Below are 41,750 nucleotides of genomic sequence, written 5' to 3'. Positions count from 1 at the left end.
GGGGGGACCCTGTGGGAGAGTAGGACGCCGCCGAACAATCATTGTGGGAAAGCCCCGCACCTTCTGGTGCGGGGCTTTTCTGCGTTCAGGACCCGAACAGGAAGCACAGCCGGTGTGGCCCCCGTCAAGGAGTCCACACCGGCATCAGATCAAAGACGGCCGGCGGCCTTCAAAGCCAGATACGCGTCCGCCAAGGCCGGTGCCAGATTGTCAGGGGTCGCGTCGACGACCGTGACACCGTGGCGCTGGAGCTGGTCCGCCGTACGGCGACGCTGGGCCTGGGACTGTGTCGCGGCCGCGGCCTCGTACACACCGTCGATCGTGCCGCGGGACACTGCCATCCGCGCAGTGTGCGGGTCGGCGACAGAGGCCACCAGAACCGTGTGCCGCTGGGTGAGCTGAGGGAGAACGGGGAGGAGACCCTCCTCGATCGGCGCCGCGTCCAGACTGGTCAGCAGGACGAGGAGAGAGCGGCGGGGGGCCCGGGCCAGTGCCATGGCGGCGAGGCCGCGCGCATCCGTCTCCACGAGCTCCGGCTCCAACGGTGCCATGGCGTTGACCATGGCCGGCAGAACGTCGCCCGCCGACCGGCCCTGGACCTGAGCGCGAAGGCGGCGGTCGTACGCCAGGAGATCGACGCGGTCTCCCGCACGGGAGGCCAGCGCGGTCAGAAGCAAGGCGGCGTCCATCGCGGCGTCGAGGCGGGGGACGTCGCCGACACGGCCGGCCGAGGTGCGGCCGGTGTCCAGGACGATCAGGATGTGCCGGTCCCGCTCCGGCCTCCATGTGCGTACCGCCACCGTGGTCTGACGAGCCGTTGCCCGCCAGTCGATGGACCGGGTGTCATCACCGGGGACGTACTCGCGGAGGCTGTCGAACTCGGTGCCCTCGCCGCGGGTGAGGACGCTCGTGCGGCCGTCGAGTTCGCGCAGACGGGCCAGCCGTGACGGCAGATGCTTCCGGCTGGTGAACGGTGGCAGGACACGGACCGTCCAGGGCACCTGGTGACTGCCCTGCCGGGCGGCCAGACCCAGGGGGCCGTAGGAGCGAACCGTGACGCGCTCCGCGTGCCAGTCGCCCCGTCGGGTCGGATGGAGAGACGTCGTGACGCGGCGGCGTTCCCCGGCGGGAACCGCCAGCTTCGTGCGGGACGCGGCCTGCTCCGTGCCCGGGAGCCAGCTGCTGGGCGGCCAGGCGTCACGGAGGTGGGCGCGCAGTCGACGGCGGGAGGGGTTGGTGACGGTGAGCTGAACCTCGACCTCGTCACCCAGTCGAACTGTTGTGTCACCGCTTCGAGTGAATCGCAGCGTTCGCACTGGCGCGGCCATCGCGTAGTCGCACAGAATTGCGAGGGAGAGGGGCGCGTTCACGGCGAGCATTCCCGTCCAGCTGGGGGCGAGGATGCCGACGGGGAGCGATCCGAGGGCGGCGAGCAGTGCGGTGCGTCCGGTGAGGGCCATGGGGCGCCGTTCTCAGCGGGGTACGGGGACGTGGGCGAGGATCGAGTTGATGACGGAGTCGGCGGTGACTCCCTCCATCTCGGCCTCGGGCCGCAGCTGGATGCGATGGCGCAGGGTGGGCAGAGCGAGGGCCTTCACATCGTCCGGGGTGACGTAGTCCCGGCCGGTGAGCCAGGCCCAGGCACGGGCGGTGGAGAGCAGAGCGGTGGCGCCTCGGGGGGAGACACCGAGGGTGAGCGAGGGGGATTCACGCGTGGCACGACAGATATCGACGACATAGCCGGCGATCTCGGGGGAGACCGAGGTCTTGGCGACGGCGGCGCGGGCGGCTTCGAGCTCGGCGGGGCCGGCGACCGGACGGACGCCGGCGGCCCGGAGGTCGCGAGGATTGAAGCCGTCGGCATGCCGGGTCAGGACGCTGATCTCGTCCTCGCGGGAGGGAAGCGGGACCGTCAGCTTGAGCAGGAAGCGGTCGAGCTGGGCCTCGGGGAGGGGGTAGGTGCCCTCGTACTCGACCGGGTTCTGGGTCGCGGCGACCAGGAACGGGTCGGGGAGCGGGCGGGGGGTGCCGTCGACCGTGACCTGACGCTCCTCCATCGCCTCCAGGAGGGAGGACTGCGTCTTCGGGGGCGTGCGGTTGATCTCGTCCGCGAGAAGCAGGTTGGTGAAGACCGGACCCGGCTGGAAGGAGAACTCGGCGGTACGGGCGTCATAGACGAGTGAGCCGGTGACGTCGCTCGGCATCAGATCGGGGGTGAACTGCACGCGCTTGGTGTCCAGTTCGAGAGCGGCGGCGAGCGCGCGGACCAGCAGGGTCTTGGCGACGCCGGGGACACCTTCCAGCAGGACATGGCCCCGGCACAGCAGTGCGACGACCAGTCCGGTGACGGCGGGGTCCTGGCCGACCACGGCCTTCGCGATCTCGGTGCGCAGGGCCTCCAGGGAGGCGCGGGCGCTGTCCGAGTTCGTAGGGGTCTCGGGGGTCGGGGCGCTCATGAAGTGCGTACCTCTCTTTCGAGGGCGTCGAGGTGGTCCGCCAGGCGGATGAGAGCGGCGTCGTCGGCGGGAGCCGGGCCGAAGAGAAGGTCCCTGGGGTCCCGGGCGGTCCCGGCGAGACGGGCGGAGAGCGCGGGGAGCAGGGCCTCGGGGGAGTGGGCGTCCTGTGCGGCGACGCCGAGGAGAGGGGCGATCCGGCTGCGGGACGCGGTACGCAGGACGGAGGCCGCGCGGTCGCGGGCGTTGGCCTTGCGGTAGAGGCGGGCCCGGCCCTCGGTGGCTTCCGAGGCGCGGATGGCGACGGGAAGCCGTTCGGTCACCAGCGGGCCGAGACGGCGGCCGCGCCAGAGAGCGGCGAGGAGGGCGGCGACGGCGAGTTGGAGCGTGCCCCACAGCCAGCCGGAAGGTACGAGGGCGAGAAAGCCGTCGGCGGCGCTGTCATCGGACGTGCCGTCAGGGTCGCCCTCAGTGGCGGAAGCATCCGTGAGAGAAGGGAGGTACCAGACGATATGAGGGCGCGAGCCGAGGAGTTGCAGAGCGAGCGAGGCGTTGCCCTGCTGGTCGAGGCGGTCGTTGTAGAAGATGTCCGGGGAGCCGAGGAGCACGGTGTCGCCGCCCCCGGGGCTCTCGACGGCGACCAGGGACGGTCGGCCGTCGGCGGGGTAGCAGCTCTCGGCGCCGTCGACGGCGGTGACGTACCGCTCGCCGCCGATGTCGACACTGCCGGCGCGGACCGCGGCCGGGAAGGAACAACGGGGCTCGCGGGCCGCCACCGGGGTGCTGGTGGCGGAGGCGATGCCGGGGGCGAGGGTGCCGATGGAGGCATCACCGGCCCCGAGGAGAACGGTACGGCCGCCCGAGGCGTTCATCGCCGCGTACAGCGTGGTCTGCTGAGAGCCTGTCAGCAGATCCGGGGTGGTGACCAGAACGGTGGTGTCCGCGCCGGTCGCGGCGGTGACCTCGTCGAGGGTGGTGGCGATCTGCAGGGTGATGCCCTGCGCCTTGAGGATCTCGGCGACCGCCCGGCTGCCGTTCGGATCGGCGGACCGCGGATCGAGGTGGCCGTGGTGGTCGGCGGAGCGCATGGTCGCGACGACGAGGCCGCCGATCAGGATCAGGCCCAGGACGAGGAGCACCCCTCGGGTGCGGGTCCAGAGCTGACGGGGAGCCAGCGAGGTCGAGGTGGGGCTGGTGCGCTGCCGGCTCATACGGGCGTCCCCGGGGAAGAGAGGTCGAGCGCGGGCTTCGTCCGCTCCAGGGAAACGTCCAGCTTCTCGACGCGCCGGTATGCGACCTCGTCGGCCGTGCGGCCGCCGTATGTGACGTCGTCGAAGGTACGGGCGGCGGAGCGCAGTTCGTCCGCGTGGCCGGGCAGGGAGCGGCCCGCCTCGGCCGCGGCCTCGTCGGCGGTGCGACCGGGACGCGGGTCGAGCACGGTGCGCTCCTCGAGGGAGCGGACGATGGCCCGCATCCGTTCCTGGACGGCCTGGTTCCAGCGGCCCTCGGAGGCGTGCCGGGCCGCGGTCGCGCGGTGCTCGGCGGCCGTGCGGGGGCCTTCCGCGAACAGTGAGTCACCGGTGCTCGGCGTCCGCTGCGGGGTGCCGAGCCGCCACCACAGGGCGCCGATCACGACGAGCACGACCAGGAAGATCACGAGGAGGCCCAGCAGTCCGCCGGGAGCGGCGGAGGAGGCCGCGTCGAAGACACCGGCCACCCACTCCCAGAAGCGGTCGAGACCGCGCTGGAGCAGATTGGGGTCGTTCTCGTGGTACATCGGCTTGGACAGCTCGCGCTCCGCCGCCTCGCGGGCGGGGACGCGAGTGATCTCCAGCGGTACGTCGTCGCCGATCGGCGGTCCCGCCGTGATCGTGCCCCCCGTGGCCCTCACGCCGTCAGCTCCCGGAGGACTGGTCGCCCGGCGTGGGGCCGTAGCCGGGGAGGCCGGCGGCGCGGGCGAGTTCGAGGTCCAGCGCCTCGCGGCGGATGCGCTGGTCCACGTAGAGGAGGACGGTCACGCCGGCGGAGATCGGGTAGGTGATCGCGCTGGTGATCACTCCACCGATGCCCATGACGATGAGGTAGCCCCACCCGAACTCGGGGGCCGTGTCGGAGACCATGTCGGCCATGCTGGTGCCGTCGGCGAAGAGGGCCAGGGCCGTGAACGGCACCACGATGATCAGCGAGAGGACCAACAGCAGCAGCTGGGTGAGCACCGTGATGCCGAAGATCCGCCACCAGGAGCCCTTGACCAGCTTGGCCGAGCGCTTCATCGACGGGATGACGCCCTGTCGCTCCAGCATCAGCGCGGGAGAGGACAGGCTGAAGCGGACCATCAGCCAGACGGCGACGACGAAACCGGCCAGACCGCCGAGGACGGCCAGGGCGACGCCGCCGGCGTCACCGATCAGGAGGCCGGGCAGCAGGCCGACGGTGATGATGAGCGGGCTCAACAGCGCGAGCAGCAGCGTCAGACCGAGCAGTTGAAGCAGCCGGGGGCGGGCTTCGCGCCAGGCGGCACCGACCGTCACCGGGCGGCCCAGGACCGCGCGGCTGATGACGACGGTGAGGAGCGCGGCGCTGACCAGGGTGGCCGTCAGCACGATGAGGATCGACGGGGCGGAGCTGAGCAGGGTCACCTGCATGAACTCGCCGAGTTCGGCCATGGCCTCGGCCGGGGTCGCCTCCGGGTTGAGCTCCGGCGGGGTGGGGACGAGATAACGCTGGACGAGGATGTCGACGACCTGGGAGATCACCGCGACCGTGACCGTGACGGCCAGGACCGTGCGCCAGTATCCGCGCAGGGTCGACACCGCGCCGTCGAGGATCTCGCCCATGCCCAGCGGGCGCAGCGGGATCACACCCGGCTTGGCGGCCGGCGGCTTGCCCCAGTGGCCGGGCTGTACCGGTCCGCCGCCCCAGCCGGGACCGGCGGGAGGCGTCGGGGCCTGACCGGGCACCGGCGCGGTCGGCGGAGACCACTGCCCTGCGGGCGGCTGCACCTTGGACCACTGGGGGGCGGAACCGTTGGCGTCGCCGGGTTCGGCGGGCCGGGCGGGCCCGGAACCGTCCTGACCGTCGGAGGAAGCAGACCCGGGCGAGGCCCAGCCCGGAGTGTCGTTCACGGTCGTCCACCTCGAGGAATGGTCGCGGGGCCGGCTCGGCGAGCCGGCTCGGTCACAGCGGCCGCCTGCCTGTTCGGGTGGCGGGCCGGGAGCCATCGTGCCACGCGGGGACCGCCCGTGGGCGAGGGCCCGTATCTCCTTCTCACCTCCATTGTGGGAGCCCCGGGGGGCAGATGGGGCTGATGCCTGATCAGTGGGCACAAACCGCAGCGGCGACGGCCGGAGCCGGACCATCGCTCCCGACCACGACCCGGGGTGCGGCGAGGTGTCGCGGTGGCGTCGCGACAGGTTCGGGAAAGGTGCCCGGCACCGTCTTCGGCGGACCGCCGTCCCCGACGGCGGGGAGGTTTTCAGCCGAAAGTCGAGCCTTCGCCGGGCCCGACGGGTGACCCGATCCGCTCCATGGGCCATACAGCCCTGCTCGGGGTACGGTTCAGGGCGGCTACGGGGGCTACGGGGTGACATCCATGTCAGACATCAGCACCCACGGACAGGGGCGGCCAACAGTGGACGATCACGGACGTCATCGCTGGTCAGTGAGGTATCTCACCAGCCGCCTCCAGACTGATACGGAAATGGGATGATGTCGATATGAAGGGACGCGTTCTTGTCGTCGACGACGACACCGCACTTGCCGAGATGCTCGGGATCGTGCTGCGGGGTGAAGGGTTCGAGCCGTCGTTCGTGGCGGACGGTGACAAGGCGCTTGCCGCGTTCCGTGAGGCCAAGCCGGACCTGGTGCTGCTGGACCTGATGCTGCCCGGCAGGGACGGCATCGAGGTGTGCCGGCTCATCAGGGCCGAGTCCGGTGTACCCATCGTCATGCTGACGGCCAAGAGCGACACCGTCGACGTGGTGGTGGGTCTTGAGTCCGGGGCCGACGACTACATCGTGAAGCCGTTCAAGCCGAAGGAGCTCGTCGCCCGTATCCGGGCGCGCCTGCGGCGGTCGGAGGAGCCCGCGCCCGAGCAGCTCTCCATCGGTGACCTGGTCATCGACGTCGCCGGTCACTCGGTGAAGCGGGACGGGCAGTCCATCGCCCTGACGCCGCTCGAGTTCGACCTGCTCGTCGCGCTGGCCCGCAAGCCGTGGCAGGTCTTCACCCGTGAGGTCCTGCTGGAACAGGTGTGGGGCTACCGGCACGCGGCCGACACCCGGCTGGTCAACGTCCACGTGCAGAGGCTGCGCTCGAAGGTCGAGAAGGACCCCGAGCGCCCGGAGATCGTGGTGACCGTCCGAGGCGTCGGTTACAAGGCGGGGCCGAGCTGACATGAGCGCAGGCAGTACTGCTCCGAAGCCCGGCGAGCCGGGCGTCCGGTCGGGGCGGACTGCCGGACCGGGGCGGGGGGGCTCGCGATTCGGCCGTCTGCTCCAGGGCGGGGCGCCGGGCGGACCGGTGCTCCGGCTCTTCGCGCGCTGGGTGCGGCGCCCGCTGCTGCCCGCCGTACGGCTGTGGCGGCGGAACATCCAGATGCGCGTGGTGGCGGGCACCCTGCTGATGTCGCTCGGTGTGGTGCTGCTCCTCGGCCTGGTCGTCATCGGGCAGGTCCGCAACGGTCTGCTCGACGCCAAGGAGAAGGCCGCCCAGAGCCAGGCGGCGGGCGGGTTCTCCGCCGCCCAGGACAAGGCCGCGACCACGCCGAGCGGTCCGGGCGGCCAGAACGGCGGTCGGGCCGGGGCGTCGGTGACCTGGCGCTCCACCCTGGTCGAGCAACTCGCCAGTGGTGGCCAGAGCGCGTACAACGTGGTGGCGCTCTCCCTGGAGCGGCCGGAGGGGACCGCGAGCCGCGGCGCCCGTGCCTCCGGTGAGGTCGACCCCGTCACGAGCATCCCCGGCGACCTGCGGCACTCCGTGGCCCAGGGGACGGGCTCCTTCCAGACGTACACCCGGATCCACTACACCAACGGCAAGTCCTCCGAGCCCGGCCTGGTGGTCGGCAAGCGGCTCAATGACGCCGAGGGCACGCAGTACGAGCTGTACTACCTCTTCCCGCTGGCCCAGGAGGAGGACTCCCTCGCCCTGGTCAAGGGCACGCTGGCGACCGCCGGGCTGTTCGTCGTGGTGCTGCTCGGCGCCATCGCCTGGCTGGTGGTGCGCCAGATCGTCACCCCGGTGCGGATGGCGGCCGGGATCGTCGAGCGGCTCTCGGCCGGCCGGCTCCAGGAGCGGATGAAGGTCACCGGCGAGGACGACATCGCCCGCCTCGGTGAAGCCTTCAACAAGATGGCGCAGAACCTCCAGCTCAAGATCCAGCAGCTGGAGGAGCTCTCCCGGATGCAGCGGCGGTTCGTCTCGGACGTCTCCCACGAGCTGCGCACACCGCTGACGACGGTGCGGATGGCGGCCGACGTCATCCACGAGGCGCGCGCCGACTTCGACCCGGTCACCGCCCGCTCCGCCGAGCTGCTCGGCGACCAGCTCGACCGCTTCGAGTCGCTGCTCTCCGATCTGCTGGAGATCAGCCGCTTCGACGCGGGAGCGGCGGCGCTGGAGGCCGAGGCGATAGATCTGCGGCAGGTCGTACGGCGGGTGATCGGCGGCGCCGAGCCGCTCGTGGAACGCAAGGGCGGCCGGATCGTGGTCGTCGGAGACGATCAGCCGGTCGTGGCCGAGGCGGACCCCCGACGGGTCGAGCGCGTGCTGCGCAACCTGGTCGTCAACGCCGTGGAGCACGGCGAGGGCCGCGATGTGGTCGTCAAGCTCGCGTCGGCGGGCGGCGCCGTCGCGATCGCGGTGCGGGACTACGGAGTGGGGCTCAAGCCCGGCGAGGCGACCCGGGTCTTCAACCGGTTCTGGCGGGCCGACCCGGCACGCGCGCGTACCACCGGAGGAACGGGCCTGGGCCTGTCCATCGCCGTGGAGGACGCGCGGCTGCACGGCGGCTGGCTGCAGGCGTGGGGCGAGCCGGGCGGCGGCTCGCAGTTCCGGCTGACCCTGCCGCGTACGGCGGACGAGCCGCTGCGCGGTTCTCCGATCCCCCTGGAGCCGGAGGACTCGCGGCGCAACCGCGAACAGGCCGCGGCCGGGCCGGTGCGGGAGAGCGGGTCGCGTCTCACCTCGGTGCCGACGCAGCCCGCCGGTCACCATCCGGCCCTGCCCGTACCACCGCGGATGCCCGCGGTCCCGCGGGCGTCGGCGGACCCGACGGCGCTGCCCGGCAGCGGGGCCCGGGTGGTCCCACGGGCCGCGACCGAGTCCGACAGCGATGAGGCGATGGCGTCGACCAACACCGAGGCGGAGGACAGGACACGTGGGCGCTGACTCCCGAGGACAGCACCCGGGGCGGGGACGGAAGACCGACGGCACGCGCGCGTGGCCGGCGGGCCGCAGTCCGGAAACCGCTGAGGCGGCGCCCATCGCGACCGCCGGACCCGGACACTTCGGGCGCGGGCGGTCCGTGCGGGCGGGAGCCCTGCTCGCGGGCGCGCTGCTGGTGGCCGGGTGCGCGTCGATGCCCGACAGCGGCGACGTACGCCCGGTGAAGGCGACCAACCCCGGTGACTCGCAGGTGCGGGTGTACGCCGTGCAGCCGCGGGAGAACGCGGATCCGGTCGAGATCGTCGACGGCTTCCTGGAGGCCATGACGAGTGACGACCCCGGCTTCGCCACCGCCCGCACCTATCTGACCAAGCAGGCCGCGCGGGCCTGGAAGCCGGAGCAGAGGATCACCGTGCTCACCACGGCTCCGGACCGCGGCCAGGCGGACCGGCCCACCGACCCGGGGACACCTGGGCGGTCCTACCCCATCGGGGGCCGGCAGATCGCGACCGTCGACGGTCGGCACGCCTACAAGCCGGTCGGTCCCGCCGACTTCCGGGACTCGATCCACGTCGTGCAGCAGCCCACCGCCGACGGCAAGGGCAGCGAGTGGCGCATCGACCGCCTCCCGCCGGGCCTGGTGCTCAGCGAGGCCGACTTCCAGCGCAACTACCGCTCCGTCGACACGTACTACTTCGCGTCCGGCGAGGACTGGCTCGTCGCCGACCCGGTCTACATCCGGCAGCGGCAGGACCCGGCCACCCGGATGGATCCGGTGACGCAGACCGTCAAGGCGCTGCTCGCGGGACCCACGAACTGGCTGAAGCCGGCCGTCGATTCGAGTTTCCCCTCCGGGACGGCGCTGAAGGACGGCGTCACGACGCTGTCGACGGACGACCAGTCCACGCTGAAGGTGCCGCTGAACTCCAAGGCCGACCATGTGGGCGGGGCGGTGTGCCGGCGGATGGCGGCGCAGCTGCTGCTCACGCTCGGCGACCTGACCTCCGTACGGGTGGAGCAGGTCGAGCTGCAGCGCGGGTCGGACGGCGGGCGGCTGTGCTCCATGGGCAAGCAGGCGGCGCTGGAATTCGCGGCGGTACGGGACTCGGGCCGGGCGGAGAACCCGTTCTACGTCGACGAGACCGGCAAGCTGATGGCCGTACCGGTCGGCGACAAGGCCAACGAGGAGCAGGACGGGACGCTCGGCCCGTTCGGCAGGGGAGCGATGCCTCTGCGGTCGGTCGCCGTCGACCGCGACGAGCGCCGGGCGGCCGGCGTGGGCAAGGACGGCCACGAGCTGCGCGTCGCGTCGATCCTCTCCGACCACGAGCTGCGCCCCGCCCTGGTGCGGAGCAACGCCGTCCGGCCCGAGGACCGGCTGTCCGCGCCGAGCTGGGACGGCCGGGGCGACCTGTGGGTGGCGGACCGCGACCCGGTGAGGCCACGCCTGTGGATGATCCCGGACGGCGAGGGAGAGCCCGTGGAGGTCCGCGCCCCCTGGCTGGCGGACGGCGACCGTCTGGAGTCCCTGCGGGTCTCCGCGGACGGTGTGCGGATCGCGCTGCTGCTCAAGGCGGAGGACGGGGGCACCACCCTGAAGATCGGGCGCGTGGAGCGGGACGGCGGCGGGAGCCGCCCGGTCGTCTCGGTCGACGCGCTGCAGCCCGTGGCGCCGCACATGGAGGCGGTCACGGCCGTGTCCTGGGCCGGGCCGAGCCGGCTCGTCGTGGTCGGCAAGGAGGCCGGCGGCGTGCAGCAGGTGCGCTACCTCCAGACGGACGGCGCGACCTCCGCCTCGTCGCTGCTGCCGGGCCTCAACGGTGTCACGGCGGTCGCCGCGCCCCACGACGACCGGGCCCCCGTGGTGGCCGACTCCGGCAACGACGGCATCGTGCGGCTCGTGCCGGGCGCGAACTGGCAGCGGCTGGCCGATGTGACGGGCTCCGCGCCGGTCTATCCGGGTTAGCCGCCCGCCCGCCGCAAGCCCGGCGCCGGTTGTCCACAGGGGTGGCCGGGGCGGGCCGCCAGGAGGACAGTGGAGCCATGCGGGGGTGGTGGCGCGAGATCGCCGGGCTGGTGCTGCCGGTCGCCTGCGGAGGCTGCGGCAGGGCCCGCAGCGAGCTGTGCCCGCCGTGCCGCGCGGAGCTGACGGGTCCCGGGCCGCGCCGGGTCCGGCCCGCTCCCGAACCGGCGGGGCTGCCGGTCGTGCACGCGGCGGCGCCCTACGCCGACGCCGTACGGTCCGTGCTTCTCGCCCACAAGGAGCGTGGCGCGCTCTTCCTCGCCAGGCCTCTGGGCGATGCGCTGGCCCAGGCCGTTGAGGCCGCTGCCGGGCCATGGGACGCGCCTGGGGCAGGCCCCCTTCTCCTCGTACCGGTGCCCTCGTCGCGGCGGTCGGTGCGGGCGCGTGGCCACGATCCGACGCGGCGGATCGCGCTGGCCGCGGCGGGCAGGCTGCGCCGTTCGGGTCGGGCCGCCCGGGTGCTTCCGCTGCTTCGCCAGCGCCGGGAGGTGGCCGACCAGGCGGGCCTGGGCGCCCGCGGCCGGCTGGCCAACCTGGCCGGGGCGCTCGAGGTCGTGCCCGGCGGTGCGAGGCCGGCGGAGCGCGGGCGGGTGGTGCTGGTGGACGACCTGATGACCACGGGTGCCTCGCTGGCCGAGGCGGCGCGGGCACTGCGTGCCGTACACCGGCCGTTCGATCCAGGGTTGAGCGGCGGCGGGGCGGAAACCCGATTCGGACAGCCGGTGGCGGCGGTCGTCGCTTGTTCTCCGTCATCGTTCGAAATAAACCGGAACTGACGGGGAACTCGCATCGTTGCAGGTGGTGAGAGGTGGAAACACCCGAACGGAGGTAAGTGGAGGCAGCGGGTGCCGACACCCGTCCGAACGAGCTATGTTCGGTTGTGAGGAATGGCGAATGCCATGCTTCACCGATTGCACGGGTGCGCCTGGAGGACAGGAGTTCAGGGCGAATTAACCTCCGCTTGGTGGGGTGGAGACCTTCCCCGCTGGGGAGGAGGAGGTGAAAGTCGCCAAGTCCGAGACTCCGGTGAACACCGGAGTCTGGTGCAAAGGGAGAGGCCCAGCGGCCGAGAAGCCGGTCTGGGCGATCCGGGAACGGAGTTCTGCGTGGACATCGTCGTCAAGGGCCGCAAGACCGAGGTGCCCGAGCGGTTCCGCAAGCACGTGGCCGAGAAGCTGAAGCTGGAGAAGATCCAGAAGCTCGACGGCAAGGTGATCAGCCTCGACGTCGAGGTGTCCAAGGAGCACAACCCGCGGCAGGCCGACCGGTCCGACCGCGTGGAGATCACCCTCCACTCCCGAGGCCCGGTGATCCGGGCGGAAGCGGCAGCAGGCGACCCGTACGCAGCGCTCGACCTCGCCAGCGACAAGCTGGAGGCGCGACTGCGCAAGCAGCACGACAAGCGGCACACCCGCCGTGGCAGCGGCAGGATCTCGGCGGCCGAGGTCGCCGACGTGGTGCCGGGTGTCGCACGGCTCAACGGAAGCGGAGAGCCGGCCGGTGAGGAGACCAGCGCGGTGCCCACGAGGATGATGGGCTCGCTGGAAGTGCAGGGCGAAGGCCCGCTGGTGGTACGCGAGAAGACGCACAGGGCCGCACCCATGACCCTCGACCAGGCGCTCTACGAGATGGAGCTGGTCGGGCACGACTTCTATCTGTTCGTCGACTCCGACAACAAGCAGCCGAGCGTCGTCTACCGGCGACACGCGTACGACTACGGCGTCATCCACCTGGAGAGCGACCCGCTCGCCGAGGGCGGCGGCGCCGGTGGTGCCCTCGGCGGCTGACCTCGGCCGCCCGGCGCACCATTACATGACCGTCCTGGTGCCCCTGGAGCGCCCTGTGCGCCCCCAGGGGCACCCCCGTGCGACCACGGGATCGCCGCGCCGCCGCCCGGGCATGAAATCATGGCGTGCACGCCAACCGGTGCTCGTCGAGCAGCGGTTGGAGGACCGAACACGACTTCAGGCCACGGCCTTCAGGGGGAGGAACGATGGCGGACAGCTTCGGGCCGGTGCACAGCGGGCGGGAGCCCGATCGCGCGGCCACCCCGGAGGCATCGGATTCGGCCAACGGCGGATCCCGCAAGGAGCCGATCCGGGTCCTGGTGGTGGATGACCACGCGCTTTTCCGTCGCGGGCTGGAGATCGTCCTCGCCCAGGAGGAGGACATCCAGGTCGTCGGCGAGGCGGGCGACGGGGCCGAGGCCGTCGACAAGGCCGCGGATCTGCTGCCGGACATCGTGCTGATGGATGTGCGCATGCCCAAGCGCGGCGGGATCGAGGCCTGCACCTCCATCAAGGAGGTGGCCCCCAGCGCGAAGATCATCATGCTGACGATCAGCGACGAGGAGGCCGACCTCTACGACGCGATCAAGGCGGGCGCGACCGGATATCTCCTGAAAGAGATCTCCACCGACGAGGTCGCCACCGCGATTCGCGCGGTCGCCGACGGCCAGTCGCAGATCAGCCCCTCGATGGCGTCGAAACTCCTCACCGAGTTCAAGTCGATGATCCAGCGGACCGACGAACGCAGGCTGGTGCCCGCACCCCGGCTGACCGACCGCGAGCTGGAGGTTCTCAAACTCGTGGCGACCGGAATGAACAACCGCGACATCGCCAAGGAATTGTTCATCTCCGAGAACACCGTGAAGAACCACGTCCGCAACATCCTGGAGAAGCTCCAGCTGCACTCCAGGATGGAAGCGGTCGTCTACGCCATGCGGGAGAAGATCCTCGAGATCAGGTGAGGGCGGCGGTGAGCCGCGCGGCGAACTCCGCAGGGTCGGTCCGCTCGATCCGTACGCTGTCGTAGCCCACCCACTCGGCCGCCTCACGCAGCGCCCGGGCCATCGGCTCGACCGCCTTCGGGGAGTCCAGGGAGACCTGCCTGGCCACCAGCGTCCTGCCCTCGCGCGCCGGGTCGACCCGGCCGAGGAGCCTGCCGCCCGACAGCAGCGGCATCGCGAAGTAGCCGTGCACCCGCTTCTGCTTCGGTACGTACGCCTCCAGCCGGTGGGTGAAGCCGAAGATCCGCTCCGTGCGAGCCCGCTCCCAGATCAGCGAGTCGAACGGTGACAGCAGGGTCGTGCGGTGCCGTCCGCGCGGTTCGGTGGCCAGGGCGGCGGGATCGGCCCAGGCCGGCTTGGCCCAGCCCGCCACCGTGACCGGTACGAGCCCGGAGGCCTCCACCACGGCGTCGAACGCCTCGCCCTTGATCCGGTGGTAGTCGGCGATGTCCGCGCGCGTCCCCACGCCCAGCGCCTCTCCCGCCTGCCGCACCAGCCGCCGCAGGCACTCGGTGTCGTCGAGGTCGTCATGGAGCAGCGCGTCCGGGATGGCCCGCTCCGCCAGGTCGTAGACCCGCTTCCAGCCGCGTCGCTCGGTGCAGACCACCTCGCCGTACATCAGCGCCCGCTCGACGGCGACCTTCGACTCGGACCAGTCCCACCACTCGCCCTTGTTCTTCGCGCCGCCCAGTTCGGTCGCGGTCTGCGGGCCCTCGGTCCGCAGCTGCTTGATCACCGCGTCGTACGCCCCGTCCGACAGCTCGTGGTACCACTGCGGACGGGTGCGGTAGGCGCGGCGGCGGAAGGCGAAGAGCGGCCACTCCTCGACGGGCAGGATGCAGGCCGCGTGCGACCAGTACTCGAAGGCGTGCGTCTCGGTCCAGTACGCCTCCTCCACCGTCGTACGGCCCACCGCGCCCAGGCGGGCGTACGGGATGAGCTCGTGCGAGCGCGCCAGCACCGAGATCGTGTCGAGCTGGACCTGGCCGAGATGGCGCAGCACGCCCCGCACCCCGGCCCGGCGGTCGGGCGCGCCCAGGAAACCCTGGGCGCGCAGGGCTATCCGGCGGGCCTGGTCGGCGGAGAGTTCGACAGCGGGCGGCGGCACAGTCGTCATGCTCCGCACCCTAGAGGCCGGCACTGACACCGCGGCCGGTGTCCGCGGCGGGCAGATACGGCAGCGGCCCCGGCAGGCCGAGGTCGGAGGGGAGCAGCGAGGCGACCCAGCAGTCACGGAGCGTGCCCCGGTGGGTGAGCCCGGCGCGCTCGACCCCCTCCATACGGAAACCGCTCCGCTCGGCGACCGTGCGCGAGCCCGTGTTGCCGACCTCCGCCCGCCACACCACCCGGTGGCAGCCGCCCTCGGTGAAGGCCCACCGGGACAGCGCGCCGACGGCCTCCGTCACGTAACCCCGGGCGCGGTGCTCCTTGGCGGCCCAGAAACCGACCTCCCGGACGCCCGGACCGCGGCCGTGAAGACCGGTCGCGGCGATCAGCGGCCCGCCGTCCCGGGGCTCGACGGCGAAGGTGTACTCCGCGCCGTCGCGCCACCCGTCCGGCACGAGCCGCTCAAGGAAGTACGCGGCGTCCTGGCGGGTGTACGGCGAGGGCACCGTCGTCCAGCGCTGGATGTCGGGGTCCTGGCAGGCGGCGAAGACCGCCTCCGCGTCCTCCGGGACGAAGGGGCGCAGTCTCAGGCGTTCGGTGGTCAGCGTGATGGGTTCCATGACGGGATTGTGGTGATGCGGCCGCCGGTGTGCGAACGCTTTTCGGAGCCCGCGGCACCTTCCGAGCGTCTGATGCGTTGTCTTTCCGGGCGGCGGTGCACCCTCCGGGCACTGCGGGCCTCCCGGGGCGGCGGCGGTCTCGCTTACGATGGCCGTTGCGGTGGGGACCACCTGCCGTGCCCGCGCCCGAGTCATGACAAGACCCAGTGCCAGGCCCGACCGGCAAGGAGACCAGCCTCAGTGTCCGTCTTCAACAAGCTCATGCGTGCAGGCGAAGGCAAGATCCTGCGCAAACTGCACCGCATCGCGGACCAGGTCAACTCCATCGAAGAGGACTTCGTCAACCTCTCCGACGCCGAGTTGCGGGCGCTCACCGAGGAGTACAAGCAGCGGTACGCCGACGGTGAGAGCCTCGACGACCTGCTCCCCGAGGCCTTCGCGACCGTCCGCGAGGCCGCCAAGCGCGTCCTCGGCCAGCGTCACTACGACGTGCAGCTGATGGGCGGCGCCGCCCTGCACCTCGGCTATGTGGCCGAGATGAAGACCGGTGAGGGCAAGACCCTCGTCGGCACGCTCCCGGCGTACCTGAACGCCCTGTCCGGCAAGGGCGTCCACCTGATCACGGTGAACGACTACCTCGCCGAGCGCGACTCCGAGCTCATGGGCCGGGTGCACAAGTTCCTCGGCCTCACGGTCGGCTGCATCCTGGCCAACATGACGCCGGCCCAGCGCCGTGAGCAGTACGCCTGCGACATCACGTACGGCACGAACAACGAATTCGGCTTCGACTACCTCCGCGACAACATGGCGTGGTCCAAGGACGAGCTCGTCCAGCGCGGCCACAACTTCGCCTGTGTCGACGAGGTCGACTCCATCCTGGTCGACGAGGCCCGTACGCCGCTGATCATCTCCGGCCCGGCCGACCAGGCCACCAAGTGGTACGGCGACTTCGCCAAGCTGGTCACCCGTCTCACCAGAGGTGAGCCCGGCAACCCGCTCAAGGGCATCGAGGAGACCGGCGACTACGAGGTCGACGAGAAGAAGCGCACCGTCGGCATCCACGAGTCCGGTGTCGCCAAGGTCGAGGACTGGCTGGGCATCGACAACCTCTACGAGTCGGTGAACACCCCGCTCGTCGGTTACCTGAACAACGCCATCAAGGCCAAGGAACTGTTCAAGAAGGACAAGGACTACGTCGTCATCGACGGCGAAGTCATGATCGTCGACGAGCACACCGGCCGTATCCTCGCCGGCCGCCGCTACAACGAGGGCATGCACCAGGCGATCGAGGCGAAGGAAGGGGTGGACATCAAGGACGAGAACCAGACCCTCGCCACGATCACCCTGCAGAACTTCTTCCGCCTCTACGACAAGCTCTCCGGCATGACCGGTACGGCCATGACCGAGGCCGCGGAGTTCCACCAGATCTACAAGCTCGGTGTCGTCCCGATCCCGACGAACAGGCCGATGATCCGCAAGGACCAGTCCGACCTGATCTACCGCACCGAGGTCGCGAAGTTCGCCGCCGTCGTCGACGACATCGCGGAGAAGCACGAGAAGGGCCAGCCGATCCTCGTCGGTACGACGTCGGTCGAGAAGTCCGAGTACCTCTCCCAGCAGCTCTCCAAGCGAGGCATCCAGCACGAGGTGCTCAACGCCAAGCAGCACGACCGTGAGGCGACGATCGTCGCGCAGGCCGGCCGCAAGGGAGCCGTCACGGTCGCCACGAACATGGCGGGCCGAGGCACCGACATCAAGCTGGGCGGCAACCCGGACGACCTCGCCGAGGCCGAGCTGCGCCAGGCCGGCCTGGACCCGGTCGAGCACGCCGAGGAGTGGGCCGCGGCCCTCCCCGCCGCCCTGGAGCGCGCCGAGCTCGCGGTGAAGGCGGAGTTCGAGGAGGTCAAGTCGCTCGGCGGCCTGTACGTCCTGGGCACCGAGCGCCACGAGTCCCGCCGGATCGACAACCAGCTGCGCGGCCGTTCCGGCCGTCAGGGCGACCCGGGCGAGTCCCGTTTCTACCTCTCCCTCGGTGACGACCTGATGCGCCTGTTCAAGGCCCAGATGGTCGAGCGGGTCATGGCCATGGCCAATGTGCCCGACGACGTGCCGATCGAGAACAAGATGGTCACGCGCGCGATCGCCTCCGCGCAGTCCCAGGTGGAGACCCAGAACTTCGAGACGCGTAAGAACGTCCTGAAGTACGACGAGGTCCTCAACCGGCAGCGCGAGGTCATCTACGGCGAGCGTCGCCGCGTCCTGGAGGGCGAGGACCTGCACGAGCAGATCCGCCACTTCATGGACGACACGATCGACGACTACATCCGCCAGGAGACGGCCGAGGGCTTCGCGGAGGAGTGGGACCTCGACCGGCTGTGGACCGCGTTCAAGCAGCTGTACCCGATCAAGGTCACCGTCGAGGAGCTGGAGGAGGCGGCCGGCGACCGCGCGGGCATCACCGCCGAGTTCATCGCCGAGTCCGTCAAGGACGACATCCACGAGCAGTACGACGCCCGTGAGAAGTCGCTCGGCTCGGACATCATGCGCGAGCTGGAGCGCCGCGTGGTCCTCTCGGTGCTCGACCGCAAGTGGCGCGAGCACCTCTACGAGATGGACTACCTCCAGGAGGGCATCGGCCTGCGCGCGATGGCGCAGAAGGACCCGCTGGTCGAGTACCAGCGTGAGGGCTTCGACATGTTCACCGCGATGATGGAGGGCATCAAGGAGGAGTCCGTCGGCTATCTGTTCAACCTGGAGGTCCAGGTCGAGCAGCAGGTCGAGGAGGTCCCGGTGCAGGACGCGGCCGCGAAGACCTCGCTGGACAAGAAGGACGCGGTGCCCGCGGGTGCCGGCCGTCCGGAGATCCGTGCCAAGGGGCTCGACGCCCCGCAGCGGCCGGACCGGCTGCACTTCTCCGCGCCGAAGGTGGACGGTGACGGCTCGGTCGTCGAGGGCGACTTCATCGCCGACGGCGCCGTCTCCTCGGGCGACGGGATGACGCGGGCGGAGCGCCGCAAGGCGCAGAAGAGCGGTGGCGGCGGCCGCCGCCGCAAGAAGTAACGGCGGCCGGCGGCACCGGCTGCGGTACGGGAAGGGGTCGGCACCTGAAGAGGTGGCCGGCCCCTTCGCCGTGCGCGGGGTCACCTACGGGTCGCCTGGGCGGGCACGCGCGCGTGGAGGCCGTCGAGCTCGACGGCGGCGCAGCGCCAGCGGCCGTCGGCCCCGCGCTCCAGGCGGAACGCCATGGCCTTGACGCGCTCGCCCGTGGCGATGGTCGCGAACGCCTCGACGGCGCCGGAGCGGGGTTGGTGAACGGAGCAGCGTCGCAGTACGGGCCGGGTCCCATAGGACCGCAGGGGGGTCTCGGGGGCCAGCTGAACGAGCTGTTCGTACGCCTCGCCGACGGTCTGGCCCAGCATCCAGTGGACGGGCCGGTCCCCGCTGAGGACGGCGAGGAGGCGCTCGGCGAAGACGGCGTGCGGCGGGAGGGCGCGGGGCGCGTCCGGGACGCGTGACGCGTTTCCGGGACCGGCGGATGGGCCTGCTCCGGGTCCGGCCGTCGGGCGTGCTCCCGGTCGGGCTCCGGGGTGGGTGCCGGCGGAGCCGCGTGGGCCGGTTCCGGCCGGGCCGCGTGGAGCGGAACGGGGCCGGGGGGTGCGCGGGCGGGTGGTCGCGGCGGGGCGGTCCTCGGGGCCGGCCGCCGGGGCGCCGAGGGGGCTGACGGTCCCGCCTGACCCCGGGCTCGCCACCCGGCCGGCCGGTCGGTCGGCCGCGGGCGTGGTCCTCGGTGTGCGGGTCGTCGTGGTGGCGGTGCTGTCCATGGGGTCCCCGTCCCTCGCGCCCGCTGGTCTACCGGGCGGTAACTTCTGTTGGGGATCTTGTACGGGGGTGCCCGGACCCCTCGCAAGCGGCCGCCGCGGCCCGGGTGGCCGACCCGGAGGTTCACCTATCAGAGTGACCCGACGGGGTTCCGGGCCTGTGGATGCCGGGTCTGGGCATGCGTTCGGATGACCGGCGAGGGGGCGGCCCGGAAGCCCCGAAGGGGTACTCCGCACGTATCCTGGGGGCGTTTCCGACTACGAAAGCGGCCAGCCATGCGCGTGTACGTCCCCCTGACCCTTCCCGGTCTCGCACAGGCGCACAAGGCGGGCGAGCTGGGCCCGGGCCCGCTGACCGCCTACGCCGTCACCCCCGCCCTGCGCGAGTGGTACGTCTCCGACGACATCGAGGAGCTCGAGTACGCGGCGCTCAGCCGGGCCGCGGCCGCCTCCCTGCGCCTGCTCGCGGGCGACCCGTCGGCCGCCCGGCGGCGCGTCGTCGTCGCCGTCGACGTGCCGGACAAGGAAGCGGTGGTCGACCCGGACCGGGGCCTGGACGCCAGTTCCCTCGGTGAGGTCCGGATCGCCGGAGCCGTACCGCTCGCCAAGGCGGCGGCGGTGCACGCCGACGCGGACGACGCGGAGGCGGACGTCGCGGCGGCCGCGGCCGCGCTGGGCGCGGCGGATCAGGGCGACGACGACGCCCAGTTCACGGTGGACGGGGCGGAGGACCACGAGCTGCTCTGGTTCGGGGTGCAGGAGATTCCCGGGCTGCTGGGCTGAGGACGCACAGGCGGCGGTCCCTGTCAGAGCGGGCCGGTACCGTTTTCGCATGGGGAAGCAGCACGGGACGAAGCGGCACGGCAAGCATCTGGTCTGGGACTGGAACGGCACCCTGCTCGACGACATCCAGGCCGTCATCGGGGCGACGAACGCGGCCTTCGCCGAGCTCGGCCTTGAGCGGATCACGCTCGCGCGGTACCGGGACCTGTACACGGTGCCGGTGCCGAAGTTCTACGAACGGCTGATGGGGCGACTGCCCACCGAGGCGGAGTGGGCGCTGATGGACGGCGTCTTCCACAAGCACTACTGGCAGCGCGCCGACGACTGCGGTCTGACCGCCGGGGCGGCGGAGCTGCTCGCGGCGCGGCAGGCGTCCGGGTTCACGCAGTCGTTGCTCTCCCTGGCTCCGCACACCCACCTGATACCGCTGGTGCGACGGCACGGGATCGAGGAGCGGTTCGTCCGTGTGGACGGACGGGTCGGCGCGTCGACGGAGGGGAAGGCCGCGCACATGGTCCGGCACCTCGCCGAGCTGCCGGGCGTCGACCCCGAGCGGATCGTGGTCATCGGGGACGCGGCGGACGACGCGGTGGCGGCGGCGCATGTGGGGGCGCGGGCGGTGCTGTACACCGGGGGGTCGCACAGCAGGGCCAGCCTGGAGCGGGTGGGCGTGCCGGTGGTGGACACGCTGGCGGAGGCGGTCGCGGTGGCGGAGGAGCTGGTCTAGCCAGTGGCCGGGTCACGGGCGGGTGCGGGGCCGGCGAGGGGCCGCGTTACGGGCGGGCGCGGGGCCGGGTCACGGGCGGGTGCGGGGCCGGCGAGGGGACGCGTTACGGGCCGGACGCGGCCGGCTCGCCTGCGCCCGGTCGGCGCATGCTCAGCCTTGTGCCCGCAGGACCTTCAGGAACTCGCGCATCCAGGCCGGATGGTCCGGCCAGGCGCGCGAGGAGACGAGGGTGCCGTCGACGACCGCCTCGGTGTCCTGGAAGCCGGCGCCCGCCGCCTGCATGTCGAGCTCCAGAGCGGGGTACGCCGTCACCCTGCGGCCCTCCAGGCCGCCGATCGCCGCCGTCAGCAGCGGGCCGTGGCAGATCTGGGCCACCGGCTTGTCCGCGTCGAAGAAGGACTTCAGGATCTTGCGCAGCTCCGGGTCGTTGCGGAGGTACTCCGGCGCCCGGCCGCCCGGGATCACCACCGCCACGTAGTCGCCCGGATCGACCTCCGAGAACGCCAGGTCGGCCGGCCAGGTGTAGCCCGGCTTCTCGGTGTACGTGTCGTAGCCGGGCTCGAAGTCGTGCACCACGAAGCGCAGCCGCTTGCGGGCGGGCGCAGCGATGTGGACCTCGTACCCCTCCTCGAGCAGTCGCTGGTAGGGGTACATCACCTCCAGCGACTCCGCCGCGTCTCCGGTCACGATCAAGATCTTCGCCATGACGACTCCCAGATCCAGATGGTCGGTGGTCCCCGCGGTCCACACTCCCCGCGCCGCCGTGCCCTGCCAAGAGGACATGTGTCGCTGTCCATAACGTCAAACTTCCACCCCCTCTTTTGTACACATACGGCTCATGACGGGTCGGGGGGAGGGAGCGATAGGCTTTTCCCGTGATCAGCGCGATACGCCGAGGGGGCAGCGAAGCCCCCGGCCTCCGCCCGGTCCGCGACAGCGGCCGGGCCGACAGGGCGTTCGCCGATCGTCTCCGTCCGGGAGTGGCGCGCACATTGGCCGAATACGGCCCGGACATCTCTCATCGCGGCATAACGTCGACTTCGACCGGTAGCACCGCGTCGTGGCGTTGTGTCCTTTCTTCCACCGACGTCACGCAATGGCGCGCGACAGGAGCCAGAGGACATGCAGACCAAGCTGGACGAAGCCAAGGCCGAGCTGCTCGAAAGGGCCGCCCGGGTAGCTGAGAACAGCCCGGTCGGGGGGCGACTTCCGACGGGGCCCGAGAGCGGGGAGAGGCCCGACCGGGACACCCTGCTCGACTACCTCCAGCGCTACTACCTGCACACCGCGCCCGAGGATCTCACCGACCGCGACCCGGTGGACGTCTTCGGCGCCGCACTGTCGCACTACCGACTCGCCGAGACCCGACCCCAGGGCACCGCCAACGTGCGCGTCCACACCCCGACGGTCGAGGAGAACGGCTGGACCTGCAGCCACTCCGTCGTCGAGGTCGTCACGGACGACATGCCGTTCCTCGTGGACTCCGTGACGAACGAGCTCTCCCGCCAGGGCCGCGGCATCCACGTCGTGATCCACCCGCAGGTGCTCGTCCGCCGTGACGTCACGGGCAAGCTCATCGAGGTGCTGGCCGCCGAGAGCGCCGCCCTGAAGGCCGATCTCCCCCACGACGCGCTCGTCGAGTCCTGGATCCACGTCGAGATCGACCGCGAGACCGACCGCGCCGACCTCAAGCAGATCACCGCCGACCTGCTGCGCGTCCTGTCCGACGTCCGCGAGACGGTCGAGGACTGGGAGAAGATGCGCGACGCCGCGCTGCGCCTCGCCGACGGGCTGCCCGACGAGCCCATGGCGTCCGACCTGCGGCCCAGCGAGGCCGAGGAGGCTCGCGAGCTGCTGCGCTGGCTCGCCGCCGACCACTTCACCTTCCTCGGGTACCGCGAGTACGAGCTGGTCGACGGCGACGCACTGACCGCCGTCCCCGGCACCGGCCTGGGCATTCTGCGCTCCGACCCGCACCTCAGCGGCCAGGACGACCAGCACCCCGTCTCGCCGTCCTTCAGCCGACTGCCCGCCGACGCCCGCGCCAAGGCGCGCGAGCACAAGCTGCTGATCATCACGAAGGCCAACAGCCGCTCCACGGTCCACCGCCCGTCGTACCTCGACTACGTCGGCGTCAAGAAGTTCGACGCCGAGGGCAACGTCGTCGGCGAGCGCCGTTTCCTCGGCCTGTTCTCCTCCGCCGCGTACACCGAGTCCGTCCGCCGCGTGCCGGTGGTCAGCCGCAAGGTGCAGGAGGTCCTGGACGGCGCGGGCTTCTCTCCCAACAGCCACGACGGCCGCGACCTGCTCCAGATCATGGAGACCTACCCGCGCGACGAGCTGTTCCAGACCCCGGTCGACCAGCTCCGGTCCATCGTCACCAGCGTCCTGTACCTGCAGGAGCGGCGGCGGCTGCGGCTCTACCTGCGCCAGGACGAGTACGGCCGCTACTACTCCGCCCTCGTCTACCTGCCGCGCGACCGCTACACCACCGGGGTCCGGCTGCGGATCATCGACATCCTCAAGGAGGAGCTCGGCGGCACCAGCGTCGACTTCACCGCCTGGAACACCGAGTCGATCCTCTCCCGGCTGCACTTCGTCGTCCGCGTCGAGCCCGGCACCGAGCTCCCCAAGCTGACCGACGCCGACGCCGACCGCATCGAGGCCCGGCTCGTCGAGGCCGCCCGCTCCTGGGCCGACGGCTTCGGCGAGGCCCTCAACGCCGAGCTGGGCGAGGAGCGCGCCGCCGAGCTGCTCCGCCGCTATGGCAACGCCTTCCCCGAGGGCTACAAGGCCGACCACTCGCCGCGCGCCGCCGTCGCCGACCTGGTCCACCTGGAGCAGCTCGACCACACCGGCGAGGACTTCGCCCTCTCGCTGTACGAGCCGGTCGGCACCGGACCCGGCGAGCGCCGCTTCAAGATCTACAAGACCGGCGCGCAGGTCTCCCTCTCCGCCGTCCTGCCGGTGCTCAACCGGCTCGGCGTCGAGGTCGTCGACGAGCGCCCGTACGAGCTGCGCTGCTCCGACCGTACGCACGCGTGGATCTACGACTTCGGTCTGCGGCTCCCCTCACCGACCGCCAACGGCGGCGACTACCTCGCCGACGACGCCCGCGAGCGGTTCCAGGAGGCCTTCGCCGCCACCTGGACCGGCAAGGCGGAGAACGACGGCTTCAACGCGCTGGTGCTGTCCGCCGGTCTGAACTGGCGCCAGGCGATGGTGCTGCGCGCCTACGCGAAGTACCTGCGCCAGGCCGGTTCGACGTTCAGCCAGGACTACATGGAGGACACCCTCCGTGACAACGTCCACACCACCCGGCTGCTCGTCTCCCTCTTCGAGGCCCGGATGTCCCCTGAGCGCCAGCGCGCCGGCAACGAGCTGATCGACGGGCTCATGGAGGAGCTGGACGGCGCCCTCGACCAGGTCGCCTCCCTCGACGAGGACCGGATCCTCCGCTCCTTCCTGACCGTCATCAAGGCCACCCTGCGGACCAACTTCTTCCAGAAGTCCGACGACGGCACGCCGCACGCGTACGTGTCGATGAAGTTCGACCCGCAGGCGATCCCCGACCTCCCCGCGCCCCGCCCGGCGTACGAGATCTGGGTGTACTCGCCGCGCGTCGAGGGCGTGCACCTGCGCTTCGGCAAGGTCGCGCGAGGCGGTCTGCGCTGGTCCGACCGGCGCGAGGACTTCCGTACCGAGATCCTCGGCCTGGTGAAGGCGCAGATGGTGAAGAACACCGTCATCGTGCCCGTCGGCGCCAAGGGCGGCTTCGTCGCCAAGCAGCTCCCGGACCCGTCCGTGGACCGTGACGCCTGGCTGGCCGAGGGCATCGCCTCCTACCGGACGTTCATCTCGGCCCTGCTGGACATCACCGACAACCTCGTCGCCGGCGAGGTCGTGCCCCCGGTCGACGTCGTCCGCCACGACGAGGACGACACCTACCTCGTCGTCGCCGCCGACAAGGGCACCGCGACCTTCTCCGACATCGCCAACGAGGTCGCCGTCGCCTACGGCTTCTGGCTCGGCGACGCCTTCGCCTCGGGCGGCTCGGCCGGCTACGACCACAAGGGCATGGGCATCACCGCCCGCGGCGCCTGGGAGTCCGTCAAGCGGCACTTCCGCGAGCTCGGCCACGACACCCAGACCGAGGACTTCACCGTCGTCGGCGTCGGCGACATGTCCGGTGACGTCTTCGGCAACGGCATGCTGCTGAGCGAGCACATCAGGCTCGTGGCCGCCTTCGACCACCGGCACATCTTCATCGACCCGAACCCGGACGCGGCCGTCTCGTACGCCGAGCGGCGCCGTCTCTTCGAGCTGCCCCGCAGCTCCTGGGCCGACTACAAGGCGGAGCTGCTCTCGCCGGGCGGTGGCATCCACCCCCGTACCGCCAAGTCGATCCCGGTCAACGCGCACATGCGGGCGGCCCTCGGCATCGAGTCCGGCATCACCAAGATGACCCCGGCCGAGCTGATGAAGGCGATCCTCCACGCCCCCGTCGACCTGCTGTGGAACGGCGGCATCGGTACGTACGTGAAGTCGTCCGCCGAGACCCACGCGGACGTCGGCGACAAGGCGAACGACGCCATCCGCGTCAACGGCGAGGACCTGCGGGTCAAGGTCGTCGGCGAGGGCGGCAACCTCGGTCTCACCCAGCTCGGCCGGATCGAGTTCGCCCGCAGGGGCGGCCCCGACGGCGAGGGCGGCAAGGTCAACACCGACGCCATCGACAACAGCGCCGGTGTGGACACCTCCGACCACGAGGTCAACATCAAGATCCTGCTCAACGGGCTCGTCACCGAAGGCGACATGACCGTCAAGCAGCGCAACAAGATCCTCGCGGAGATGACCGACGAGGTCGGCGCCCTGGTCCTGCGCAACAACTACGCGCAGAACGTGGCCCTGGCCAACGCGGTCGCCCAGTCGCCGTCCCTGCTCCACGCCCACCAGCGGTTCATGCGCCGACTGGGCCGCGACGGACACCTCGACCGGTCGCTGGAGTTCCTGCCCAACGACCGGCAGATCCGCGAGCTGCTCAACGCCGGCAAGGGCCTGAGCCAGCCGGAGCTCGCCGTCCTCCTCGCGTACACCAAGATCACGGTGGCCGACGAGCTGATCGGCACCGGCCTGCCGGACGACCCGTACCTGCGGGGGCTGCTCCACGAGTACTTCCCGACGCTGCTGCGCGAGCAGTTCCCCGAGGCGATCGACGCGCACGCGCTGCGCCGGGAGATCATCACCACGGTCCTGGTCAACGACACCGTCAACAGCGGTGGCTCCACCTTCCTGCACCGCCTCCGCGAGGAGACCGGCGCGTCGATCGAGGAGATCGTCCGCGCGCAGACCGCCGCCCGCGCGATCTTCCGGCTCGGCGAGGTCTGGGACGCCGTCGAGGCGCTCGACAACCAGGTGCCGGCCGAGTTCCAGACGCGGATGCGGCTGCACTCCCGCCGACTGGTCGAGCGCGGTACGCGCTGGCTGCTCGGCAACCGGCCGCAGCCGCTCCAGCTCGCGGAGACGATCGACTTCTTCGGCGAGCGCGTCGAGCGGGTCTGGGGCGAACTGCCCCAGCTGCTGCGCGGCGCGGACCTGGAGTGGTACCAGTCGATCCTGGCGGAGCTGACGGCCGTGGGCGTCCCGGAGGAGCTCGCGCTGCGGGTCGCCGGGTTCTCCTCCGCCTTCCCGACCCTCGACATCGTCGCGATCGCGGACCGCACGGCCAAGGACCCGATGGCGGTCGCCGAGGTCTACTACGACCTGGCCGACCGGCTGCGGATCACCCAGCTCATGGACCGGATCATCGAGCTGCCGCGCGAGGACCGCTGGCAGTCGATGGCCCGCGCCTCCATCCGCGAGGACCTGTTCGCCGCGCACGCCGCTCTGACGGCGGACGTGCTGTCGGCGGGCAACGGCACCTCGACGCCGGAGGAGCGGTTCAAGGCCTGGGAGCAGAAGAACGCGGCGATCCTGGGCCGGGCGCGCACGACACTGGAGGAGATCCAGAGCTCGGAGACGTTCGACCTGGCCAACCTGTCGGTGGCGATGCGGACGATGCGCCAGCTGCTGCGGACGCACAGCTGAGCGAGCTGACGACTGCTGAGTGAGAGGGCCCCGCCGGACTTCCGGCGGGGCCCTCTCACTCGTCGGGGGTGGCGACCTCACTCGTCGGGGGTCGCGACGGACGCGGTCCACAGGCGCCGGGCGGCCAGCAGCGCCGCCGCCAGCAGCAGCGCGTTACGGGCGACCATGATCAGCAGACCCGGCCAGGTGCCGGCCACCACCTCGTCGTACAGGACCGGGTACGCGAGGGAGCTGAGCGCCGCCGCCGGGAGGAGGAGCACCGCCACCGGGCGCATGACGCTCTCCCGGCAGGTGAGGCAGACGGCGACGAGGCCGAGCAGCCAGACCATGTACTGGGGGCTGATCACCCGGCTGGTGACGGTGAACAGCAGCACGGCCGCCAGCGCCGCGTCCAGCGGCGTGGCCACCGTCCAGGTGCGCGCCCGCAGCCGCCACATCAGCAGCCAGACGAAGGCCAGGACCGTCAGCAGCAGCGCGAACCAGCCCAGGCTGGAGACGTACGGGCCGACGTACTCGAACGCGCCGTAGCGGTACTCCACCGTTCCCGGCCAGCCGCCCGTCGCTCTGGCCACCGCCAGGGCGGTGCCGCCGAGCGACTCGATCTGGATGCCCCGGCCGCCCTGCTGGCGCAGGAAGTCGAGGGAGTGGGAGAAGCAGAGGGCGAGGGTGGCGAGCAGGGCCGCCGCGGTGACGGCGGCGGACACCCAGGCGTCCCGGGTGGTACGGCCCCGGGGCGTGCCGATCAGCGTCAGGGCCGGCCACACCTTGACCAGTGCGCCGACCGCGGCGAGCGCCCCGCCGAGGAGACGGCCCGCGGTGAGGCGGGACCTCAGGGCGAGGAGGGCGAGGACGGCGAGGGCGGTGGCCTGGACGTCGTACCGGGCGAGGGGGATGTGCAGGAGCAGCGGCAGCCCGCAGACCCAGACCCAGGCGCCGTGCGTGAGGCGGTCGCTGTCGGCGCGGGCGAGGGCGAGGGCCACGACGGCGTCGGCGAGGAGGGTGAGGGCGACGAAGGCCTGGAAGTACGTGAGCCAGGGCAGGATGCCGGGCGACATGATGACGAGACCGGCGCCGGGCGGGTACTGCCAGGTGACGTCGCCGACCGGGAAGGTGCCGTGCGCGAACTGCTGGTACCAGTACTGGTAGAGCACGTGGACCTCGCGGCCCACACCGCCGACGCCCAGGCTGTCGCGCAGGAGCAGCAGCAGCATGCCCACACGGGTGACCGTCCAGACACCGGCGAGGGCGAGCTGGGGCCCGCGGCCGACCGCGACGAAGGTGGCCGCCGTGAACGTCTCCGACTCGAAGGGGGACCCGGTGAGCGCGGGCGGCGCGGGCGCGCACGGGATCGGCGGCGCGGCCTCGTCGTCCGTGCCGGTCCCGGTGCCGGCACCGATGCCGGGGTCACCCGGGGTGCCTGGATCGCCGTCGGGTGAGGGCTGGGGGGTGCGGTTTCGATGCGTGGTCATCGAAACCGCACTCTATTGCGGTTGGGGGGATTTGCCCCATTTTTATCCCCCCGTCCTGGTGACTCCCCGTACGCCGCCACGGCCACCGGTCCGCTCCGCAGCGATCTGCGGGCCCTCGTACCCGTACCGCCCGCGCCCCTGCCTACTTCACCGCGCCCGCCATCACGCCCGAGACGAACTGGCGCTGGAAGGCGAAGAAGACGGCCAGCGGGATCACCATCGAGACGAACGCGCCCGGCGCCAGTACGTCGATGTTGTTGCCGAACTGGCGTACCTGCTGCTGCAGCGCGACCGTGATCGGCGGGGACTCGGAGTCCGCGAAGATCAGCGCGACCAGCATGTCGTTCCACACCCACAGGAACTGGAAGATGCCGAGCGAGGCGATCGCCGGCGCGCCCAGGGGCATCACGACCCGGGTGAAGAGCCGGATCTCGCCCGCCCCGTCCAGCCGGGCCGCTTCGAGCAGCTCCTTCGGGATCTCCGCGAAGAAGTTCCGCAGCAGGAAGATCGCGAAGGGCAGTCCGAACGCGGTGTGGAAGAGGACGACCCCCAGCGTCGTCTCGAAGATCCCGATCGTGCCGAACAGTTTCGACACCGGCACGAGCGCGACCTGCACCGGGACCACGAGAAGGCCGACGACGACCAGGAACCACCAGTCCCGACCGGGGAAGTCCAGCCAGGCGAAGGCGTACCCGGCGAGCGAGCCGATGACGACGACCAGGACGGTCGCCGGGACGGTGATCAGGACGGTGGAGAGCAGCGAGCCCGTGATGGTCTCGTTGGTGAGGAGGTTGGCGTAGTTCTCGGTGGTGAGCTGCGCCGGGGCGGTGAAGACCTGCCACCAGCCGCTCTCGCTGATGTCGGAGGGGGAGCGGAGCGACGACAGCAGCAGCCCCACCGTCGGCATCAGCCAGAAGAGCCCGACGAGGACGAGGAAGATCCGCATCGCGCCCCCGCCGGTCCTGGCGGCGATCCGCGCCCCCAGGCCGCCGTCTCGATTCGACGCTGTCACCGGCGGGTCTCCCTTCGCATACGGCGGATGTTGAAGGCCATCACCGGGATCACGAGCAGCAGGAGCAGAACGGCGATGGCGGAGCCGATCCCGAGATCGGCGTCCGTGCCGAAGGACGACCTGTACAGCTGGAGCGCGAGCACGTTCGCGTCGTCCTGCGCCGAGCCCGGCGCGATGATGAACACCAGGTCGAAGACCTTGAGGACGTTGATCATCAGGGTGACGAGGACGACGGCGAGGACGGGCGCGAGGAGGGGGACCGTGATGCGGCGGAACACCTGCCATTCGTTCGCCCCGTCGACACGCGCCGCTTCGAGGAGTTCGCGCGGCACGCTCGCCAGGCCCGCGGCGATCAGCATCATCGCGAACCCGGCCCACATCCACACGTAACTGCCGATGATGGCGGGGGTGACGAGGGAGGGGCCGAGCCACTCGACGCCGTTGTACTGCTCCCGGAAGTTGCTCGAGGGCAGCCGCAGGACCGATCCGTCGGCGGCGGCCGGGAGGCTGAACGTGCCGTCGGCGGCGGCCGTGGTGCTCGCGACGACCCGGCCGTCCTTCACCGCCTCGATGCGCAGCCCCTTGAGGCCGAGCTCCGTCGGGTCGACGGCGTTCGGCTTCCCGCCCCCGCCCCTGGTGAAGTCCAGCCAGGCCGTGCCGGAGATCCCGCCGGCCGCGGGCGCTGGACCGGCGGTGGGCGCCGGCCTGGCGCCCTGCGGCATCTGCGCCGGCGGGACGCCGATCAGCGGGAGCCGCGCGACCTCCCCCGCACGGACCGGGGCCTCGGTGACGAACCCGCCGTCGCCCGATGCCTTGAGCGGGTGGATCGGGAGCGGGCGCGCCCGGGGGAAGACGGACGACTCGGCGAACGTGTCGTGGACGCCGACCCAGACCGCGTTGGCGATCCCGCGGTCCGGATCCTGCTCGTACACCAGCCGGAAGATGATGCCGGCGGCGAGCATCGAGATCGCCATGGGCATGAAGACGATCAGCTTGAACGCCGTGCCCCAGCGCACCCGCTCGGTCAGGACCGCGAAGATCAGTCCGAGGACGGTCGCGACGGCAGGGGCGACAACCACCCAGATGGCGTTGTTCTTGACGGCCGTGAGGATGGTGTCGTCGGTGAAGAGCTCGATGTAGTTGTCGAGGCCGGCGAAGGAGGTCCCGGACTTGTCGAAGAAGGACCGCTGGACGGAGTACCCGATCGGGTAGACGACGAGCGCACCGAGCAGCAGCAGGGCGGGGAGGAGGAACCCCGCCGCCACTGCCTTACGGGTGCCGGTGACGCTCTTGTGCGGAGTGCGGGGCGTGTCCTGCCCGCCTATGCGCGGCACCGATGCCATGGCGGCGGCTCAGCTCTTGTACGCCTTGGCCGCGTCGGCCTCCAGCCGTGCCTGGATACCGGCGATGTCCTTCGGGTTCTTCAGGAAGTCCTGGAGCGCCTTCCACTCGCCCTTGCCGGGGGTCCCGCCGAACGACTGGGGCATCTGGTCCGACATGTCGAAGCGGAAGTCGTCGCCGGCGTCGATCAGCGCCTTGGCGATCTCCCGCTGGACGTCGTTCGGGTACGCCGCCAGGTCCAGGTTCTTGTTGGGGGAGAGGAACCCGCCCGCTCCCGCCCAGATCCTCGCCGCGTCCGGGGAGGCGAGGAAGGTCAGCAGCGCCTGGGCGCCTTTGGTGTCCTTCAGCGCCACCGCCGCGTCGCCGGCCGTCACCACCGGGGACTCCCCGCCGTCCTCCACGGCCGGGAACGGGAACACCTTCGCGTCCTTGCCGATCTCGGCATCGGTCTGCGCGATGTTGATGGCGGCGAAGTCGCCCTCGAACACCATCGCGCCCTTGGGCTGTTCACCGCCGGTGAAGGTCTGGGTGACCGACGCGGGGAACTCGGTCTGCAGCGCGCCGTCCGCGCCGCCCGCGATCAAGTTCGGCTTGCCGAACAGCTCGCCGAGCGTGGTCAGGGCCCGGGTGACGGACGGATCCGTCCACTTGATCTTGTGCTGGGCCAGCTGGTCGTACTTCTCGGGCCCGGCCTGGGACAGATAGACGTTCTCGAACCAGTCGGTCAGGGTCCAGCCGTCCGCGCCGCCCACCGAGACGGGGGTGACGCCGGAGGCCGAGATGGTCTCGGCGGTGGCGAGGAAGTCCTTCCACGTCTTGGGCTCGGACACGCCGGCGTTCTCGAAGACGGCGTTGTTGTACCAGATCAGGGACTTGTTGGCGGCCTTGAAGTAGACGCCGTACTGCGTGCCGTCGACCGCGCCGAGGTCCTGCCAGCCCTTCGAGTAGTTCTTGGCGAGCTGGGCCTTGGCCTCCGGCCCGACCGGCTTGATCCACTTCTGGGCGGCGGCCTGGTGGATGGCCCCCACCTGGGGCAGCATCGCCACGTCCGGCGGGGCACCGCCCGCGATCTTCGTACCGAGGAAGTTCACGATCGGGTCCTGGGCGGGCACGAAGGTGACCGTGGCGCCGGTGCGCTTCTCGAACTCCTTCAGGACCTTGGTGAAGTTCTCCTGCTCGGGGCCGGTCCACACGGCGGCGACCTGGATCCTCTCGCCCTTCAGGGAGGGGAGGGAGACCGATTCCCCGCCGGTGCTGGTGGGCCCGGCCGGGGGGCCAGGGTCCTTGGCGCCGTCGGTGCCGCAACCCGCGAGGGTGAGTGCGGTGACGGCGGTGAGGGAGGTGATCGCCGCCGCGGCCCTGCTGGTACGAAGAGTTGTACGCGCTGTACGCATGACTGCCCCGTCTCTCCTGTGCCCGTGCTCGTCCCGTGCTCGTGCCAGTGCGCACAGGTCTACGCCGGGTGGTGGGGCCCCGCAATACCGCCTCCCGCGCCGGACGGGAGATCGTGATGGGCTCGTGACGTGTGGTCAGAGGCGATCGGCGGGGGTCAGGGGTGGACGGCGGGGGTGAGGGGAGCCGCCGGGGTGGCGTCGACGGAGCGGGCCGCGCGGTCGAGAGCGCTCGCGAGGAGTGCCAGATCGGTCGGGCCGTTGCCGAGCTCGCGCACGGGTCTGCGGGTGGGCGGATCGCCCATCCGCTCCCACTCCAGTGGGACGACGGTCGGCCGCAGCGTCGCCGTCCGGGGAATGCGTCCGGTGACCCGGCCGGACTGGAACGGTGTCACCCGGCCGTCCGGGTGACCGAGCCGTCCTCGGCCGGGCGCCGGTTCGTCGGGGCCGGGCGCGGCGGGCGGAGCGTCGAGCACGATCCGCAGCCGGGCGCCGTGGGCCAGCTCCGTGTCCGCCGTCCGGTCCGGGCGGGCCGAGGCCGCGATCAGGTGCACCCCGAGGCGGGCGCCGCCTCGGGCCACGGCTTCGAGGGCCCGTACGACGGACCCGGCGGCGGGCCGCCCCGACGCCCCGAGCGCCGGGGCCACGAGCGCGTCGAAGTCGTCCACCAGCACGACGAGCCGGGGCAGCGGGCCGCCGGGCCCCGTCTCGCTCGCGCCGCCCTCGGCAGGCTCCCGGGCGGCCGCGTCGCCGTATGCCTCGGGCTCCCCACCGGGACGCGGCAGGCGGCGGTCGGAGAGGGTGCCGTCCGCGCCGGGGTAGGGGGTGCGCCGGCTGGGGCGGTCGGAGAGCGAGCCGTCCGCGCCGGGGTAGGGCGTGCGTCCGCTGGGGCGGTCGGAGGGCTCCGAGCCGGTTCCGGTACGCCGGACGCGTCCCGCGGCACCGTCGCCGGGCCCGGTGTCGGCGCGCCGCGGCAGCCGCCCGCTGGGGCGGTCGGAGAGCTCGGAACCGTTAGTCCGGGAGGCGCCGCCGCCGGGACGGCCCGCGCGCTCGTCCAGGCCCGCGCGCTCGTCCCGCGCCGGGCCGGCGCCCGTGCCGGGGCGGTCGCCGACCGGGCCCTCGTCCGTGCGCAGCGTCCGGCCGCTGGGGTGGTGGGCCAGGTCTTCAGGGCCGATGCGCAGGGTCCGGCCGCTCAGGCGGTCACCGAGGGCGTCGTCGGTGGGGCGGTGGGGCCGGGAGCCCTCGTCGGTCGGGCGGTGGACGCGTCCGGGGTCACCGGTCGGCCGATGGGCCCGGCCGGTGTCGTCGGTGGGGCGGTGGACGCGGCCGGTCGGGGGGTCGGTGCGGAAGGCGTCACCGGCGCGGGCGTCGGGGACACGAGCCGTCGCCCGGGCGACCGGCGCCATGCTCTCCGCCGGGCTCGGTCCGCGCTGGCCGATCAGACGGTCCTGCGCCGGACGACGGGTGGCCGTCCGGCGGTCACCGAAGTGACCGTCGCCCAGCAGCTCAGCGCGTCGCTTCAGTTCGGCTCCCAGCGCCTGGGCGAACTCGCGCATCCGTACCGGGTCGGAGGCGACCAGGTGCTCGGTGACATGGGGCAGCTCCGTACAGGCGGCCAGTCCCTCGCCCCGCTCGCCGCCCGCGCCGTCCACCAGCAGCAGCCCCAGGCGGTCGGGCCGCCCTCCGGCCGCGAGGGAGGCGGCGATCGACCGCAGCAGCTCCGTGCGGCCGCTGCCGGCCGGGCCCTCGATCAGCAGGTGCGGCCCCTCCTCGGTCAGATCAACCGAGACCGGTCCGCGCGGACCCGCGCCGAGCACGACCGTCCCGTCCCCGGCCGACGCCCAGCGGGCCAGCAGCGAGGCCGGGGTCGCCCGGGCGAGACCGAGTTCGTCGAGCAGCCGGGCGGACCGGGGCAGAGCCGCCGACGCAGCCCGGCCGCGGGGTGAGGCACCTTCCGTACGCAAGGGGGCCAGAGCCCGGCCGAAGCGCTCCGCCCAGGCGACGGAGACCGCGTCCACCACCCCGACCGTGCCGTGGCCCGCGGCCCGGCCGCCCGCCGTACGCAGCAGCCGCAGCGCCGTCGCCACATCGCCGCTCAACAGGGCGACCGCCCCGCATTCGCGGAAGGCGAGGGAGGCCGCGCACGCGCTCTCATAGGTCGCCGACACCGGTGACACCGGCGAGGCGGCCGGGGCCTCCGCGAGACAGATCAGATGGATGCCGGCGGCGGCCCCCGCACCGGCGAGCCGCGCGGTCGTCTCGCGCAGCGCCGCCGAACCGGGGTCCCCGTCCACGATCACCACCGTCGCCGGACCTTCGTGGCGCGCGGCGGCCTCGGCGACGGCCGAGCGGTCGGCGCTCGGCCAGCCGGGCCCCAGCGGCCCGTCGTCGAGCCGGCGGGTGAGCTCGGCCGTACGGGCGTCGGCCTGTTCGCGGTCGTACGCGAGGAGCAGCCGGCAGTCCTGACCGTGTGCCGGCCGCAGGTGCGGGAGCCAGCCGAGCCAGCCCCAGGCGCGGCGCCGCTCATCGAGGGAGCGGTTGCGGTCCGCGCTGATCAGTACGATCTCCAGCTCGGAGGGGGAGTGCAGGGCGGCGAGCTGCGCCACGACGGAGCGGGCGAGCCCGGCGAGCCGCTTCCCGGGCCCGGCGAGGCCGAGTGAGCCGGCCTCGCGCAGCCCGACGGTGACCGGCACCCCGGACAGCTCGGCCCGGTCGGTCGTGCCGAGCCGGACCACCAGTGACTCGGGATGGCCGGGACCGCGCTCCCAGAGCCGGGGGCCCGGTCCGAGAGCGGTCAGCAGGACGGCGGCCGGATCGGGCCAGGTCTCGGCGGCAGGCGCCGGTCCTGAGGCGATCCTGTCCGGATCGGCCGCGCCGACGGCTCCGGAGGCGGCCCCGGCGTCCGCTCCCGGCGGCTCGCCCTTGCCGCCGGTGAGCCGCCGCGCCCACGCCCCTATCCCGCGCTTGCCGCGTCCCTGCGGAGGGGCGGGGGACTGTCGGCGGGTCCTGCTGTGGCCCTCCCCCTCCCCGTGCACCGCCTCCTCGGCGCGCGCGTGGCCGTGCGAGCCCCCGTGCGTGGCGTCCTCGTCGGGACGGGAGGGGGCGTGGTGGGGCCCGTGGCCGCCGCGCGCGTAGGCGTGGGCGCCGTCGTTCCCGGGTTCGTACGGGCCGGTGCGGTGGTGGGTGTGCGTGCCGTGGGGGCCGTGTGCCGGGGCGGTGGAGTGCTGCCCACGGTCCGGGGCGCTCCCGCCCCCCGAGTCGGTGCCGTGCCCGGAGCCGCCCTTCCCGGCAACGCCGCCTGGGCCGTACGCCTGACCGCTGCCGCTGCCGCTGCCGCTGCCGGTGCCGGTGCCTGCGCCCTGCCCGTACGTATGTCCTGTGCCGTGCCCGGAGCCGGCACCCGCGCCTTGCGCCTGGCCGCTGCGGGGCCCGGCGCCGGTCGCCGCCGTGTCCGACCCGAGCCCGCCGTCGCGCCCTGGGCCCGCCCCGTGCCCCCGACCGCTGCCGGCGCCCGCGCCGGAGTCCGCCCCGGCGGCCACCCGCTCGCCGCCCGAGGCGGAATCCGTCCCCGCGGCCACCCGGAGGTGCCCCTCGCCGTCCGGGGTCGTCGGCAGGGAGTCCGTGCCGACGGGGCCGGGCGTGAGGCGCAGGGCGGACTCGCCGAGGCGCAGGAGGGCGCCGGGGAGCAGGCGGACCGGGCGGACGCCCACCGGGGCGCCGTCCAGCGTCGTGCCGTTCGTGGAACCGAGATCGGCGACCGTGACCCGGCCGTCGTCGCCGACCGTCACCGTGCAGTGCACCCGGGAGACGTCCGGGTCGTCGAGCGGGACGTCCGCGTCCAGGGAGCGGCCGACCCTGATCGGGCCGCCGTGCAGCAGATGCACCCCGCCGGCGTCCGGGCCCGCGACCACGTGGAGCCGGGCCGCGGCGTCCTCACCGAGCCGGTCGTCCTCGCCGGGCACCTGGAGCGTGAGCACGGCGCCGTCGACCAGCGGAGGCTCGCCGAGCGCGCAGCGGCGGGAGTCGAGCCGCTCCCGGCCGGCGTAGAGCACGGTCGTGCCGGAGGTGGAACCGTCCGGGCCGGAGACGGCCGCGGCCAGACCGGAGGCCACGGCGGCCAGCGCCGTCCCCGCCGGAGCGGTGACGAGCACGTCGCAGGCGCGCCCCGAGCCGTGGCCGGCGTGCGGCGCGAGGACGGTCAGCCGGATCTGCATCGCCGTCAGCGGTCCCTTCTGCGCGTGTGCCCGGCAGGGGAACCGCCCTGTGTCCTCCCCCGCCCCGCACGGACGCGTCGTCCGGTACAGGTCGGCACGGCGCGGGGCTCCCGTCCCCTCGATGCGACGTGCTGTGTGCATCCTCGCACCTGCCACCGACAACCCGCCCGCGGGTCGCCACCAAGTGATCTTGAATGGTCGGCTGTGGACGCAAAAGTGCCTGGTTGGGCACGCCTGGCGTCGCTTCCCGCAACCTCCGGTACGACTGCCGCGTCTTGTTTTCGGACAAGTCCGGCGCCGGAATCGGCCGTCCGTGATCGACCGGTGACCCGTTCGGCGGCACTAAAGTGGGTTGGACACCCGGACGGGTCACAACAGATGACAGGGACCCGGGACCCCCCAGGACCACGATCAGCAGGGAGCGCGTGACGTGCGGCCAATCGGCAGCAAGTACCTGCTCGAGGAGCCGCTCGGCCGCGGCGCCACGGGCACCGTCTGGCGAGCCCGCCAGCGGGAGACGGCGGGCGCCGAGGCCGCCGTGCCGGGCCAGCCCGGAGAGACCGTCGCGATCAAGGTCCTCAAGGAGGAGCTGGCCAACGACGCGGACATCGTGATGCGCTTCCTGCGCGAGCGGTCCGTGCTGCTCCGGCTCACCCACCCCAACATCGTGCGCACCCGCGACCTCGTCGTGGAGGGCGACGTCCTCGCCCTGGTCATGGATCTCGTCGAGGGCCCCGACCTGCACCGCTACATCCGCGAGAACGGTCCCCTCACCCCGGTCGCCGCGAGCCTGCTCACCGCGCAGATCGCCGACGCCCTCGCCGCCAGCCACGCCGACGGCGTCGTCCACCGCGACCTCAAGCCCGCCAACGTCCTGCTCGCCGAGCGCGACGGCCGGATGCACCCGATGCTCACCGACTTCGGTATCGCGCGCCTGGCCGACTCCCCGGGCCTGACCCGTACGCACGAGTTCGTCGGCACGCCCGCGTACGTCGCGCCGGAGTCCGCGGAGGGCCGCCCGCAGACCTCCGCCGTCGACATCTACGGCGCGGGCATCCTGCTGTACGAGCTGGTCACCGGCCGTCCCCCGTTCGCGGGCGGCACGGCCCTGGAGGTCCTGCACCGGCACCTCAGCGAGGACCCTCGCCGCCCCTCGACCGTCCCGGGGCCCCTGTGGACGGTCATAGAGCGCTGCCTCAGCAAGAACCCGGACCAGCGGCCCAGCGCCGAGAACCTGGCCCGTGCGCTGCGTACGGTCGCGGCCGGCATCGGCGTGCACGCCACAGCCGCGCAGATCGAGGCCGCCGAGGGGGTCGGCGCCCTGCTCGCCCCGGACCCGGCCCCCGCGCCCGTCCCGGAGACGCCCGGCGCGGCCGACCCGACCCAGGTACTGCCCAGCGGTGGCGGGGCGCACCGGTACGACCCGGCCGCCGCGACCAGCGTCATGCCGACCAGCGGCCCCGCCGGCGGCGGCGCCGACCCGACCGCGGTCATGCCTCCCGTACCGCCGCAGCCCCCGCAGGGCCCGCCGAGCGACGAGCCGCACCCCTGGCAGAGCCAGCTGCGCGCCGCCCGCGACCGCAACGAGCAGACGCAGGTGCAGTACCTGGACCCCAGCCAGGACCCGCTGCGCCGGCGCCCCCAGCGCCAGCCGCAGCCGTACGCGCCCCAGCCGCCCCACCCCCAGCAGCAGCCGCCGAGGCCGCCGCAGCGGCAGCAGTACGCGCCGCAGCAGCCGCCTCCGCAGCCCCCGCAGCAGCAGTACGCGCCGCCCCAGCAGCAGTACCGCCCCCCGCAGCCGCCGCCGCAGGCGCCGGCCCCGCGCGAGCCGCGTCCGCCGCGCCAGCGCAGCGCTAACCCGATGCGGATCCCGGGCCTCGGCTGCCTCAAGGGCTGTCTGTTCACGGTCGTGCTGTTCGTGATCGCCGGCTGGCTCATCTGGGAGCTGACCCCGCTCCAGGACTGGGTCGCCGAGGGCAAGGGCTACTGGCAGGCGATCGGGGACATGATCTCCTCCGTCTCCACGTGGGTCTCCGAGATCGGCAGCACCGAGGGTGGTACCACTACCGGCGGTACGGGGCAGTAGTACCGCCGATTTATCGACTTCCGAGGGGTGATTTCCCCTCGGAAGTGACGACCAGCGCCCGTGGACGCGTAACTTTGTCGCGACCCCAGCCGCTGAGGGAGCAGTCTTGGCACGGAATATCGGCAGCCGCTACACGGCCCACCAGATCCTCGGGCGGGGCAGCGCCGGCACGGTGTGGCTCGGCGAGGGCCCCGAGGGCCCCGTCGCCATCAAGCTGCTGCGCGAGGACCTGGCCTCGGACCAGGAGCTCGTCGGCCGCTTCGTCCAGGAGCGCACGGCCCTGCTCGGTCTCGACCACCCCCGGGTGGTCTCCGTCCGCGACCTCGTCGTCGACGGGAACGACCTCGCCCTCGTGATGGACCTGGTCCGCGGCACCGACCTGCGTACCCGCCTCGACCGGGAACGGAGGCTCGCCCCCGAGGCGGCCGTCGCGATCGTCGCGGACGTCGCCGACGGACTGGCGGCCGCGCACCGCGCCGGAGTCGTCCACCGGGACGTCAAGCCCGAGAACATCCTCCTCGACATGGAGGGACCGCTCGGCCCCGGCGGCGCCCATCCGGCGCTGCTGACCGACTTCGGCGTCGCCAAGCTGATCGACACCCCCGGCCGCACCAAGGCGACCCGGATCATCGGTACGCCGGACTATCTGGCCCCCGAGATCGTCGAGGGCCTGCCACCGCGCGCGGCGGTCGACATCTACGCCCTCGCCACCGTCCTGTACGAGCTCCTCGCCGGGTTCACGCCCTTCGGCGGCGGGCACCCGGGCGCGGTGCTGCGCCGGCATGTCACGGAGACGGTCGTGCCGCTGCCCGGCATCCCCGAGGAGCTGTGGCAGCTGATCGTCCAGTGCCTGGCCAAGGCCCCGGCCTCCCGCCTGCGCGCCTCGGAGCTGGGCGCCCGGCTGCGGGACGTCCTGCCGATGCTCGCCGGCATCCCGCCGCTCGACGTGGACGAGCCGGACGCCGAGCCGGCCGCGGAGCCGCAGGAGGAGGACCCGTACCCGACCGGCGGGCCGGCAGGCGGTCCGGCTCCGCGCCGCGCCGCCGTCCCGCTGGTCCCGGGCGCCTCACCGGACTCCAACCGGGACACCCACACCTCCATGCGGGTCCCCGCCCCCGACGAACTCTCCGGCGGCCCCCTGGGCACCGCACGCGCCCCCCGCCCGGCGGGCACCCGGCGCCCCGGCTCGGCCCGGCACAAGGCGGAGGCGGTCCGCAAGCGCCGCGTCACCCTCTCCGTGGCCGCTGTGGTTCTCGCCGGTGCCCTGGCGGCGGGCGGCTATCTGGCGACCGCCGGCGACACCGACATCCCGCCGCAGGACTCCGAGACGTCCTCACGGCCCTGAAGCCGGGGGCCGGGGACGCGCGGCGAGCCGTTACGCTGGACGCGTGGCAGTCGTCGATGTATCCGAAGAGCTGAAGTCCCTCTCCTCGACCATGGGGTCGATCGAGGCCGTCCTGGACCTCGAGAAGTTGAGGGCAGACATCGCCGTGCTCGAAGAGCAGGCCGCGGCCCCGTCCCTCTGGGACGACCCGGAGGCGGCGCAGAAGATCACCAGCAAGCTTTCGCACCTCCAGGCCGAGGTCCGCAAGGCCGAGGCCCTGCGCAGCCGGATCGACGACCTCGCGGTGCTCTTCGAGCTCGCCGAGGAGATGGACGACCAGGACACGCGCACCGAGGCCGAGGCGGAGCTCGTCTCGGTCCGCAAGGCGCTGGACGAGATGGAAGTCCGCACGCTGCTGTCCGGCGAGTACGACGAGCGTGAGGCGCTCGTCAACATCCGCGCCGAGGCCGGCGGCGTCGACGCCGCCGACTTCGCCGAGCAGCTCCAGCGCATGTACCTGCGCTGGGCCGAGCGGCACGGCTACGGCACGGAGGTCTACGAAACCTCGTACGCCGAAGAGGCCGGCATCAAGTCGACCACCTTCGTGGTCAAGGCCCCGTACGCCTACGGCACGCTCTCCGTCGAGCAGGGCACGCACCGCCTGGTGCGCATCTCCCCCTTCGACAACCAGGGCCGCCGCCAGACGTCCTTCGCCGGCGTCGAGATCCTCCCGGTCGTGGAGTCCTCCGACCACGTCGAGATCGACGAGTCCGAGCTGCGCGTGGACGTCTACCGCGCCTCGGGCCCGGGCGGCCAGGGCGTCAACACGACCGACTCGGCGGTGCGTATCACGCACCTCCCCACCGGCATCGTGGTCTCCTGCCAGAACGAGCGCTCCCAGATCCAGAACAAGGCGAGCGCGATGAACGTCCTCCAGGCCAAGCTCCTCGAGCGCCAGCGCCAGGAGGAGCGCGCCAAGATGGACGCCCTGAAGGGCGACGGCGGCAGCTCCTGGGGCAACCAGATGCGCTCGTACGTCCTCCACCCGTACCAGATGGTCAAGGACCTCCGTACGGACTTCGAGGTCGGCAATCCGCAGGCGGTCCTGGACGGCGAGATCGACGGCTTCCTCGAGGCCGGCATCCGCTGGCGCAAGCAGCAGGAGAAGTAGCCGGGTTCGGCTTCACGACGCCCGGGTCCCGCACTTCGTGTGTGCGGGGCCCGGGCGCCGCCGTTCCGTCTGACGGGCGCACAGTCGGCTTGTGACGACCGGGCGTTGATTCGCGGGCGCAAGCGGAAACCGGGTCAGGCGGGCGCTTTGTCGACAAGGGAACTGCCGCGAGGGAGGCGGAAGTTCCGCGTTTACGTCACAGTTGCATCCCCGCATGGCGGGCAACTCGTGATCTTTCAGACATCGCACGCGCAACGACCTTGACGCGTTTGCGGAAAGTCGGGAGGGTGGCGCTTGGCATGCGCATATCTGGGGCGTGTGTGAACGGGGGCCGGTCCAGTCATGACGCCGCTCCTGCTGCCCGCGGCCCCGAGCGCTGCTCCATGACGAGATTGAGCTACTGGGGGTAGCAGCCAGATGACGAAGAAGACGCGCGTTCGCCTCGCGCGCATCGCGGCCGGCACGGTGATCGTCGCCGGCGCGTCCCTGACCGCCGCGGGCGCCGCACAGGCGGTCAACGCGGACATCGAGGTCGGTCCGCTGAGCATCCAGGCCCAGGTGGGCGAGGAAGAGGACCCCTGCGCGCCGGGCTCCGTGTGCGAGGACCCGGACCCGCAGAACCCGAACCCGGCCGACCCGAACCCGGCGAACCCGAACCCGGCCGACCCGAATCCGGCGAACCCGAATCCGGCGAACCCGAATCCGGCGAACCCGAACCCGGCGAACCCGAACCCGGCCGACCCGAACCCGGCGAACCCGAATCCGGCGAACCCGAACCCGGCCGACCCGAATCCGGCGAACCCGAACCCGGCGAACCCGAACCCGGCCAACCCGGACCCGACCAAGCCGGACCCGCAGAACCCGAACCCGGCCAACCCGGACCCGACCAAGCCGGACCCGCAGAACCCGAACCCGGCCAACCCGAACCCGGCCAACCCGGACCCGCAGAACC

The 41,750-nt window shown here is 72.2% G+C and carries 28 protein-coding genes; 14 read left to right on the top strand and 14 right to left on the bottom strand.

What is annotated here, in order from left to right:
* Positions 1-149 precede the first annotated feature (149 nt).
* The 5 genes from ACWDX6_RS24800 to ACWDX6_RS24780 are packed head-to-tail and all read right to left on the bottom strand — an operon-like array spanning position 150 to position 5,578.
* A complete protein-coding gene (locus tag ACWDX6_RS24800) occupies positions 150-1,460 on the bottom strand; it encodes a DUF58 domain-containing protein (RefSeq protein ID WP_451487083.1) in 1,311 nt (436 codons plus the stop codon).
* A 12-nt stretch (positions 1,461-1,472) separates the two neighbouring features.
* Positions 1,473-2,456, bottom strand: coding sequence for an AAA family ATPase (locus tag ACWDX6_RS24795; RefSeq protein ID WP_451487082.1), 984 nt, complete (start codon positions 2,454-2,456; stop codon positions 1,473-1,475).
* On the bottom strand, positions 2,453-3,664 hold the full coding sequence (locus tag ACWDX6_RS24790; RefSeq protein ID WP_451487081.1) for a DUF4350 domain-containing protein: 1,212 nt from the start codon (positions 3,662-3,664) through the stop codon (positions 2,453-2,455). The genes ACWDX6_RS24795 and ACWDX6_RS24790 overlap by 4 nt, the downstream gene beginning before the upstream one ends.
* A complete protein-coding gene (locus ACWDX6_RS24785; protein WP_451487080.1) occupies positions 3,661-4,344 on the bottom strand; it encodes a DUF4129 domain-containing protein in 684 nt (227 codons plus the stop codon). The genes ACWDX6_RS24790 and ACWDX6_RS24785 overlap by 4 nt, the downstream gene beginning before the upstream one ends.
* Before the next feature lie 4 nt (positions 4,345-4,348).
* Positions 4,349-5,578, bottom strand: coding sequence for a hypothetical protein (locus ACWDX6_RS24780; protein ID WP_451487079.1), 1,230 nt, complete (start codon positions 5,576-5,578; stop codon positions 4,349-4,351).
* A 591-nt stretch (positions 5,579-6,169) separates the two neighbouring features.
* Here ACWDX6_RS24780 and mtrA point away from each other — a divergent pair.
* The 6 genes from mtrA (at position 6,170) to ACWDX6_RS24750 (ending at position 13,609) form a co-directional block, all read left to right on the top strand.
* Positions 6,170-6,847: a two-component system response regulator MtrA gene (mtrA, locus tag ACWDX6_RS24775; protein ID WP_356889901.1), complete on the top strand. Its 678-nt coding sequence runs from the start codon at positions 6,170-6,172 to the stop codon at positions 6,845-6,847.
* 1 nt (position 6,848) lies between these two features.
* Positions 6,849-8,840, top strand: a complete 1,992-nt coding sequence (gene mtrB / locus ACWDX6_RS24770) for an MtrAB system histidine kinase MtrB (protein ID WP_451487078.1) — start codon at positions 6,849-6,851, stop codon at positions 8,838-8,840.
* Positions 8,841-9,030: 190 nt separating this feature from the next.
* Positions 9,031-10,803, top strand: a complete 1,773-nt coding sequence (locus ACWDX6_RS24765) for an LpqB family beta-propeller domain-containing protein (protein WP_451487089.1) — start codon at positions 9,031-9,033, stop codon at positions 10,801-10,803.
* Positions 10,804-10,880: 77 nt separating this feature from the next.
* Complete coding sequence (locus tag ACWDX6_RS24760; RefSeq protein WP_451487077.1) at positions 10,881-11,636, top strand: ComF family protein; 756 nt, start codon at positions 10,881-10,883, stop codon at positions 11,634-11,636.
* Between the two features lie 330 nt (positions 11,637-11,966).
* Positions 11,967-12,647 carry a ribosome hibernation-promoting factor, HPF/YfiA family gene (gene hpf / locus ACWDX6_RS24755; RefSeq protein ID WP_403294342.1) on the top strand — a complete coding sequence of 227 codons (681 nt, stop codon included), beginning with the start codon at positions 11,967-11,969 and terminating at the stop codon, positions 12,645-12,647.
* Positions 12,648-12,853: 206 nt separating this feature from the next.
* Positions 12,854-13,609, top strand: a complete 756-nt coding sequence (locus ACWDX6_RS24750) for a response regulator (RefSeq protein ID WP_451487076.1) — start codon at positions 12,854-12,856, stop codon at positions 13,607-13,609.
* On the opposite strand, the gene ACWDX6_RS24745 is transcribed toward ACWDX6_RS24750, so the two are convergent.
* Complete coding sequence (locus ACWDX6_RS24745; RefSeq protein ID WP_451487075.1) at positions 13,602-14,765, bottom strand: winged helix-turn-helix domain-containing protein; 1,164 nt, start codon at positions 14,763-14,765, stop codon at positions 13,602-13,604. The two genes, ACWDX6_RS24750 and ACWDX6_RS24745, sit on opposite strands and share 8 nt — an antisense overlap.
* 10 nt (positions 14,766-14,775) lie before the next feature.
* The gene (locus ACWDX6_RS24740) at positions 14,776-15,375 is read right to left on the bottom strand and encodes a GNAT family N-acetyltransferase (RefSeq protein ID WP_451487074.1); all 600 of its coding nucleotides are present in this window, start codon (positions 15,373-15,375) and stop codon (positions 14,776-14,778) included.
* A gap of 240 nt (positions 15,376-15,615) precedes the next feature.
* Between ACWDX6_RS24740 and secA the strand changes: the two genes are divergently transcribed.
* Positions 15,616-18,435 (top strand): preprotein translocase subunit SecA, encoded by a 2,820-nt coding sequence (gene secA, locus ACWDX6_RS24735; RefSeq protein WP_451487073.1) that lies wholly within the window; start codon positions 15,616-15,618, stop codon positions 18,433-18,435.
* A gap of 80 nt (positions 18,436-18,515) precedes the next feature.
* Here secA and ACWDX6_RS24730 read toward each other — a convergent pair whose 3' ends face one another.
* Positions 18,516-19,196, bottom strand: a complete 681-nt coding sequence (locus ACWDX6_RS24730; RefSeq protein WP_451487072.1) for an Rv3235 family protein — start codon at positions 19,194-19,196, stop codon at positions 18,516-18,518.
* A gap of 273 nt (positions 19,197-19,469) precedes the next feature.
* Between ACWDX6_RS24730 and ACWDX6_RS24725 the strand changes: the two genes are divergently transcribed.
* Both ACWDX6_RS24725 and ACWDX6_RS24720 read left to right on the top strand, forming a co-directional pair.
* Positions 19,470-19,976, top strand: a complete 507-nt coding sequence (locus tag ACWDX6_RS24725) for a DUF6912 family protein (protein WP_451487071.1) — start codon at positions 19,470-19,472, stop codon at positions 19,974-19,976.
* A gap of 49 nt (positions 19,977-20,025) precedes the next feature.
* On the top strand, positions 20,026-20,703 hold the full coding sequence (locus ACWDX6_RS24720; RefSeq protein ID WP_451487070.1) for an HAD family hydrolase: 678 nt from the start codon (positions 20,026-20,028) through the stop codon (positions 20,701-20,703).
* A 150-nt stretch (positions 20,704-20,853) separates the two neighbouring features.
* Here ACWDX6_RS24720 and ACWDX6_RS24715 read toward each other — a convergent pair whose 3' ends face one another.
* Complete coding sequence (locus tag ACWDX6_RS24715) at positions 20,854-21,408, bottom strand: DJ-1/PfpI family protein (RefSeq protein WP_451487088.1); 555 nt, start codon at positions 21,406-21,408, stop codon at positions 20,854-20,856.
* A 417-nt stretch (positions 21,409-21,825) separates the two neighbouring features.
* Between ACWDX6_RS24715 and ACWDX6_RS24710 the strand changes: the two genes are divergently transcribed.
* Positions 21,826-26,790, top strand: coding sequence for an NAD-glutamate dehydrogenase (locus ACWDX6_RS24710; RefSeq protein WP_451487069.1), 4,965 nt, complete (start codon positions 21,826-21,828; stop codon positions 26,788-26,790).
* A 77-nt stretch (positions 26,791-26,867) separates the two neighbouring features.
* Here ACWDX6_RS24710 and ACWDX6_RS24705 read toward each other — a convergent pair whose 3' ends face one another.
* From ACWDX6_RS24705 to ACWDX6_RS24685, 5 genes are all read right to left on the bottom strand, one after another.
* Complete coding sequence (locus ACWDX6_RS24705) at positions 26,868-28,001, bottom strand: glycosyltransferase 87 family protein (protein ID WP_451487087.1); 1,134 nt, start codon at positions 27,999-28,001, stop codon at positions 26,868-26,870.
* 400 nt (positions 28,002-28,401) lie between these two features.
* Positions 28,402-29,205 (bottom strand): carbohydrate ABC transporter permease, encoded by an 804-nt coding sequence (locus ACWDX6_RS24700; protein WP_451487086.1) that lies wholly within the window; start codon positions 29,203-29,205, stop codon positions 28,402-28,404.
* Positions 29,206-29,267: 62 nt separating this feature from the next.
* On the bottom strand, positions 29,268-30,614 hold the full coding sequence (locus tag ACWDX6_RS24695) for a carbohydrate ABC transporter permease (protein WP_451487068.1): 1,347 nt from the start codon (positions 30,612-30,614) through the stop codon (positions 29,268-29,270).
* Positions 30,615-30,623: 9 nt separating this feature from the next.
* Positions 30,624-32,006, bottom strand: coding sequence for an ABC transporter substrate-binding protein (locus ACWDX6_RS24690; RefSeq protein WP_451487067.1), 1,383 nt, complete (start codon positions 32,004-32,006; stop codon positions 30,624-30,626).
* A gap of 155 nt (positions 32,007-32,161) precedes the next feature.
* Positions 32,162-36,217, bottom strand: a complete 4,056-nt coding sequence (locus ACWDX6_RS24685; RefSeq protein WP_451487085.1) for an FtsK/SpoIIIE domain-containing protein — start codon at positions 36,215-36,217, stop codon at positions 32,162-32,164.
* Positions 36,218-36,647: 430 nt separating this feature from the next.
* On the opposite strand from ACWDX6_RS24685, the gene ACWDX6_RS24680 reads away from it, so the two are divergent.
* From ACWDX6_RS24680 to ACWDX6_RS24665, 4 genes are all read left to right on the top strand, one after another.
* Complete coding sequence (locus ACWDX6_RS24680) at positions 36,648-38,303, top strand: serine/threonine-protein kinase (protein WP_451487066.1); 1,656 nt, start codon at positions 36,648-36,650, stop codon at positions 38,301-38,303.
* Between the two features lie 106 nt (positions 38,304-38,409).
* On the top strand, positions 38,410-39,648 hold the full coding sequence (locus tag ACWDX6_RS24675; RefSeq protein ID WP_451487065.1) for a serine/threonine-protein kinase: 1,239 nt from the start codon (positions 38,410-38,412) through the stop codon (positions 39,646-39,648).
* A 43-nt stretch (positions 39,649-39,691) separates the two neighbouring features.
* Positions 39,692-40,798: a peptide chain release factor 2 gene (gene prfB, locus ACWDX6_RS24670; RefSeq protein WP_451487064.1), complete on the top strand. Its 1,107-nt coding sequence runs from the start codon at positions 39,692-39,694 to the stop codon at positions 40,796-40,798.
* A 417-nt stretch (positions 40,799-41,215) separates the two neighbouring features.
* Positions 41,216-41,750 (top strand): hypothetical protein (locus ACWDX6_RS24665; protein ID WP_451487063.1); only part of this gene is annotated, 535 nt, incomplete at its 3' end.

It is taken from the genome of Streptomyces sp. NPDC003027 (assembly GCF_053591435.1).
The sequence above is the reverse complement of the archived record's forward strand: the minus strand, read 5'-3'. Positions and strand labels throughout refer to the sequence as shown.

Bases quoted from the DNA above. Each gene is read 5' to 3' on its own strand.
- ACWDX6_RS24705 (WP_451487087.1), bottom strand. From the start codon at position 28,001: ATGCTGCTGCTGCTCCTGCGCGACAGCCTGGGCGTCGGCGGTGTGGGC.
- ACWDX6_RS24725 (WP_451487071.1), top strand. From the start codon at position 19,470: ATGCGCGTGTACGTCCCCCTGACCCTTCCCGGTCTCGCACAGGCGCAC.
- ACWDX6_RS24695 (WP_451487068.1), bottom strand. From the start codon at position 30,614: ATGGCATCGGTGCCGCGCATAGGCGGGCAGGACACGCCCCGCACTCCG.
- ACWDX6_RS24720 (WP_451487070.1), top strand. From the start codon at position 20,026: ATGGGGAAGCAGCACGGGACGAAGCGGCACGGCAAGCATCTGGTCTGG.
- ACWDX6_RS24760 (WP_451487077.1), top strand. From the start codon at position 10,881: ATGCGGGGGTGGTGGCGCGAGATCGCCGGGCTGGTGCTGCCGGTCGCC.
- ACWDX6_RS24700 (WP_451487086.1), bottom strand. From the start codon at position 29,205: ATGCGGATCTTCCTCGTCCTCGTCGGGCTCTTCTGGCTGATGCCGACG.
- ACWDX6_RS24690 (WP_451487067.1), bottom strand. From the start codon at position 32,006: ATGCGTACAGCGCGTACAACTCTTCGTACCAGCAGGGCCGCGGCGGCG.
- ACWDX6_RS24795 (WP_451487082.1), bottom strand. From the start codon at position 2,456: ATGAGCGCCCCGACCCCCGAGACCCCTACGAACTCGGACAGCGCCCGC.
- ACWDX6_RS24745 (WP_451487075.1), bottom strand. From the start codon at position 14,765: ATGACGACTGTGCCGCCGCCCGCTGTCGAACTCTCCGCCGACCAGGCC.
- ACWDX6_RS24800 (WP_451487083.1), bottom strand. From the start codon at position 1,460: ATGGCCCTCACCGGACGCACCGCACTGCTCGCCGCCCTCGGATCGCTC.
- ACWDX6_RS24740 (WP_451487074.1), bottom strand. From the start codon at position 15,375: ATGGAACCCATCACGCTGACCACCGAACGCCTGAGACTGCGCCCCTTC.
- ACWDX6_RS24710 (WP_451487069.1), top strand. From the start codon at position 21,826: ATGCAGACCAAGCTGGACGAAGCCAAGGCCGAGCTGCTCGAAAGGGCC.
- ACWDX6_RS24685 (WP_451487085.1), bottom strand. From the start codon at position 36,217: ATGCAGATCCGGCTGACCGTCCTCGCGCCGCACGCCGGCCACGGCTCG.
- mtrA (WP_356889901.1), top strand. From the start codon at position 6,170: ATGAAGGGACGCGTTCTTGTCGTCGACGACGACACCGCACTTGCCGAG.
- ACWDX6_RS24750 (WP_451487076.1), top strand. From the start codon at position 12,854: ATGGCGGACAGCTTCGGGCCGGTGCACAGCGGGCGGGAGCCCGATCGC.
- ACWDX6_RS24730 (WP_451487072.1), bottom strand. From the start codon at position 19,196: ATGGACAGCACCGCCACCACGACGACCCGCACACCGAGGACCACGCCC.
- ACWDX6_RS24790 (WP_451487081.1), bottom strand. From the start codon at position 3,664: ATGAGCCGGCAGCGCACCAGCCCCACCTCGACCTCGCTGGCTCCCCGT.
- mtrB (WP_451487078.1), top strand. From the start codon at position 6,849: ATGAGCGCAGGCAGTACTGCTCCGAAGCCCGGCGAGCCGGGCGTCCGG.
- ACWDX6_RS24715 (WP_451487088.1), bottom strand. From the start codon at position 21,408: ATGGCGAAGATCTTGATCGTGACCGGAGACGCGGCGGAGTCGCTGGAG.
- ACWDX6_RS24765 (WP_451487089.1), top strand. From the start codon at position 9,031: ATGCCCGACAGCGGCGACGTACGCCCGGTGAAGGCGACCAACCCCGGT.